Origin of the sequence: Vibrio panuliri (assembly GCF_009938205.1) — a bacterium.
GTDB lineage: Bacteria > Pseudomonadota > Gammaproteobacteria > Enterobacterales > Vibrionaceae > Vibrio > Vibrio panuliri.
The window spans coordinates 3056431-3114101 of sequence record NZ_AP019654.1; the positions used below are offsets into that span (position 1 = coordinate 3056431).

At 46.2% G+C, this 57671-nt stretch carries 51 protein-coding genes, 7 tRNA genes and 6 rRNA genes (2 of these 64 only partly in view); 18 read left to right on the forward strand and 46 right to left on the reverse strand.

Annotation, left to right across the window (positions count from 1 at the left end; genetic code table 11):
- On the reverse strand, positions 1–63 hold the start of the coding sequence (locus GZK95_RS14040) for a chorismate lyase (protein WP_075715435.1). It extends 477 nt beyond the left edge of the window; the window shows 63 of its 540 coding nt (coding positions 1–63); the start codon lies at positions 61–63; its stop codon lies off the left edge, out of view.
- A gap of 161 nt (positions 64–224) precedes the next feature.
- Between GZK95_RS14040 and GZK95_RS14045 the strand changes: the two genes are divergently transcribed.
- Complete coding sequence (locus GZK95_RS14045) at positions 225–635, forward strand: flagellar basal body-associated protein FliL (RefSeq protein WP_075708862.1); 411 nt, start codon at positions 225–227, stop codon at positions 633–635.
- Positions 636–678: 43 nt separating this feature from the next.
- On the opposite strand, the gene glpG is transcribed toward GZK95_RS14045, so the two are convergent.
- The 6 genes from glpG to ftsY form a co-directional block, all read right to left on the reverse strand.
- Positions 679–1500, reverse strand: a complete 822-nt coding sequence (glpG, locus tag GZK95_RS14050) for a rhomboid family intramembrane serine protease GlpG (RefSeq protein WP_075715434.1) — start codon at positions 1498–1500, stop codon at positions 679–681.
- A gap of 9 nt (positions 1501–1509) precedes the next feature.
- On the reverse strand, positions 1510–1830 hold the full coding sequence (glpE, locus tag GZK95_RS14055; protein WP_075708860.1) for a thiosulfate sulfurtransferase GlpE: 321 nt from the start codon (positions 1828–1830) through the stop codon (positions 1510–1512).
- 390 nt (positions 1831–2220) lie between these two features.
- Positions 2221–3078 (reverse strand): RNA polymerase sigma factor RpoH, encoded by an 858-nt coding sequence (gene rpoH / locus GZK95_RS14060; RefSeq protein WP_075715433.1) that lies wholly within the window; start codon positions 3076–3078, stop codon positions 2221–2223.
- 195 nt (positions 3079–3273) lie between these two features.
- Positions 3274–4236 (reverse strand): permease-like cell division protein FtsX, encoded by a 963-nt coding sequence (gene ftsX / locus GZK95_RS14065; RefSeq protein WP_075715432.1) that lies wholly within the window; start codon positions 4234–4236, stop codon positions 3274–3276.
- The gene (gene ftsE / locus GZK95_RS14070; RefSeq protein WP_075715431.1) at positions 4223–4900 is read right to left on the reverse strand and encodes a cell division ATP-binding protein FtsE; all 678 of its coding nucleotides are present in this window, start codon (positions 4898–4900) and stop codon (positions 4223–4225) included. The genes ftsX and ftsE overlap by 14 nt, the downstream gene beginning before the upstream one ends.
- Positions 4901–4923: 23 nt before the next feature.
- Positions 4924–6168, reverse strand: coding sequence for a signal recognition particle-docking protein FtsY (gene ftsY / locus GZK95_RS14075; RefSeq protein WP_161987213.1), 1245 nt, complete (start codon positions 6166–6168; stop codon positions 4924–4926).
- A 209-nt stretch (positions 6169–6377) separates the two neighbouring features.
- Here ftsY and rsmD point away from each other — a divergent pair, with 209 nt between their 5' ends.
- Positions 6378–6977 (forward strand): 16S rRNA (guanine(966)-N(2))-methyltransferase RsmD, encoded by a 600-nt coding sequence (gene rsmD / locus GZK95_RS14080; protein ID WP_075708855.1) that lies wholly within the window; start codon positions 6378–6380, stop codon positions 6975–6977.
- A 9-nt stretch (positions 6978–6986) separates the two neighbouring features.
- Positions 6987–7253, forward strand: coding sequence for a DUF1145 domain-containing protein (locus GZK95_RS14085; protein ID WP_075708854.1), 267 nt, complete (start codon positions 6987–6989; stop codon positions 7251–7253).
- 49 nt (positions 7254–7302) lie between these two features.
- Here the strand turns inward: GZK95_RS14085 and GZK95_RS14090 are convergent, their stop codons facing one another.
- The 4 genes from GZK95_RS14090 to GZK95_RS14105 all read right to left on the reverse strand — a co-directional run bounded on the left by GZK95_RS14090 (position 7303) and on the right by GZK95_RS14105 (position 10230).
- Positions 7303–7890, reverse strand: coding sequence for a YhgN family NAAT transporter (locus tag GZK95_RS14090; protein WP_075708853.1), 588 nt, complete (start codon positions 7888–7890; stop codon positions 7303–7305).
- A gap of 94 nt (positions 7891–7984) precedes the next feature.
- Positions 7985–8218: a YecH family metal-binding protein gene (locus GZK95_RS14095; protein ID WP_075708852.1), complete on the reverse strand. Its 234-nt coding sequence runs from the start codon at positions 8216–8218 to the stop codon at positions 7985–7987.
- A gap of 67 nt (positions 8219–8285) precedes the next feature.
- Complete coding sequence (locus GZK95_RS14100) at positions 8286–8909, reverse strand: lysoplasmalogenase (RefSeq protein ID WP_075715429.1); 624 nt, start codon at positions 8907–8909, stop codon at positions 8286–8288.
- 955 nt (positions 8910–9864) lie between these two features.
- Entirely contained in the window at positions 9865–10230 is a 366-nt protein-coding gene (locus tag GZK95_RS14105; RefSeq protein ID WP_075708850.1) for a DUF4145 domain-containing protein, read from the reverse strand.
- 253 nt (positions 10231–10483) lie between these two features.
- Between GZK95_RS14105 and GZK95_RS14110 the strand changes: the two genes are divergently transcribed.
- The gene (locus tag GZK95_RS14110) at positions 10484–10816 is read left to right on the forward strand and encodes a DUF2500 domain-containing protein (protein ID WP_075708849.1); all 333 of its coding nucleotides are present in this window, start codon (positions 10484–10486) and stop codon (positions 10814–10816) included.
- Between the two features lie 5 nt (positions 10817–10821).
- Here the strand turns inward: GZK95_RS14110 and GZK95_RS14115 are convergent, their stop codons facing one another.
- From GZK95_RS14115 to rhtB, 7 genes are all read right to left on the reverse strand, one after another.
- A complete protein-coding gene (locus tag GZK95_RS14115; protein WP_075715428.1) occupies positions 10822–11835 on the reverse strand; it encodes an acyltransferase in 1014 nt (337 codons plus the stop codon).
- A 117-nt stretch (positions 11836–11952) separates the two neighbouring features.
- The gene (arsJ, locus tag GZK95_RS14120) at positions 11953–13170 is read right to left on the reverse strand and encodes an organoarsenical effux MFS transporter ArsJ (RefSeq protein ID WP_075715427.1); all 1218 of its coding nucleotides are present in this window, start codon (positions 13168–13170) and stop codon (positions 11953–11955) included.
- Between the two features lie 69 nt (positions 13171–13239).
- Positions 13240–13731 carry a cyclin-dependent kinase inhibitor 3 family protein gene (locus GZK95_RS14125; protein WP_075715426.1) on the reverse strand — a complete coding sequence of 164 codons (492 nt, stop codon included), beginning with the start codon at positions 13729–13731 and terminating at the stop codon, positions 13240–13242.
- 11 nt (positions 13732–13742) lie between these two features.
- Positions 13743–14744: an ArsJ-associated glyceraldehyde-3-phosphate dehydrogenase gene (locus tag GZK95_RS14130; protein ID WP_075708846.1), complete on the reverse strand. Its 1002-nt coding sequence runs from the start codon at positions 14742–14744 to the stop codon at positions 13743–13745.
- 19 nt (positions 14745–14763) lie between these two features.
- Positions 14764–15105, reverse strand: a complete 342-nt coding sequence (locus GZK95_RS14135; RefSeq protein WP_075708845.1) for a metalloregulator ArsR/SmtB family transcription factor — start codon at positions 15103–15105, stop codon at positions 14764–14766.
- Between the two features lie 118 nt (positions 15106–15223).
- Positions 15224–16450, reverse strand: a complete 1227-nt coding sequence (locus GZK95_RS14140; protein WP_075715425.1) for an EAL and HDOD domain-containing protein — start codon at positions 16448–16450, stop codon at positions 15224–15226.
- A gap of 21 nt (positions 16451–16471) precedes the next feature.
- A complete protein-coding gene (gene rhtB / locus GZK95_RS14145; RefSeq protein WP_075715424.1) occupies positions 16472–17089 on the reverse strand; it encodes a homoserine/homoserine lactone efflux protein in 618 nt (205 codons plus the stop codon).
- 84 nt (positions 17090–17173) lie between these two features.
- Here rhtB and GZK95_RS14150 point away from each other — a divergent pair, with 84 nt between their 5' ends.
- On the forward strand, positions 17174–18163 hold the full coding sequence (locus GZK95_RS14150; protein WP_075715423.1) for an alpha/beta fold hydrolase: 990 nt from the start codon (positions 17174–17176) through the stop codon (positions 18161–18163).
- Positions 18164–18315: 152 nt separating this feature from the next.
- Positions 18316–19143 carry a Cof-type HAD-IIB family hydrolase gene (locus GZK95_RS14155; RefSeq protein WP_075708841.1) on the forward strand — a complete coding sequence of 276 codons (828 nt, stop codon included), beginning with the start codon at positions 18316–18318 and terminating at the stop codon, positions 19141–19143.
- 36 nt (positions 19144–19179) lie between these two features.
- On the opposite strand, the gene GZK95_RS14160 is transcribed toward GZK95_RS14155, so the two are convergent.
- Positions 19180–19650, reverse strand: a complete 471-nt coding sequence (locus tag GZK95_RS14160) for an EVE domain-containing protein (RefSeq protein ID WP_075715422.1) — start codon at positions 19648–19650, stop codon at positions 19180–19182.
- Between the two features lie 38 nt (positions 19651–19688).
- Here GZK95_RS14160 and GZK95_RS14165 point away from each other — a divergent pair, with 38 nt between their 5' ends.
- Positions 19689–21221, forward strand: a complete 1533-nt coding sequence (locus GZK95_RS14165) for a COG3650 family protein (protein ID WP_075715421.1) — start codon at positions 19689–19691, stop codon at positions 21219–21221.
- Positions 21221–21826 carry a tRNA-uridine aminocarboxypropyltransferase gene (locus tag GZK95_RS14170; protein WP_075715420.1) on the forward strand — a complete coding sequence of 202 codons (606 nt, stop codon included), beginning with the start codon at positions 21221–21223 and terminating at the stop codon, positions 21824–21826. Before GZK95_RS14165 ends, GZK95_RS14170 begins: the two co-directional genes overlap by 1 nt.
- Here the strand turns inward: GZK95_RS14170 and yigB are convergent.
- The 6 genes from yigB to lptM all read right to left on the reverse strand — a co-directional run bounded on the left by yigB (position 21812) and on the right by lptM (position 26451).
- The gene (yigB, locus tag GZK95_RS14175; protein ID WP_075715419.1) at positions 21812–22525 is read right to left on the reverse strand and encodes a 5-amino-6-(5-phospho-D-ribitylamino)uracil phosphatase YigB; all 714 of its coding nucleotides are present in this window, start codon (positions 22523–22525) and stop codon (positions 21812–21814) included. The two genes, GZK95_RS14170 and yigB, sit on opposite strands and share 15 nt — an antisense overlap.
- Positions 22526–22542: 17 nt before the next feature.
- On the reverse strand, positions 22543–23463 hold the full coding sequence (xerC, locus tag GZK95_RS14180) for a tyrosine recombinase XerC (protein ID WP_075708836.1): 921 nt from the start codon (positions 23461–23463) through the stop codon (positions 22543–22545).
- A complete protein-coding gene (locus GZK95_RS14185; RefSeq protein WP_075708835.1) occupies positions 23435–24139 on the reverse strand; it encodes a DUF484 family protein in 705 nt (234 codons plus the stop codon). The genes xerC and GZK95_RS14185 overlap by 29 nt, the downstream gene beginning before the upstream one ends.
- A 13-nt stretch (positions 24140–24152) precedes the next feature.
- A complete protein-coding gene (gene dapF, locus GZK95_RS14190) occupies positions 24153–24983 on the reverse strand; it encodes a diaminopimelate epimerase (protein WP_075708834.1) in 831 nt (276 codons plus the stop codon).
- A gap of 10 nt (positions 24984–24993) precedes the next feature.
- Complete coding sequence (gene lysA, locus GZK95_RS14195; protein WP_075708833.1) at positions 24994–26247, reverse strand: diaminopimelate decarboxylase; 1254 nt, start codon at positions 26245–26247, stop codon at positions 24994–24996.
- An 87-nt stretch (positions 26248–26334) separates the two neighbouring features.
- Entirely contained in the window at positions 26335–26451 is a 117-nt protein-coding gene (lptM, locus tag GZK95_RS22470) for an LPS translocon maturation chaperone LptM (protein ID WP_408646683.1), read from the reverse strand.
- 75 nt (positions 26452–26526) lie between these two features.
- Here lptM and cyaY point away from each other — a divergent pair, with 75 nt between their 5' ends.
- Complete coding sequence (gene cyaY / locus GZK95_RS14205; RefSeq protein ID WP_075708831.1) at positions 26527–26841, forward strand: iron donor protein CyaY; 315 nt, start codon at positions 26527–26529, stop codon at positions 26839–26841.
- A gap of 54 nt (positions 26842–26895) precedes the next feature.
- Here the strand turns inward: cyaY and GZK95_RS14210 are convergent, their stop codons facing one another.
- Positions 26896–29427 carry a class I adenylate cyclase gene (locus GZK95_RS14210; RefSeq protein WP_151148780.1) on the reverse strand — a complete coding sequence of 844 codons (2532 nt, stop codon included), beginning with the start codon at positions 29425–29427 and terminating at the stop codon, positions 26896–26898.
- A gap of 346 nt (positions 29428–29773) precedes the next feature.
- Here GZK95_RS14210 and hemC point away from each other — a divergent pair, with 346 nt between their 5' ends.
- The 6 genes from hemC to GZK95_RS14240 all read left to right on the forward strand — a co-directional run bounded on the left by hemC (position 29774) and on the right by GZK95_RS14240 (position 37124).
- Positions 29774–30712 carry a hydroxymethylbilane synthase gene (gene hemC / locus GZK95_RS14215; RefSeq protein WP_075708829.1) on the forward strand — a complete coding sequence of 313 codons (939 nt, stop codon included), beginning with the start codon at positions 29774–29776 and terminating at the stop codon, positions 30710–30712.
- Between the two features lie 5 nt (positions 30713–30717).
- Positions 30718–31473 (forward strand): uroporphyrinogen-III synthase, encoded by a 756-nt coding sequence (locus GZK95_RS14220; protein ID WP_075708828.1) that lies wholly within the window; start codon positions 30718–30720, stop codon positions 31471–31473.
- A complete protein-coding gene (locus GZK95_RS14225; RefSeq protein ID WP_075715417.1) occupies positions 31463–32665 on the forward strand; it encodes a uroporphyrinogen-III C-methyltransferase in 1203 nt (400 codons plus the stop codon). The genes GZK95_RS14220 and GZK95_RS14225 overlap by 11 nt, the downstream gene beginning before the upstream one ends.
- Positions 32665–33846 carry a heme biosynthesis protein HemY gene (locus tag GZK95_RS14230; protein WP_075708826.1) on the forward strand — a complete coding sequence of 394 codons (1182 nt, stop codon included), beginning with the start codon at positions 32665–32667 and terminating at the stop codon, positions 33844–33846. Before GZK95_RS14225 ends, GZK95_RS14230 begins: the two co-directional genes overlap by 1 nt.
- 186 nt (positions 33847–34032) lie before the next feature.
- Positions 34033–34317 carry a c-type cytochrome gene (locus GZK95_RS14235; RefSeq protein ID WP_225623927.1) on the forward strand — a complete coding sequence of 95 codons (285 nt, stop codon included), beginning with the start codon at positions 34033–34035 and terminating at the stop codon, positions 34315–34317.
- Between the two features lie 149 nt (positions 34318–34466).
- Complete coding sequence (locus GZK95_RS14240; protein WP_075715416.1) at positions 34467–37124, forward strand: DUF2339 domain-containing protein; 2658 nt, start codon at positions 34467–34469, stop codon at positions 37122–37124.
- Positions 37125–37310: 186 nt separating this feature from the next.
- On the opposite strand, the gene GZK95_RS14245 is transcribed toward GZK95_RS14240, so the two are convergent.
- The 13 genes from GZK95_RS14245 to GZK95_RS14305 form a co-directional block, all read right to left on the reverse strand.
- Positions 37311–37387 (reverse strand) — tRNA-Asp (locus GZK95_RS14245).
- Positions 37388–37429: 42 nt separating this feature from the next.
- A 5S ribosomal RNA gene (rrf, locus tag GZK95_RS14250) occupies positions 37430–37546 on the reverse strand.
- Between the two features lie 92 nt (positions 37547–37638).
- Positions 37639–40528 (reverse strand): 23S ribosomal RNA (locus GZK95_RS14255).
- Between the two features lie 269 nt (positions 40529–40797).
- A tRNA-Val gene (locus GZK95_RS14260) sits at positions 40798–40873 on the reverse strand.
- A 34-nt stretch (positions 40874–40907) separates the two neighbouring features.
- Positions 40908–40983 (reverse strand) — tRNA-Ala (locus tag GZK95_RS14265).
- A gap of 10 nt (positions 40984–40993) precedes the next feature.
- Positions 40994–41069: transfer RNA gene (locus tag GZK95_RS14270), tRNA-Lys, on the reverse strand.
- 2 nt (positions 41070–41071) lie between these two features.
- Positions 41072–41147, reverse strand: a tRNA-Glu gene (locus GZK95_RS14275).
- 87 nt (positions 41148–41234) lie between these two features.
- Positions 41235–42787: ribosomal RNA gene (locus GZK95_RS14280) — 16S ribosomal RNA — on the reverse strand.
- A 314-nt stretch (positions 42788–43101) separates the two neighbouring features.
- Positions 43102–43218: ribosomal RNA gene (rrf, locus tag GZK95_RS14285) — 5S ribosomal RNA — on the reverse strand.
- Positions 43219–43311: 93 nt separating this feature from the next.
- Positions 43312–46201: ribosomal RNA gene (locus GZK95_RS14290) — 23S ribosomal RNA — on the reverse strand.
- A gap of 270 nt (positions 46202–46471) precedes the next feature.
- Positions 46472–46547: transfer RNA gene (locus tag GZK95_RS14295), tRNA-Ala, on the reverse strand.
- 42 nt (positions 46548–46589) lie between these two features.
- Positions 46590–46666, reverse strand: a tRNA-Ile gene (locus GZK95_RS14300).
- 64 nt (positions 46667–46730) lie between these two features.
- Positions 46731–48283, reverse strand: a 16S ribosomal RNA gene (locus tag GZK95_RS14305).
- The 16S, 23S and 5S rRNA genes sit together here with 7 tRNA genes alongside, the layout of an rRNA operon.
- A gap of 185 nt (positions 48284–48468) precedes the next feature.
- Between GZK95_RS14305 and GZK95_RS14310 the strand changes: the two genes are divergently transcribed.
- Entirely contained in the window at positions 48469–48729 is a 261-nt protein-coding gene (locus GZK95_RS14310) for a hypothetical protein (protein ID WP_161987214.1), read from the forward strand.
- A 21-nt stretch (positions 48730–48750) separates the two neighbouring features.
- Here GZK95_RS14310 and fre read toward each other — a convergent pair whose 3' ends face one another.
- The 6 genes from fre to trxA form a co-directional block, all read right to left on the reverse strand.
- Positions 48751–49464, reverse strand: a complete 714-nt coding sequence (fre, locus tag GZK95_RS14315) for an NAD(P)H-flavin reductase (protein ID WP_075713464.1) — start codon at positions 49462–49464, stop codon at positions 48751–48753.
- Between the two features lie 13 nt (positions 49465–49477).
- A complete protein-coding gene (locus GZK95_RS14320) occupies positions 49478–49747 on the reverse strand; it encodes a 2Fe-2S iron-sulfur cluster-binding protein (protein ID WP_075713467.1) in 270 nt (89 codons plus the stop codon).
- Entirely contained in the window at positions 49744–51597 is a 1854-nt protein-coding gene (gene ubiD / locus GZK95_RS14325; RefSeq protein ID WP_075706352.1) for a 4-hydroxy-3-polyprenylbenzoate decarboxylase, read from the reverse strand. The genes GZK95_RS14320 and ubiD overlap by 4 nt, the downstream gene beginning before the upstream one ends.
- Positions 51598–51688: 91 nt before the next feature.
- Positions 51689–52687, reverse strand: a complete 999-nt coding sequence (locus tag GZK95_RS14330) for a hypothetical protein (RefSeq protein WP_075713469.1) — start codon at positions 52685–52687, stop codon at positions 51689–51691.
- Between the two features lie 103 nt (positions 52688–52790).
- Positions 52791–54050 carry a transcription termination factor Rho gene (gene rho, locus GZK95_RS14335; protein WP_075706354.1) on the reverse strand — a complete coding sequence of 420 codons (1260 nt, stop codon included), beginning with the start codon at positions 54048–54050 and terminating at the stop codon, positions 52791–52793.
- A gap of 202 nt (positions 54051–54252) precedes the next feature.
- Entirely contained in the window at positions 54253–54579 is a 327-nt protein-coding gene (gene trxA, locus GZK95_RS14340; RefSeq protein WP_075706355.1) for a thioredoxin TrxA, read from the reverse strand.
- 111 nt (positions 54580–54690) lie between these two features.
- Here trxA and rhlB point away from each other — a divergent pair, with 111 nt between their 5' ends.
- Complete coding sequence (gene rhlB, locus GZK95_RS14345; protein ID WP_075706356.1) at positions 54691–55989, forward strand: ATP-dependent RNA helicase RhlB; 1299 nt, start codon at positions 54691–54693, stop codon at positions 55987–55989.
- Positions 55990–55996: 7 nt separating this feature from the next.
- A complete protein-coding gene (gene gppA, locus GZK95_RS14350; protein ID WP_151148783.1) occupies positions 55997–57487 on the forward strand; it encodes a guanosine-5'-triphosphate,3'-diphosphate diphosphatase in 1491 nt (496 codons plus the stop codon).
- Positions 57488–57557: 70 nt separating this feature from the next.
- On the opposite strand, the gene GZK95_RS14355 is transcribed toward gppA, so the two are convergent.
- On the reverse strand, positions 57558–57671 hold the 3' portion of the coding sequence (locus GZK95_RS14355; protein WP_075706358.1) for a 7-cyano-7-deazaguanine/7-aminomethyl-7-deazaguanine transporter. Its footprint extends 555 nt past the window's final position; only the last 114 of its 669 coding nucleotides appear in the window; the start codon falls outside the window, past its right edge — the gene reads right to left on this strand; it ends in the stop codon at positions 57558–57560.

Here is a 57671-nt window from a genome sequence, read left to right on the forward strand (position 1 = left end):
TTCAGGCTGTTGCCATTCCACTTCGCGCAGTGAAGACAAATAAAGCGCAATCATTTGATTCATACAGTATTCAATCAGTCGCTCTATCGCGTACAATAAAGCTACAATTTATGGGCGAATCGCCAATCCAGCCATTCACCATGATTCCTTACAAATAGATGCTCTATTGTAACAAGACTCCATCGATTCGAATATCGTGATTAGAAGAAAGAAAAGTTAGAAATATGTTTAAACGTTACCTAGCCCAAATATTTGCAGTTTTCACTCTAATTATCGCTGCGCCAAGTATGGCCAACGAAGATGCGAGTACCCCTCAGTTGGCATACTTTACGCTAGAGCCAGACCTAACGACGAACTTTTACACCAAAGGCGATAAGCTCGGCTATATTCAAGTGCGAATCGACATTATGGTCGCCAACCAAACTGATTTGCCAATTGTCGAAAAACACCAACCTCTAATTCGTGATGCCGTGATTGAGATGTTAGGCAAACAGAGTGAAGAGACAATCAAGTCTTTAGCCGGACGCGAGGATCTGCGTAAAAGTTTGGTCGAGCAAATCAACGCCATTCTGCTACCAGAGGTGGGCAAAACCGTTGTTGCTGATTTGCTGTTTACCAAATATCTCTATCAGTAGTGACTCGTAGATAGATAAAAAGCGGCTAAAGCCGCTTTTTTTGTTATTTGCGAGTGTCCCACAACCCTATCGCGACACCAGATAGCAGGCCGACAAGGTGGGCAGTGTTAGCGATGGCCATAAACGGTTGGACAAAACCCAGAACTAGCCACACTAGCATAAAACCAAGGATCGGTTTAGGCATCACCAAGCCTTTATTAGGCGCTCGGTAACCGAGCATCCAGATGTAACCAACTAAGGCATACACCACTCCGGATAGTCCACCAAAGTTAGCCCCTTCAACCCAGTATTGCCCAAAGCCAGACAACGCTGCAGAGACAAGAAACACCTGAAGCAACTTTCCGCTACCTAGGCGCAGTTCGATATCACCGCCAAGTTGCCACCACCACAGTAAGTTAAAAGCAATATGCATCACTGAAAAATGCAACAACGCATGACTAACCCAGCGCCATATTTGCCACTCTTGTCCCGCATAAGCAGGAAAATGCAGTACATCGAAGACAGGTTGCCCAGCACCAAATTGCTGCAAGGCAAAAATCACCAAACATGTCGCCATAATCAACAGGCTAAATGGGCCTGCTTTTGATTTGATCATCGACATCATACTTGGCGAGTGGTAACGAAAATGATTCGATCTTGTTTCAGCCATGTCCCAAGATGCCGCTTGATACTTAGCATGATTAGGGTTATCCAGAAACATCTTCAACTCGGCTTCAGTTTCCACTTGGTGTTGTGAATCAACAAGCCACAAAGCAAACTGACCGCCACCTTCAGGCATCATCTTAATGTCCACTTGGCGCGATGCCATATAGTCAATAAATGCCTGCGCCATTCTCGGCTGATTAAGCGTTATCAGTTTGATCATAAGTACTACCTAATTTGATTCCACGGGTAAGTTAGCTCGCTGCCACGCCTCAAAGCCACCATCAACACTATACACCTGCTCAAAGCCCTGGTTAACCAAATACTGGGCAGCACCTTGACTACTGATACCGTGATAACACATCACCAAAACAGGCTCCTCGAATTCGGCTTGCTGCATGAACTGAATGATAGTGTCGTTCGTTAGGTGGAACGCATTCGCAGCATGAGCCACGGCAAAAGATTGCGGATCTCTAATATCCAGCATGTGAGCTTGACTGTGCTCCATCAGGCTTAATGCCCCTTGCACATCGATATGTTGAAACTGGTCCATTGACTTTCTCTATTCTCTTTTTGTTATAGCAGGCATTGTAACCTATCCAGTGCTCAACAAGTACACGATAACCATAAGGTTATCCACTTACGATCACTTCTTCACCATTTGTGGATAACACTGTGGATTACGTTGATAAAGTGTTTTTTCTATTTTCGATCCACTAGATGTTGTGATGATCCTTATTTTTATGTGAGTAAATCAAACTATATCCCCAATTAAAATCGGCCTCTAAAGCCTTTATTCACCCTGCTTTCTGACACCTAACCAAGAAATTTTTCACAGAGTTACCCACAGGGCGTTGAGCAAAATTAGATCACCTCTACCGATCAGGCATAAAAAAACCGAGATCATTTGATCTCGGTTTTTATCATTCTATCTAAGCTGAGATTACATCTCGCCGACGGCCATCTTGAGCTTCTTCATCGCATTCTTCTCTAACTGACGAATACGCTCTGCTGAGACACCATATTTTTCAGCTAAGTCTTGCAGGGTTGCTTTATCATCCGTCAACCAGCGTGAACGGACAATATGTTGGCTGCGCTCATCAAGACTTGCTAATGCAAGGCTTAGGCGATTATTGGTGTGCGCCTCCCAGTTTGCCGCTTCAACGTTTTCAGCGACATCTGACGATTTATCTTCAAGATAGAGCATTGGTGCAGTGCTCACTGAACCATTGTCATCATCATCAGCCGTAAATTCAAAGGTCGCATCTTGCGCTGCAAGGCGGGATTCCATCTCTCGCACTTCTGCTGGCTCTACGCCAAGTTCGCGAGCAACAGTCTCAACTTCACCATTATTGAACCAACCTAAACGCTTTTTGGACTTTCTTAAGTTAAAGAACAGCTTACGTTGCGCTTTGGTTGTTGCCACTTTCACAATACGCCAGTTACGCAGGACGTACTCGTGAATTTCAGCTTTGATCCAGTGTACTGCGAACGAAACTAATCGAACGCCAACTTCTGGATTAAAGCGTTTAACAGCCTTCATCAGACCGATGTTACCTTCTTGAATCAGGTCAGCCATCGGCAAACCATAACCTGAGTAGCCACGGGCCACATGCACAACGAAACGCAAATGCGAAAGGATCAAGCCTTTAGCGGCTTCGATCTCGCCGTCGTAGTGTAAACGCTCAGCTAATTGACGTTCTTCATCAGCTGTTAGCATTGGGTAGCCATTCACTGAGCGAATGTAGCTATCTAGGCTATCTTGTGAAACTACAGCTATAGAATACGCTTGGTTAGTCATTCAGGTCCTCATCAAACTATGATCTGGAGTAGTGTTTTTAGCCCATCAATACTGAACCCAAAATGAACAGGTTTCAAGCAATCAAAGCTAAAATAGTTGAAACAAAAGTTTTAACTAATGTTGCAATAAAGGAAAAAGTATACGGTAGCGTATACTTTTTTCAAGTCATATAGTGATAAAAATTTAATCACTTGATTATACGGGCTCAATTTCATTGAGATGACGCTGAGCGGATACTTTCGCAGCTAGACAGCCAAGGAAAGTGCCCAACATCAACAGCAGCAAAGTCTCATCCCAACTGAGGCCGATCAATCGGAAGCGGCTATCATACAGAAGCGCTAATTGTTCAACACTGCTATTCAACAGAACTGTGATTAATGCTGTAAGAATCCACGCCGATAGCGCACCGAGTAAACCAAACCACATACCGGAATAGAGGTATGGACGCAAAATAAAGCTATCTGTCGCACCAATAAGCTTCATGGTTTGGATTTCATGCTTGTTCGCTTGAACATTAAAGCGCAAGGTATTCCCCACGATTAAGAACACTGACCCCAACATCAAAACTGACAAGGTAACCACAATCCCCGTAACGAGATTCTTAATCGCATCTAAGCGACTAAACCAATCTTCATCCATTCGTACATCGGTGATTTCTTCTTCTGCACCTAAACGTTTGGCTAATGCTTTGACCGCTTGCTTGTCCTCGGTGGCAGGGGTAATCACCAAAACCCCTGGCAATGAATAATCTTCCAACAACGAGAGCGCTTGATCAAACCCAGAGTACTGGCTCAAGTCGGCCAGTCCCTGCTGTGGTGAAATATACTCGACCTTCGACACCTCGACTAAATTTTCCAGCTCATCTTTAAGCACCATAATACGAGGCTCAGGCGTTTGCTCTTTTATATAAGCACTCACATGAGATGGCCCGGCGACATTCGTCGTCGCGACCGCAACGTTTTTCCCTAATAAATAGAGACTGGCTGGCAATGTCAGTGCCATAGAAATCACTGCCAAGGTGAGGATATTCCCAAGAGGGCGAGACCATAAGTTAAGAAACGAGGCTTTGGCCTGTTTAAAATGGATAGAAAAATAACTGTCACGTTGCACGCGATCGCTCTTTTTCGCCGCTTTATTGTTGCGTTTATTCGCGGCCATAGTCTTCTACCTCACTTAAGAAACCCTGATTTAACTCTAGGTGACGATACTGCGGGCGCGAGTTCACTAAAGTCACATCGTGCGTTGCAAGTAAAATGGTTACCCCCGCACGGTTAAACTCCTCTAGCAACCGCAGCACGCGTGATGATAACTCTTGGTCAAGGTTACCGGTTGGCTCATCCGCCAAGAGTAAAGTTGGGCGGTTTACAACGGCACGAGCAATTCCCACACGCTGTTGCTCACCTCCCGACAGTTGACTCGGCAAACAACGTGCCTTATCCAACAACCCTGTTTTATCCAGTGCGGCAGAAACACGACGCTTAATTTCATTCTCTGAAATCGATTCTATACGCATCGGCAAAGCCACATTGTCATACACAGAGCGATCCATCAAAAGACGATGGTCTTGAAAAACAATGCCAATATTACGTCTTAATAAGGGGATATCTTTATTAGGAATACGAGTGATGTCGTGTCCGTTAAAGCTAATTTTGCCATCGGTAGGGCGCTCTATCGCACATATCAACTTGAGCAAGGTACTTTTACCTGCCCCTGAGTGCCCCCCCAAAAAAGCCATTTCACCACGACGAAGATGAAAATCGACTTTTTGTAGCGCCTGTCGGCCACCTCGATAAGCTTTGCTTACTTGCTGAAACTTAATCACCCGTCATTCCTCTTACTTACCGATTAATCTTCTCGGCTAAACAGTGCGTCAATAAACTCTTGCGTTTCAAATGGGCGCAAATCATCAATTCCTTCGCCCACGCCGATAAAGCGGATAGGAATCTGGAACTGATCAGCCAAAGCAAAAATTACACCACCTTTCGCAGTGCCGTCCAACTTCGTCAGCGTGATACCGGTAATTGGTGCAACATCACTAAACAGTTTGGCTTGGCTAATCGCATTCTGACCTGTACCAGCATCAAGCGTCAGCATCACTTCATGAGGTGCAGAACCATCAATTTTCTGCATAACACGTACGATTTTGCGCAGCTCTTCCATTAAGTTGGCTTTATTTTGCAAGCGACCTGCCGTATCAGCAATCACCACATCAAAACCACGCGCTTTGGCCGCTTCGATAGCATCGTAGATCACTGATGCACTATCAGCACCCGTATGTTGGGCGATCACCGGCACGTCATTACGTTCCCCCCACACTTGCAACTGCTCAACAGCAGCAGCGCGGAAAGTATCACCAGCAGCCAACATCACCTTCTTACCTTGCGACTGGAACTGTTTGGCGAGTTTACCGATTGTGGTTGTCTTACCTACTCCATTCACCCCGACCATCAAGATGACATAAGGAGTCTTGCTAGAATCGACTTCTAAAGGTTGCTCGACATTAGACAGGATTTCTGCCATTTCTTCTTTCAATAGTCCGTATAGCGCTTCACCATCTTTTAAGTCAGAACGGGAGGCTTTTTCGGTCAAGTTTTCGATGATCTTAAGCGTTGTATCCATACCGACATCGGCAATCAAAAGCTGTTCTTCCAGCTCTTCAAATAGATCATCATCGATCTGTTTATCTTTAAACAGACCGAAGAAGCCCGCACCAATATTGGCTTTCGTGCGTGCAAGGCTGCGCTTTAGACGAGCGAAGAAGCTCTCCGTTGGCTTTTCTTGCTCTTGAACACGAGGCTCAACCGGTTCAACAGGCGCTTCTGTTTCTGTTTCTGTTTCTGTTTCTGTTTCTGTTTCTGTTTCTGTTTCTGTTTCTGTTTCTGTTTCTGTTTCTGTTTCTGTTTCTGTTTCTGTTTCTGTTTCTAAAGTGTGTTTTTCTTGTTCAGGTTCGGCAACGGTTTCTTCTTGCTCTTGCACCACTTCTGGTTGAGTTTCTTCAACTACCTGCTGCTCTTGTTCAGGTTGCTTCGCTTGGTCATCGTCACCAAAACCAAGCCATGAGAGCAATCCGCGCTTCTTTTTTTCCGTCATCTGGGGATATCCTAGATTGTCTTAATTAAGTCTGGCTCTTTTTCACTACGCTAATACAAAATGAAAAAGAAAATGACAACAGAGTGAAAAGTTACCCCTCTCGAGGCGATTTAAGGTTACACTTTGTCATCAATGAAATTTGGCTGTACTCAGAGCGTAAACGCTGAGCGACTGGGTATAGTATCACTTTATTAGCGGTCAAAAAATCTATGGTAAGACGTCGCCAGCAAAACACATCACAAAAAAAACCTTCCTCAGGCTCTGTCCGGATTATTAGCGGTTTATGGCGAGGACGCAAACTCCCCGTGCATGATGCAGAAGGACTGCGACCAACCACTGATCGAGTGAAAGAAACTGTCTTTAACTGGCTAGCACAAGATGTGCCTCAAGCGAAATGTCTTGACCTGTTTGCTGGTTCTGGAGGCTTAGGGTTTGAAGCGGCGTCACGTCAGGCTGAAATGGTCACGATGATCGAGCTCAACCCTGCCGCCTTCAAGCAGATCGAGCAGAATATTGCCGCTCTAAAGGCGAGCAATATCGTCGCAAACAACCGTGACGCCCTGCAGTATCTCGCTCAACCTGGAACACCTCATCATGTCGTTTTTATCGACCCACCATTTCGTAAAGGGTTGCTCGACGAAACCGTGACTCTACTTGAGCAAAATGGTTGGCTAGCTGAAGATGCGATGATTTATATTGAAACCGAAAAAGAACTGGCGATTGAAAGTATTCCACAAAGTTGGCACCTGCACCGCGAAAAAACGGCTGGTCAGGTCAGCTTCCGTCTCTACCATCGACAGTCAGCATAAGGATTGCAAATGAAAATACTGATTACGTTAGCAAAAGCCGGTATTGGCTTTGTTTGGCTGGTGCTACTACTGAACATTTTTATGCCCTTTCCAGGTAAGGCGGCCATTGCCCTCTATATTTTGACGGCATTCTTGTTCTTTATGCACTGTATCCAAATGTTGATCTTTATTGGCGCGTTTGGTGACAAGATTGAAATGACACGTTGGGAAAAGTGGTCAATTCTTGTTTTTGGTATTTTTGCGCTGCTCGACATCCGTCGTAAGCATATGATGTAACATCAAAAAAAACGCCGCTAAAATTAAGCGGCGTTTTTATTTGGTGTTTCTACATGCCCATATAACTTTTCATGCCATCAAGAAACATCTGTGTAGAGATCATCACCAAGAGTAATCCCATCAAGCGCTCAACGGCTTTAAGACCTCGTTCACCAAGTAGACGGTGAAGCACGCCTGAAAACATAAGAATCACAAATGTCGCCCCCCAAGCGAGCACCACCGCACCGGATAACTCGATTAAGTTGTTCGGGTTCTGACTTGATAACAGCAACAACGCCGCAATCACAGAAGGTCCCGCCAGCATTGGGATTGCCATAGGTACAATGAAAGGTTCTTCGCCTGCCGCTAGGCCAGTCACACTGCCTGCAGCAGGGAATATCATTTTTATCGCGATAATGAAAAGGATAATCCCACCCGAAATACTCAATGTTTCAGGTTGAACGTGCAAGAACGCCATGATGCTTTTGCCAGCGAACAAAAACAGCAACAGAATTGCTAGGGCGAAAAAGAGTTCTCTTATCAGTACGATACGACGTCGTTTAGGCTCTAGGTGCTTTAAGATTGATAACACAATCGGTAAGTTACCGAGCGGATCCATTATCAAGAACAGCAAAGTCGCCGCAGAAAGAATATCCATTAATTACCTCCAAGACTTTGCGGCGAAGTATAACCCTATCTCGAAGATAATGCCCAATTTGTAAAACAGACTGAGCTTTACAAGCCTGCCTTTACTAGTGGCTGCAAACTCGCTCTTGATTCACCGCCCACAGCTCACCTTGCTGCGTGATCTTTTGACGTTCAATAAAGAAGCTCAACAACTGATCAAAGTTAAAACCTGATAGCTTACACGTACGAAACTGAGCATCTGCACCAAACTCATCAATTACAGCTTGGCGTAACACCTCTTCACTCATCGGCTTTTCACGCAGTAGGTTTAACACTTTGTGAGCATGAATTTCACTCATATGAATAACTCCTGTGGATTCGAAACCTAGACAGGATAGATGAGAAAGCAACAATCTTTCTTTGATATCAAATAATGAAGGAAGCGGTTATCAAGCAATGAGCCAGCAGATAAGAGCCAGAAATCAAGTAACGCCCCAGCGGTAAGGAGTGACGATAATCGTGGATAGCTAACAATGCGGCAGAAGTGGTCAAAGATAGGCTACCAACAAACGCTAACAGAGCGGCTTGACTATGCTGTAATAGCCACAACTCTCCTGTCACCCAGTTCAACTGCAGTAGCACCATCCCCATGATGACAACTGGAAAGATAAGTCGGTCGATTTTAGGTAACAGCAAAAAAAACGCGACAATTCCCATCGCCAATAGCATCGCGGCCAACCACCAGACAACCTCTCCAGAAAGCTGCAACCAAAATGATGTGCTATAGCAAAGCTGCGCAGCAATAAAACCCGCAAAACAGACCCGTTTAGCGCGTTTTGTTATGTAGAGGCCATCGGCAAACATGGAGATCACCAACCCGAGTGAGACCCACCACTCCAACTGCCCAACTAAACTCTGTTGGCTCCAAAGCATGACTAACAAGAGAAACAGTGAGAAGCAGGAAAAGAAAATTGCTTGTTTAGGTTGGTTGTTTTCACAGGCAGAGCTGGTAATAAACCCTGATAGTGCGACAGCTAGCCAGCTCCACATATGAGTACCTCTATAACTTCGAGTGGTCAGTTTAGGTTCGAGCGATAAATTGTCTATACACAGAACAGAAAACTTGGATCTTGGTTGTGATTCGTTGCCCAAATCCTCTCCACCCTCTCAAAACCAACAGTTGTGGGTTTTTACTGCTTTATTTTCCCTTAGCCTTCCTAAATGCGCTAACGCGCCTTTTCACCACTAAACATGATAAGAAATGATCAAAAATGAATAAAAACAACATAAAAACGCCATCAATTGCATTTAAATACAATAGTTTATGTTTTGATTTTGATCGTACCTAGCTTTAGCCACCAAAGAAAAAACCAACAAAATCTAAATTTTTGCCCACAGAATCACATTTGGCTCTCAGCGGATGAGAATAATTGTCACCAAGGCACATTGCCAACACTAAAAACACCGACAAACAGACAAAAATCAAATACAGAAAAACGAAAACCCCAAAAGTAGATATAAATCAATAGAACACTTATTGAACTACTTTTAATTACTTACATTACAACAAGTTACATAAAGATCCACTCTGAAATTAAAAAATCACTTGTGTAAAAATACAACAATCAAAAAACTAATCACGGCGATTAAAGGGCATAATCGAGACCATTAATTTGTTTTTTAAGGATGGTTTACGTAATTTCCTTGATCAAACCTTTGAAAATCTGCTATTCTGTAAAACATAGAATAAAACATCAGATAAAAGGAGCAGAGTTATGATTACTTCTTCACAAAAACAAGGACTTGTAATGATCGCAGTCATCGTTGGTTTAATGACTCTGCCGATGATGTACTAGTCATATTCAAATAAATAAAAAGGGACACCATTGGTGTCCCTTTTTGCTTTATGCCTCAATATTAAACAATCCACGCTTAATTTTCGAACATGGTTCTAATTTTTCAGCAAGTTATAAAACTCACTTTTTCTATCACTTCACTGCAATCACTAGAAATGCTTTGATAAAACATCCCAATGTGCGTAATAAAACAGCATTGCTGCTAAAGTAATCAACGTCATTAAAGAGATTGCGACACGCCAAATAAAGCGACTGCTTCGAGGGGTCAGCTCTTTTTCACACTCGTCACAGACCGAGAGAAACTCTCGTCGGTTCTCTAACTCATAATCGTACTCATGCACCACTTTATTGCGGATAGTCGCGATATAACGCAATTTACCAACAATATTATGTGGCAGCCGCTCTTCACAACTAGTGATCAACTGATGGAGGCCTTTTCCATCAGCATGGTATTGAGTTCGTAACAAGTGTTCGATTTTACGAGTGCGAGTAATTACGCTATCGATATCAGACATAATTTCTCTCCCTGTATTGGTACTACAGTCTTCATCCCGATGGTCATTCTAACTTATCAAATTTTAAAGCTAATCATACAAATGAAATCTCTCAATATGAGTAGATTAACGAGATAATCACCAATAGCTTGTGATGTAGATCGAAGATCTATTTTCTACTTGAGCAATATGTGCTTCATCTCTCAGAGCATAGTCAACATCAGCTCGAAAAAATAGCTAGAATGCTTGCTTACGTTTTTTGGGGGAGAAACTGATGCCTATTTCAATATTTTTCGCCATTGCTTTGTTATGTCTCTTAGCCGGGTGGGTTTTTATTAATTTCTATCGCCGCCATATGCAAGGTGAAGATGCACCCGAACAGTCGGTTGATGTCATCGTATTAGACAAGCAAGCCATCGAAACAGAGAACACCCGCCCCGGTGAGGAAGATCAAGAATATTGGATCTATGTTCAGCGCGGCAGAGTGGGCCCTAAGCGAGAGTTCCAAGTCGGTATTCATTACTTTCATGCACTCAACCCTGGCGATAAAGGAACCTTAACCTACCAAGGCGACAAGTTCCTCCACTTCGCAATCAAACGCCCTTAGAGTTATTAAGGCAACAACCAAGACGTCTTATTGCTGCGCGCTAGCAAACAACTCAATGCTAGCGCCCCACCGCCACTTAACACGATCCAAAGGGGAATGACCCATATAGGGTGCCCCTGATGCCATCCAAATGCTTTCATCGGCCACAAGAAGATAGGATGCAGTAGATAGATACCCAAACTATGTTGGCTGATTAATGCCACAAGGGTATGCGCACGAGGCGACAGATAGTCACTCACATAACGGCAAACAACAAACACCATGCTCGCGGCAACCACAACGTTGAGTGTTTTGTATGATAACCAACGCCCAACCGTATATTTACCCGCATCAACACTATGGCTGATAACCATGAACACGGTAATCAACAGTGCGACTACACCCAACCACATCAAGGTGATCACTGAAAGGCGATTTATAGGGAGCTTTTGATATAACAGATAGCCAAGAGGTAAGTAACCACTGTAGAGCCAAAGTTGTGCATTCCATGGGCCATTGATGCCCATCAAGAAGAGTGCCGTGGTAATTAGCCATAGAGTAACGAAAACATATAAAGCCGCGTCATTCTCTTGTTTCACTACCCACTGGAAGAATGGGATAACAAAATAAAGTGGAATAAAGTAGTAGAAAAAACCGAGATGGTAATACGTCGCGTGATTTGGACTTTGTAATAGCACTTCTTTCGCGGTTTGGCTTTCAAACCCTTGCGCTGTCCACCCCGATAAATAGGCATAGAATAGTGACCAAACTAAAAACGGTATCATTACCTTCCCTAGCCGTCGTTTAACGTAATAGCCCAGCTCGAAATCGCGTTTATCACTCAGCATTAGCGCGCCAGTAATCAAAATGAACACAGGTACTGCCCAACGGCTAATACTGTTCACGGATACTGCTGTCGCCCATTGGTCAAACGGAATCACGCCCAACTCATGCCGATAAGGCGCCAGCACATGAATGGCGATAACGGCAACCGCGGCGACACAGCGCAGTAAATCAAAAAAACGAACCCGTTCTCTCATACTCAACCAACTAATACCAATAAGTGTATTGAATATAGCAATAAAAAAGCTGACTAAACCAATAACAAGTAACGGTTTAGTCAGCTTTTGGTGAGCGAAATGAGCGCCAGATAAGATTTAGGTCGTGACTTGCTCAAGTTTAGGCAGCTTAATCGAGATCAACGTCGTAATCGCGAGAAAGGCAAACGAAACCCATAAACAGGCAGATAACCCTGCTAACTGGAACACCCAACCCGAAAGCACGGTGCCGATTAGGCGTCCCATCGCATTAGCCATGTAATAGAAACCTACATCCAGGGAAACTCCATCTCCTTTGGCATAACTCACGATAAGATAAGAGTGTAGCGATGAGTTAACGGCAAACACCGCGCCAAAAATCAGCAATCCTACAACAATAACCAATTGTGGCTGCCAGCCAATTTGTACTGCATAAGCAATCCCGGCAGTAATCACGGCTAACAACCCAGCCCAAAATAGCGCAGCGCCACCATCTGGTACTCGCCCTTGAGCTTTACCGGTTATCTTTGGTGCCAAACCTTGGACAAAACCATAAGCGATGACCCATAGAGCAAGAAAACCGCCAACCCACAAATGCTGCCAACCAAATGTTGTACCTAAGTAGATAGGTAGAGCGATAACAAACCACACATCCCGAGCACCAAATAAAAACATGCGTGCCGCAGACAGGATGTTGATCGATTCAGACTTAGAGAATATCTGGCTGAACTTGGGCTTAACCTTCGCTTTCCCCATATCACTCTCTAGCCCAAGTAGGCTTCCCACCAACACAAGAGACAATACGCCAGCCATCAGTAAAACTGCCGCTTTAAAGCCCACCAGCGACAGCAATAAACCGCCAACAAAGAAACCAACACCTTTGAGCGCATTTTTTGAGCCCGTTAGAATTGCGATCCATTTATAAAGCGCGCCTTGCTGATCATCTGGCACTAAAGTCTTGATCGAACTCTTCGCACTCATCTTGTTCAAGTCTTTAGCGATTCCCGACATTGCTTGGGCTAACATAACCCAAGGAATCGTTAGCCAAGCATTGGGAACGGCCAGCATGGCAAGCGCTGCTATCTGCATACCCAAACCAATATTCATGGTTTTGTTTAGCCCTAGTCTCGCCCCAAGCCAACCACCGATTAAGTTCGTGACAACGCCAAAAAATTCGTAAAACAGGAAAAGTGATGCAATCTCTAGCGTGCTGTAACCCAAATCATGAAAGTACAGCACCACCAGCATGCGCAAAGCGCCATCGGTAACGGTAAAGTTCCAATAATTAAAGGTCACCAACATATATTGACGAACACTTTTGCTCAAATTGGCAAACATAAACCACCTTATGTGAACAGCAATTAGAGCTTTTGGACACCTGTGATCCAAAAGCTCATTTCGGTCTCATTAACCTTGAGCGATTCGCTCAATATAGTCGACTTGAACAGACTTAGTGAACGCCCCTGGGCGCAGCGCCTGGACTTGTGAAATGATCTCCGTTAATGCCCAGTCACGCTCAAGCAACAGATGTGCTGCCAACAAACCAGTACGACCGGAACCACCCATACAATGCATCGCCACTTTGCCACCTTGTTCCACGATATCGTGTAAGGTTGGCGCTACCGCCGCCCATTTAGCAGCAAACTTCTCATCTGGAGCGCAATCGTCTTCAATCTCGATCTGAAACCACTCCATCCCTAACTCTTGAGTTAGCGAACCCAATTGCGAGACATTTTTTTCGGCCAACTCATAATCATCTAATGCCGTAACAATCGCTTGAACACCTTGCTGTTTGAGCTGCTCTAAACTCTCATAGAGAGAAGCATCTTTGGTACCTGGGCAAGGAGTTAAAATCAGTGCCCCTTGCTCAACATCAAGTTGCCATGTTGGATGTGTCATCGTCATTCTCCTTACACCAAACCGACTTTACGAACCAACTCAGCGGTACGTGTTGCGTAGCCCATTTCATTGTCGTACCAAGCATAGATTTTTACCATGCGAGAGCCGACAACCATCGTTGATAACGCATCAACAATCGTCGAACGCTGATCCCCTTTGTAATCAATCGATACCAGCGGACGTTCTTCAAAACCTAGAATCCCTTTTAACTCGCCTTGCGACGCTTCTTTCAATAATGCGTTCACTTCTTCTGCTGTGGTATCACGCTTTACATCAAAGATAATGTCAGTCAATGAAGCATTCGCCAGTGGTACACGAACCGCGTGACCATTAATTTTTCCTGCAAGATCGGGGAAGATTTCAACAATGGCCGTCGCGGACCCTGTCGTCGTTGGGATTAAACTCATGCCACAAGCGCGAGCACGACGTAGGTCTTTATGCGGAGCGTCAAGAATGGTTTGAGTATTGGTCAAATCATGAATCGTCGTAAAAGAAGACTGTTCAATACCAAGCTTCTCATGAATGACCTTAACCACAGGTGCGATACAGTTAGTCGTACAAGATGCCGCCGTTACGATACGGTGTACATCTGGGTTAAATATCTCATCATTTACCCCTACGACGATGTTTGCAATTCCCTCTTCTTTCACCGGAGCAGAAACAACCACACGTTTAACGCCTTGCGCTAGATACTTATTAAGGAACTCCGTTTTACGATGCACACCAGTCGCCTCAATCACGACATCGCAACCCGACCAATCAACGGCATCAATCTCTTTTTCACGTGTTGTTTTAATACGTTGACCAGCAATGATCATCTCATCACCTTCAGCTGCAACCGCATGATTCCAACGACCTTGGACAGAATCAAACTCTAGTAAGTGAGCAAGTGTATGGCAGTCACCGGCAACATCATTAATTAAAACAAACTCTAGCTCTGGCCAATCAAATGCCGCGCGGAGTGCAAGGCGACCAATACGGCCAAAACCGTTAATCCCTACTTTAATCGTCATAATTGTCTCTCTTTCTACATTATTGGCAGCAAACAGGACGAGCCTGTATCGCATGAAGTCTTTCAATATCTTGCTGATACTCTGTTTTTAAGCAGTTTGAAGCGACAAGATCATCAATCAATTTGTTCATCCACCCAGGAAGCGAAGGAGAGCGGCGATAGAACACCCATTGACCTTGGCGAACATCTACGAGAATGCCACTCGAACGAAGCTGAGCTAAATGGCGAGAAATTTTTGGTTGGCTTTCATCAAGAGCCTGCGTCAACTCGCCGACACATAAACACTCTTCACGCATGATAAGCATCAGACAACGCACGCGAGTCTCATCGGAAAGCAACTTGAAAAATTGATGAGGTAACATAACTCAACATTCCTATATATGGATATGCGTATATGTTTATTTATTTTTGACCATTGATCAAGCACTGATTATGCTTTGTCATAAAAGATTCATGTTAAACAGGGGAAAATAAGGGGGGTCAGTTAAGTTTGTGGATCGACTCACTCCAACGCTGAGCTTCAGAGAGTTTTGTCATCACTTCATCCATCGGGATATTGAGTAGCTCACAGGCATGCTGCATGCCATTCCAGTCCCCTTTCTCATAGCACTCTTCAATCGTGAGTAAAATCCCGTAGGGACCTTGGCGCTCCAACAACGCGAGTTTTATCGCTTGATTCAGTGGCAATTGCTCAAGCAAGGTTTCAATAGAGAGGTCAAACATGGCATCAATTATCGAGAATAACCCGATTAAAAAGGCCTGTTCTTTATGTTTCTGTAGAGGATTGTGGGAAGACATCAAAGAGCAAAATTGCGCGCGTTGCAAAGAGAGGCAGAATAACTCTCGCGGCTTCTTATTTGAAATAAACGATGCGACAGTTAGAGAAACAAACATTCTCAGTCGCTCTTGGCCAAGGTAAATCAACGCCTGTTTAAATGATGAAATCGAGACTTCTAGACGATCAGAAAGACCATTGACAAAGTGAAGCAACTTGTATGACAGCGTGACATCTTTCGCCACAATTCGCTCGACTTTATTAAAGTCGACTTCCGCCTTGCACACTTCCTGAAACAACTCCATTGCCACAATCTGCTCAGGGCTCACATAACGTTGCTGCACCATTTCAGGTTTGCTAAAGAAAAAACCTTGGAAAAAGTGAAAACCTGCCGAGCGAGTTTTCTTAAACTCCTCTTCAGTCTCAACTCGTTCAGCTAAGTACTTGCGCTTGCTGCCATCTGCGACACGCTGACGAACAAACTGGCACGCCTTATCCAATCCCATCGCGCTAATATCAATTTTAACGATGTGAACCAAAGGCAAAAAGCGCTCCCACTCCGCGCTATAGACAAAGTCATCTAATGCGATCAAATAACCATGACGCTTAATATCCCGAATCGCTTCGTACAACTCGTCAGTTGGCTCGCATGTTTCAAGCACTTCGATAACGATTTTTTCTTTTGGCAAGGCCAACGGCAAGCGACGAACTAGACTTTGATATGGGAAGTTTACGAAGCAACGCGAATGGGCAATGACCGGGTTAGTGCCAATGCCCAAAAAGTTTTCCGCAATCAAACGATAGGTGGCGCGATTCGACTCTATATGCGCAGGGTAAGCATTATGCTCCCCATCACGAAACAGCAGTTCATACCCGAGAGTCTGCCTACGAGCATTGAGGATTGGTTGTCTCGCTACATAAGTATTCTTCATTGGCCACTTTTTGCTAGTGATTTACGACTTTGCTGTCGCTAATAATGCCCCACAGCCAACAAACATGGAACCAAATACTTTATTGATCTTACCCATTACATTCTCAGAACGAATAAAACGTCCCATTTGTGATGCTAAGGTCGTGTAACCCAACATCACAATTGCGTCAATCACCACAGTTGTCACCCCTAAAATCACAAACTGGATCAGTTGCGGTTGGCTTGGATTGATAAATTGAGGGAAAAGTGCCACTAGAAAGACAATCGACTTAGGATTGGTTAAGTTGATAACAATGGCACTACGCATTAACGCAAGCCCAGAACGGTTGTCATCACCACGCTGCATCGACATACTGGTGTTATCACGCCATTTTTGAATACCCAGCCACACCAAATAAGCGGCACCAACCCACTTAATCACAGTAAATGCCATCGCCGACTGGGCGACTAACGCCCCAATACCAGCACCAACCAAAACAATATGGCAAGCTAAACCAATTTGTAGGCCAGCAATCGCCCCCAAGGATTTACGTGTACCATAACTTAAACCATTGCTGATTGAGTTGACGGTTCCTGACCCCGGAGCCAAACTAAAAACAATTGCGGTTACCACATAAGCTAACCAAACATGCAAATCCATGTTGTATTACCTCTCGACTAAACAGCATTAGCCAAACATAATGAAAACTCATCGTAAACCCAAGGTAGTTTAGGTCCACAAAACATGACCACAAACAGCGCAGTCAATCCATGCTCTTATACTCAAGAGACAACCTTTGAGCAAGTCATCAGTAACGAAATTGCTGAGTTCTGGGCTGGTCGTAAACAAGGATATTTGCGCACACCGGACAAGCGGAACCTCTATTGGATCTCACTCACTTCAGAGCAACATACTAGATCAATTGTAGTCGTTAATGGCCGTATTGAATCAAGCTATAAATACCAAGAGCTGTTTTATGACCTGTTCCGTCAGGGATACAACATCTATTCCTATGATCACCGAGGTCAAGGATGCTCTGATCGTCTCGTCAAAAATCACGATATTGGTTATGTCGAAGAGTTTGACGACTACGTAGAAGATCTCGCTCAACTGGTCGAATTATTTGACTTGGGACGATACCAAAAGCGCTTTCTCTTAGGGCACTCTATGGGAGGGAATATTGTCACTCGTTATGTACAAACTCATCCAGAGCACCCTTTTGATGCGATGGCGTTAAGTGCGCCTATGTTTGGTGTTAATGTCGCTTGGTACCTCAAACCCATCGCCCGCTGGATCGGACAGATTTTAACAGCACTGCATGCCGAACCTAATTACGCGCCAGGGCAAGCTCCCTATTACTCAAAGCCATTCGAAGGCAATCTGTTGAGCCAAAGCGAAATTCGTTATCAGTGGTTTCGCCGCCTCTATGAAGATAAACCGGAACTGCAAGTTGGTGGTGCCAGTACGCGTTGGGTTTGGCAAGGACTAATCGCCTGCAAGCAGGCAATACTGCTGACCCGCCAAGTGAAAATCCCCCTATTACTTCTTCAAGCGGGCAGTGACAAGATTGTCGCCAATGAGGCGCAAGTGCAGTTTGCCAAGAAACTCGCAAAAACGAATGCCAACTGTCAGTTAAAGGTCATTCATGACGCTAGACATGAGTTATTTTTCGAACAAGACAAGTATCGCAATCAAGCACTGGATATCACTTTAGACTTCTTTTCATCTCACTAAAGTCTTTTAAAAACAACCGTGTTGAGTTGCATAAAAATAAGGAAAGAGAGGCGTGATTTTTTACCCTCTTTTTTCTTCCTCAATTAGAGTAAAATATCGGCACTCGCAATTCGGCTCTTCGCATTGCAGCGTTATGTTCACATGAGGGCTATATGACCACACTACGCAAAGACACCCCATTCCAACTTGTTGCTTCTGATCTTGATGGTACGCTTTTAGCACCAGACCATAAACTCAGTGCTTACTCTAAGCAAACACTAAAAGATCTGCATGAAAAGGGCTTCACATTTATCTTTGCCACTGGTCGCCACCACGTTGACGTCGCAGGCATTCGCGAACATGTGGGTATTCCAGCCTATATGGTGACATCTAATGGCGCCCGTGTTCATGACCAACACAATAAGTTGATGTACAGCAATAACGTGCCGATGGATCTCGTCAAGCAAGTGATCGACACCATCAAAGTCGATCCTGATATCTTCATTCATCTATACCGTAACGATGATTGGATGCTCGACCGTGAAGATGACTTCTTGCGTAACTACCACGAAGAGTCTGGCTTTAGCTACACGCTATATGATGTAAACAACCCACCGGTTGATGGCGTGGCAAAACTGTTCTTTACGCACCCTTCTCAAGATCATGAATACTTGGTGAAGTTTGAAGAAGAGCTCAACGACAAGTTTGGTGACCAGCTGAACATTGCATTCTCAACCCCATGGTGTTTAGAAGTGATGGCTGCTGATGTATCGAAAGGGGATGCTCTGAAAGTCATCGCTGAGTCGTTGGATCTGAAATTGGAAAACTGTATTGCATTTGGCGATGGCATGAACGATGTCGAAATGCTGCAAATGGCTGGTCGTGGACTGGTGATGGCGACTTCTCACCAACGCGTGAAAGACGCCTTACCTAATAATGAAGTAATTGGCAGTAATGCAGATGATGCCGTTGCCCACTACTTGCAAGATCATTTGTTATAAAGAGCGACCGCAAACATAAGGCAGCATTGGCTGCCTTTATTGACGGGCAGGCAGATGTTCTTTGGTCAAAATCGCCTGCCACTCCTCTTCTGATACGGGCATCACCGATAGGCGGTTGCCGCGTTTTACCAACGCAAAATTCTCCAGTTCTGGCATCGCTTTCAGCACAGACAAGGGAATAACTCTTTCCGTCTTACGTACAAACTCGATATCAACCATAAACCAGCGTGGATTCTCAACGCTCGATTTAGCGTCGTAGTAATCACTTTCGATATCAAAAGCAAAATGGTCTGGATAGGCCGCTTTCACCACCTTTGCAATCCCAGCAACGCCAATATTCTTGCAAGAGGAGTGGTAAATCAGCACCCAATCGCCTTCTTTCACCTCATCACGCAACATGTTCCTAGCTTGATAATTGCGTACTCCTTCCCAGCAGGCGACCTTTTGTGTCCGCAATGTGTCAATAGAGAAGGTGTCAGGTTCTGTTTTGAACAACCAATATGCCATAATGTCCTCAATATCAGTTCGGATAAGGAAGATATAGCATGAAGGCACTCAGAAACCCAGCGATGCTGGTCAGCCTTTTCGCTTTGCAGGCTTGCTCCACCATCGATTTTTGGCCAGACGATCAAACAGAGCAAGCAAAGCAGCCTCTGGCGAATTTAGAGCAACCTAACACCATAAAACCACTGCCCTTTGTCTTACGTGGCGAGGTTATCCTTGGTCATGAAGCACAATCTATCCAACCTTGTGGCAGTGAATTGCAATACTGGCTATCCATTGACAATGATAAGTTGCAGCAAGCGATGCACCTGACCCACACCCCTTATCAACCTATGTATGGTGAAATGGTTGGTCATTTAGAGACATCGAGTCAGGAAGGCTTTGATGGTGATTACAACGCTCGCTTCGTGGTCTCGCAAATTAATATGCTCAGTGCTGAGAATCCGAATCGCTGTGACCGCCCAATCCGTCCCACTCAAGCATTTGGCAATGAGCCGTTTTGGTCTTTGAGCGTGGAAAGTGAGCAACTGACCTTTCAACCTATGGGTGGTCAAAAACAAATTATGCCGATCATCACCAAACGCATCGAGTCTGACCGTCAACGATACGACTTCAGCAACGGACAACTTGAACTGAATCAGCGTAGTTGTTCAGATGGTATGAGTGATAGCCTATACAGTTGGACTTCCACGCTAAAAATGTCAGGCAAGACCTACCAAGGGTGCGCCACGCTCAGCAATGCTGATAGCAGCTTAGACTGGATAGGACAATATCAAGCGACTTCAACCCAAAGCAGTGGCTTTGAAATCGTGCTCGATATGCAAAGTGACCACGGGGCGACCACGACCTACCGTTACCTTGATGGCAGTGGTGATCTCGTTGAACGTGGTTATTGGCAGCAATTATCGCCAAATCAAGTTCAAGTTGTGATGACACACCACCAGCAGCAACCTCTGCTTTCTGAACGCCTTTTTACTCGTGATGGTGACCAACTAACGGCGAGCAAAGAGAAAGTCGGTGATGTTGTCTACCCAATCGCAGATGGCGGGTTAGTGCTGTATAAAAACGAAAGTCACTCACAAGAAAACCGTGCTCAGATCCGCGAAGACGCGGTTCCATCATCAGCCGCTTTTAACCCCAAAGTCGACCGTGCGCTGCGTGAATACTTTAAACAAGACAATATTGATGCAGCGGGCAGCCGTTATCGTTGGCTAACTTACGATCTCAACGGAGATGGTCAACAAGAACTGCTGGTTCAGTTGGATTGGTGCGGTTCCGGTGGTTGCACTTTACTGATATTTGAAAATCAGCAGCAAAAATGGCGCTTCAATAGCCGCATCACGTTAGTAAATACACCGCTCAATCTAGGGCAAAAATCTAATCAGGGTTGGCAAGATTTGGTGCTCTTTGTACGCGGTGGAGGGGCGATTCCTAACCAGCACGTGCTGCGTTTCAATAATGGACGTTACCCTCTCAACCCAAGTGTTGCACCGACCGCTAACTTTGATGACTTAAGTCCAGTTCAGCTATTCAGTGATGGCTTGACACCTCATCAAGAAGGGGTACAGCTTTAATGTCTAACATCACGGGCTGCCATGGCTGCGGCCTTCACCATCAATGCGTTTGTCATCTGGTGCCTCATATTGAGGTGCCAGTACATATTGCTCTGCTAATGCATGAGAATGAGGTAACCAGAGAGACCAATACTGGCCAGTGGCTGTTAAAGGCGCTTCCCTCAACAAGCAAACACATTTGGCAGCGCCGATCTCCCTGCCCTGAACTGATCAAACTGATCGAAAGTGATCACTATCAGCCATATTTGCTGTACCCGAGCGACAACAGCGTCTCACTCTCTGAAGTCACGAATATGTCGGCACAACAACAGAAAGTTCCGTTGCTAATTATTCTTGATGGTACCTGGCAAGAAGCCGCAAAAATGCTAAGAAAAAGTGGATGGTTGGCGGCGCTGCCCGGTGTGCATCTCACACCAAGTCAACCGTCAGCGTACCAGCTAAGACGCAACCAGCAGCAAGGACATCTGTGTACTTTTGAGGTGGGGGCTGAAGTGATTAAAGAGCTTGGCTTTACTCACCAAGCTCAGCAACTCGAGGATTTTTTCCAACAATATATACCGATATTTAAGGCAGACAAAAGCGGTCATGCTTTAAAGCATCAGTAACGACTCAAGCGTATTAATTTCAATATCTGGTAGAACGCGGCTATGTTTCGCCTTGCGGATGCACACACCTTGATCGTTGTACCAACAGGCTTGAAAGCCATTCTGTTTCGCACCCAACACATCGGTTTTAAGATGGTCACCAACGTGCAGAATGGCGCCACTTTTGACTGACAAATATTGCTGAGCCTTAGCGAACATATCGGTATGAGGCTTCGCATACCCGTCACGGCCAGCCCGTAAAATCAGAGAAAAGTAATCGCTTAGGCCAATTCGTTCGACATCCACATTACCATTAGTGATCGCCACCAGCGGGTACTTTTCCGCCAACTCTGCCATCACCTTATGTGTCATATCAGGCACCGTAAAATCACTCCGAAGACGAAAGACGACAGCAAGAAGATCATCCGCTGCTTGCTCTGCTTGTGGTTCAGAGTAGCCTAATGCCATTAAACCTAACTTCGTGGTGCGATGACGCCATAATGTCACATCGCTATGTAGCCAAGTATCCTGTTTGCCTAAATCGAGTTTTAGTTTTAACCACCAAGCTTCATCACGCGTTGCGGCAATAGGGTGTTGTTGATGCAACCAAGCATTCGCTTCACGAGTCAACCGAGCGATAACCGGACGGTTGTCATAAAGCGTGTCATCCAAATCAAAGCTCATCGCCTGAATGGGTTGTAACTGCCGATAGTATTTCATCACTTCACCCTACATCGTTATTTCTTTTTCGCTCTTGGATGCGCTTGGTCATAAACTTGCGCTAAATGTTGGAAATCTAAATGGGTATAGATTTGTGTGGTTGAGATATTTTCATGCCCTAGTAACTCCTGCACCGCACGCAGGTTATTACTCGACTCAAGCATATGCGTAGCAAAAGAGTGACGCAGTTTATGTGGGCTAATATGGCTTGCTACCGCTTGTTTTTGCCCCCATTCTGCCATGCGTTTTTGCACATTTCGGTGAGAGATGCGCACACCAAGTTTAGAAACAAACAGCGCTTTTTCATCTGGCTTTGCTAATGTTGAACGCACTTTAAGCCAGTTCCCTACCCACTCTTTCGCAAGACCAGAGAAAGGCACTTTACGCTCTTTGTCACCCTTACCGACCACGCGTAGCTCCCCACTGAATAGGCTAACATCTTTGACATTAACACTAACCATTTCGGCCAAACGTAAACCCGCGCCATACATCAGTTCCATCATTGCTCGGTCGCGAATAGAGAGCGGATCATCATCGGTTACTTCAAGTAACTGCCCCACTTCATCGACATCAAGGTTTTTCGGCAACGGGCGCTTTTTACGAGGCGCAGAGACCCCTTTCGCTGGGTTGGCCGTTAGCTCACCACGTAAGATTAAAAAATCAAAGAAACTACGCAAAGATGACAAACGAGTCGCAAGGCTGCTCGGCTTCATGCCTTCCCGCATCCCTTTACTTGCCAATTGTCTTACCCAAGCCGCATCAACTTGAGTCCAATCTTTTAATCCCATGCTTAGCAAGTGCTGAGCCATGGTTTCTAGTTGTTGTTTATAATTACGCTGGGTATGCAGACTAAGCCCTTTTTCGCTTCTAAGATACTCATAGAAACGCTCCAAGGGCTTTTGTAAGCCGTTAGGCAGAGGTTGTACTGATTCGCTCATTGGTGTCCATTTGCCATGGTAGAGTCGCTATCAAGTGTGACAGGACCAAAGCCAAGTGGCGTAAAAACAGGGTATCCATATGGGGTTGAAAGTGACCTCCATCTTCACTTGAGAAAGCGATGAGTCCTTGTGCTTTACCTTTTACTAATGGTAGCACAACGTAGGACCCAAGCTCTGGTGAGCGATTAAGTTCGCCAAACAACAGCTCGCGATCAGCTTGACGTATACGACCTAAATAAGCCGACTTTCCATTTAAGTTGTTGGTTGCGAAACGTTGATAGTGCTCAAAAGTAATTTGATAATGTTTTGATGGCGCATCAAACAAACGCACGTAGGCCAGCAATCCAAGCGCTTTCGCTTTACTCTCTATCGCTTTGATCGCCTCTAATAGCGAATCACATTTTAAGATCTGCTCTTGCAGCCCCATAAACTCATGGAAGGTTTTGTCATTGTTCGCTGCCAATGACATCAATGAGGTAATGTCCTCTTCAAGCTCTTCAATACGTTGACGCTGGCGATTTAGCTGCACATGAACTAGTGATACCGCGCCTTGCTCTTGGGTAGGTAAGGCAAGGCGATCAACTAATTCTCGACGATGGATAAAAAAATCGGGATTATCACGCAGATACTCTGCTACCACTTCCGCAGTTAATGCATCCGCTTCAATCTGAGACACAAAAATTCCTTAATTAACAGTTCATCTGACCATCATAGACATGGGTTGCAGGCCCTGTCATATAGAGCGGTTTACCGAGACCTTGCCAACGAATCTTCAGTTCACCTCCAGGTAAGCGAACACTCACATGCTCGTCCAAAAGCCCCTGAAGGATACCAACTGCAACCGCTCCACATGCACCACTGCCACATGCTTGAGTTTCTCCCGCGCCTCGTTCATAGACACGAAGATTGATTTCATTGCGCGTAACCACCTGCATAAAGCCAGCATTGACTCGCTCAGGGAAACGCTCATGTGATTCTAACATCGGCCCCAAGGTTTCAACATCGGCAGTCTTAACGTCATCAACCACAGTGACAACATGGGGATTACCCATGCTGACCGCACCACAGAACAACGTCTTATCTTCAGCACGCATAATGTAGGTCTTTTCCATTTGCTTCGCTTTAAATGGAATTTTACTTGGCTCGAATTCAGGTACGCCCATGTTCACGGTAACTTGGTCATCTTCTTCGATGTTGAGAACCATCTTACCTTTTTTCGTACTCACACTAATGCTGTACTTATTGGTTAACCCTTTCATCCGCACAAAACGTGCAAAGCAGCGCGCACCGTTACCACACTGCTCCACTTCGCTGCCGTCAGCATTAAAAATGCGATAGTGGAAGTCCGTTTCAGGATCATACGGTGCTTCCACCACTAATAATTGATCAAAACCTACGCCTGTATGTCGATCCGCCATACGACGAATCAACTCAGGAGAGAAAAAAATGTTTTGGGTAATACAGTCGACCACCATAAAGTCGTTACCCAAACCATGCATTTTAGAAAAATGGAAATGCATACAGTTTAAATTACTCCGGTAATACGCTTTCAAGCTCCCACAAGCTTGTTAGTTCTTCACGCTTACGAACCAAATGTGCACGATTGCCATCAATCATCACTTCTGCTGCTCGAGCTCGCGTATTGTAGTTCGAGGCCATTACGAACCCATAAGCTCCTGCAGAACGCACTGCCAACAAATCATTGGCAGCCAATACGAGCGCGCGATCTTTGCCTAAGAAGTCACTGGTTTCGCAAATCGCACCCACTACGTCGTATGTTGTCGCTTCTCCCTCACGCGGTTGAACAGGCACGATATCTTGCCAAGCTTGATAAAGAGCAGGACGCATCAGATCATTCATGGCTGCATCGACAATAGCAAAGTTTTTATGCTCGGTATGTTTCAAGAATTCGACCTTGGTCAACAACACGCCCGCGTTAGCAACAATGGCACGCCCCGGCTCAAAGATAAGCTCAAGGTCTCGGTGATTTTCCAAGCGCGCGAGTAGCGCTTTCGCGTACTCCGAGGGCTGAGGAGGTAACTCATCACGATAAATTACCCCTAAACCACCTCCAACATCTAAGTGGCGAATATTGATCCCTTGCGCTTTAAGTTCATCAACCAATGCGAGCAAACGATCGGTTGCATCAATAAATGGATCGATATCGGTTAGCTGAGACCCGATGTGGCAATCGATGCCTTTAACATCAAGGTTTGGCAAGCTGTGTGCGAGTTGGTAAACGACTGGAGCGCGGTCAAAGGCGATACCAAACTTGTTGTCACGCAGCCCAGTAGAAATATAAGGATGAGTATGGGCATCGACATCGGGATTAATCCGCAGTGAAACTGGCGCGATGACGCCCATGTCACAGGCCACCTTGTTCAAACGTTCCAGTTCAGGTTCAGATTCGACGTTGAAGCACTTAATCCCAACTTCAAGGGCGCGCTTCATTTCCGCTTCTGTTTTTCCCAGCCCAGAAAATACAACCTTACTCGGATCACCACCTGCGGCAATAACGCGCTCTAACTCACCACCGGAAACAATATCAAAGCCTGAGCCCAATCGAGCCAGCGCATTTAATACACCAATGTTGGAATTGGCTTTTACTGCAAAACAGACCAGATGAGGATGTTCGCCAACCGACTTGTCAAAAGCATGCCAATGACGCTCTATGGTTGCGCGAGAATAAACGTAAAGTGGTGTTCCAAATTGCTCTGCCAAATCAGAGAGTGGAACCTCTTCGGCCCATAGTTGGCCATCATCCTGATAGTTGAAGTAATCCAATGTGTTTTCCCTTTATTTCTGGTTGTGTCTACCCAAGAGACTTATCGATGCTTGGGTATATCGCCTAGCATCATGCCGACTGCGATATTATTGTGGTTGCTCGTTCTGCTGGGCATCATCCGGCATATAGAGTGGCCCTGTTTGACCACAGCCCGCTAATCCCAATAGTGAGATAACAAACAGCGCTAAGATTGATTTTTTCATTGGTCTAACCGTGATTATTCTTTCAATGCCCCCTATAATCGCACCACACTCAGGAAAAGCAATAGGATAGACAAGATGAACGAGACAGAATTTCATCAACTTGCCGATGAGCAAATGCAATTCATCGAAGAAATGATTGATGATTCAGGCGCGGATATCGACTACGAGACTTCAGGCAATGTCATGACGTTGGAATTTGAAGACCGTAGCCAAATCATTATCAACCGCCAAGAGCCGATGAAAGAAATTTGGCTTGCTTCTCGTTCTGGCGGGTTTCACTTCGCTTATGTAGAGCAAAAGTGGATTTGCTCAAAGACCGGTATCGAACTGATTTCGATGGTAAAACAAGAATGCCAAAAACACGCTGGTGAAGAGATAGACTGGGTGTAGTCGAAGTAGCACGATTAGACGAAAAAAAGAGCACGTACGTGCTCTTTTTTGTTACTAGGCATTAACGGCGCGGTTAGGCTTTGTGTAGGTTGCTCCGTCATTACGATAAGGGACAATGTATGGCTCACCGCCATCTTCGCAGTAAACAATCTGGTAGTACTGCGGTAAGTTGAAGTTGATAAACTTCGACGCCACCTTATTGTCATCACGTACTGAGGTGTAGAAACTGTTTACGCTGGCAATCATCTCATCTTTACCGCCATTGTATTGATGATAGACCTCAACACGGTTCGCTTCGTCCAATACATAGATATTGAAACCCTTGTCGGTGTCTTCAAAGAAGAACTGCACTAAGCCTTCACTTGCACAGTTATCAACAATTTCTGGTAATTGGTAATCCTGCTCTTGGTCAAGCATCAACAATGGTGAACCATTTAATTTGTTGGTTGAGATACTGCGGTAGAAATCAACCGAGTTCTCCAACATCTGTACCGACACACCACGGCGTTCGAAAAACAAGCCATACATCTGTTGACCCAATCTCAGCGCTTTAAAGCGGCGACGCTTCTCTTGCTCAACTGGCTTAAGACGTAAATCGATACATTCTGCCAGCAATTGGTACACCATATTGCGCATCACACCACGCATATTTTTGCTATAACAGAACACATCAACCGACTCTGGTGGCAACGCATCTTGGTGCATTTTACCGAGAACAGTTTTGAGTCCATCCAACATCGCGGTCTCGCCTTTGAAGTGCAAAGTACGAACTTCGTGCCAAGAATTTCGATAGACTAGATCGACACTACCCACTAAACATTTTTGTTCAGGGCCGTAGCTAAAGATATCAATATTCTTCAGATCAACCTTACTTGATTTCGCGCTTAACTCGGCGGTTGGGTCTTCTTCAAAATTGATGAACATCGCTAACTGGCTAATCTCACACGGACTTGCCAATGCTTGCATACTTGGGCGACGCTTACGCAAAGAGAAGGTGTTTCGCAGATCACTCACCATCTGATAGAACTTATCAATATCAAGATGCGCATCTCGAATCACAGCGTTTAAATGAGTCGACTCCGTGATCAAACCATTAAAAAACGCCCATGCCACCAGCTTACTTAGATATTCGTTATGTTCTAAGAACGGCTGGCCAAGAATACGATGTGGTTGAAGTGGTTGCTTGTACAAGTACCAACCAGATTGATTTGTACGCCCAGGCTGAACCTCAATAAAGCTCAATTCCGGCTCATGTAAATCTGGTGAAATTTGAGGATTGAGCAGCGTCACTTTACCCGGTAGAACCTCAAACGCAGCATACAACTTACGAGCGAGAATACTGATGTCTTGCGGGCTGATCGCCGAAGTAATGTCATTGCGACGCGCAAACTGGATCAAGTTGCGGTAGCTGAGCATCAACGCATCGAGCAGAGAATGATGCACAATACGGACTTGTTCTACTTTCCAGTGACGGCGATTATCTAACTCTTCAATTACCTCAGGTCCCCAGTTCCACTGAGCAACTAGAACACCTAAGACTTCACGACGCCAAGGTACTGACCCAGCTCCCGGCTCTCGGGAAAGCTTTTCATGAGTTTTGAGGTAGAAACAGCGACGAACAAGATCAAGACGAGTGGTATCACCGATCCTTTCTAAGTATCGAGTAACCTTTTCAAGCATTAAGTAGTAAGCGTCCATACCATAGAGGTCTTGCTCGTCGGCAAAGAAACGGCGCTTAGTATCTAAACTCAATAATTGTGCATGTGGGTACTCCCACGAATACGCTTCGAGCAAAATCGCTTTTAATACCGACTTGTAAGGTGAGTCGATACTTTTGTATAGCTGCCACAAGTTCGAGCCAAAGTACTCTTCGGCAGGAATGCGATGCAACTTACCAAAGTCGATCCATGTATTACAGTCGATAGAGCCTCTGTTACATAACTCTTGAACGTATTCGTCGTAGCACTCTTCCATTTCCGGCGGCACAATTTGCCACAATAAACGCTGACCTGAAAGGCGCACTGCACTGCGATAAAACTCATCCAACAACAGCATGTGTTGCGAAGAACCACAGTTATCGCCCGTCATCTCCTCCGAACGATTCGATTTGAAGCGATCCGCATCCATAATAAAGAAGTTTGCTTCAACGCCTTGGCTCTGAGCCCAATCGGTAATTAGCAAACACTTATTATTCAGTTTTTCTCGCTCCTCATGCCCCATCAACGGAGAGACACATACCCAGATATCGAGATCACTAGAGGTACTCTGACCAATCGAAGAGGTACTGCCCATGGTGTACAGAGCAAGGATGTCAGGGGTAGATTTCGAGGTAAGCGGTAAGCCAATGGTTAGCTCGGTATCCTCGATAAACTGCTGTTGCTCGGCGTTCAACTCAAAACCAAAAATTCCATAAGGTACTTGCGCGTCAAAATAGCCGGGAAAAACAGGATGGTTGTAGTGCAGCAATGCAGGGATAAGATGGAATACTCGCTGAGCTTGCAGATCCATAAGTGCCAGCGCGCGTTCAATGCGCTGCTGGTTCAAACTATCTAGTCGTTGAATTAACTTCTCAGTGTAAGCCTGCAAGGGAGATTCCTTGGTTATTTTCTATTATACGCCTTGCTCAATAAACAGCCTAAAGCGCCAACAAAACGTGATCAATCTATCATTTTTATTTGGATTGGTAAAGATTTGTACGATCGAATCTACATTGTTTTGTGTTTCAACGTCTTGTGAGTTTGCTCCCCTTAGTTTGGTATGTAACTGCTTTTTCTAATAACAACCTAGCTTACAAACGGGACTTTTATCACAATATTTTGCCCAATTAATGTTAACTCGAGTCCATTTATCCATTCAATGCATTGATCAGTAAATTTTTCGCCCTCTCAGTGGTAGGATTAGACTATCTACCATTCAATTTATATAGGCGAATATGACAAATACGGCCCCAATTCGAATTGCAACGCGCAAAAGTCCTCTTGCGCTATGGCAGGCGCATTACGTGAAGGATGCTCTTCAAGCAGCCCACCCAGGTCTAGAAGTCGAACTTGTCACTATGGTGACGAAAGGTGACATCATTTTGGATACGCCTTTAGCGAAAGTGGGTGGTAAAGGTCTGTTCGTTAAAGAGCTCGAAGTTGCGATGCTTGAAGGTCGTGCCGATCTTGCCGTGCATTCAATGAAAGATGTGCCAGTCGATTTCCCTGAGGGGCTAGGATTGGTAACGATTTGTGAACGCGAAGACCCACGAGACGCATTTGTTTCAAACACCTATAAAAACGTCGATGAACTGCCAGAAGGTGCTGTCGTAGGTACGTGTAGCCTACGTCGTCAATGTCAGTTAAAAGAATACCGACCTGACTTAGTGATTAAAGAACTGCGCGGTAATGTCGGCACTCGCCTAGGAAAGTTGGATGCTGGCGAATATGACGCAATTGTTCTTGCCGCGGCAGGTCTGAAACGCCTAAAACTAGAAGAGCGTATCGCAAGCTTTATCGAACCAGAGCAATCGCTGCCAGCGGTTGGACAAGGTGCGGTAGGCATTGAATGTCGCTTGGATGATGAGCGCTTAATTCAGCTCCTTGAACCACTAAACCACGCCGACACCGCTGACCGTGTTAAGTGCGAACGCGCAATGAACCTTACCCTAGAAGGTGGATGTCAGGTTCCAATCGGCAGCTACTCTCTTCTTGATGGTGACGAACTGTGGCTGCGTGCACTCGTGGGTGAGCCTGATGGAAGCGAGATTGTACGCGGTGAAATTCGTGGACCTCGAGCACAAGCTGAAGCTATGGGTATCAAGTTGGCCCATCAACTACTGGATGCTGGTGCACGCGAAATCCTCACTAAGCTGTACACAGAACACGAGTAGCCTTTATGGCAGTGTTAGTTACGCGGCCAGGTAAACAGGGGATTTCGCTTTGTCACCAACTTGCTGAGCACGGGATCAAAGCAGTTCATCATCCACTGATTACCATTCAAGCTGGGGAGCAACTCTCCAGCTTACTGCACCAACTCCCGTTGGCGGACATTGTTATCGCTGTCAGCCAACACACCGTGGAATTTGCCCATCAAGCTCTCACTCAAACACAGCTAAAATGGCCAATTACCGCCACCTACCTTGCCGTCGGTCAAAAATCCGCGCAGTTTTTAAGCAAATCTATTCAGCAGAAAGTACACTACCCAGAGATAAGTGATAGTGAAAACTTACTGAATCTTCCTCAGCTACAAAATGTGTTTGGTAAGCGAATCCTTATTTTAAGAGGTAATGGGGGACGTGAGCTTATATTTGACACCTTGAGTGAAAGAGGCGCGAAAGTGGAATACTGTGAGGTTTATAAGCGTGAAAATCTCGCTTTCCACTCAGAAATCACGGTACCTTTCTGGCAAGATAGCCAGATTGATCAACTTATTATCACTAGCTCGGGACAACTTAGTTTCTTCATTGAGCAAATCGCACCACAATATAGAAATTGGATTTTCCAGTTGGTGCTTTATGTACCGAGCGAACGCATAGCGATTGAAGCGCGACGCGTTGGCTTCCATACCGTCGTCAATACAGGAAGTGCTTCAAATAAAGATTTATTGGCATCTCTCTGGCCAAGGAAACAGGACGAAAACAATGACAAGTAAAAAGAATAACGATCAGGTTGAATCAGAGAACAAAACCGAACAAGCTCCAGAGCAAAGTGTCGACACTACCTCTCCAACTGAAACAGAATCCACACAAACGGCAGCGAGTGAAGAACCAACTGCTGAGCAGACACCACCAACGCCCCCTCAAGCAGAAGAAAAACATGGCAAACGCGGCGTTAAGTTAGGGGCAATTGCGATAGTTATCTCCATTGTCTTTGGTGGTGGTTTGACATACTTAATGCAGCAAAAAGACGCAGAGTATCAAGCCAAAATTGATGCGCTTACTGCCCAACTAGAGCAAACCAAATCGTCTCTCACTAGCGAAGTCAAAGCAACTGAACAAGCCACCATCGCGAAGGCAACAGAAATTACCCATCGCGCTGAAACGGTTCTTACCCAACAGCAAAAGAGTATCGAAAGTTTGCAAGTTGCCGTCGCGGATGTAAAAGGCCGTCGCCCTAACGACTGGCTGCTTGCCGAAGCGGACTACTTGGTAAAACTCGCTGGACGTAAATTGTTCTTAGAACATGACGCAGAAAGTGCCACCCTGCTAATGGAAAGTGCCGATCAGCGTATTGCGGCACTGAATGACCCAAGCCTAGTACCACTTCGCAAGTCGATGGCCAATGACATTACTAAGCTCAAATCTATTCCTCTTATCGATCGAGACGGCTTAGTTCTGCGCCTCACTGCTCTACAGCAACAAGTTGATCAACTGCCGCTGGCTAATGCCGTCCTTCCAGAAGAGAAAGCTCAACAGCCAGAGAAAGTTTCACAAGATATCAATGACTGGCAGCAGAACCTAAAGACGTCACTTAAGGATTTCTCAGAGAACTTTATTACTTTCCGCTCTCGCGACGGGAACGTCATACCATTGCTGTCTCCACAACAGCATTTTTACCTCAGAGAGAACATGAAGGCGAAGCTCGAAACTGCAATCAAGGCGGTCTACGTAGAGCAACAAGAGATTTATCAAACTGCCCTTTCAACAGCGGAGCAATGGTCGCAATCTTTCTACGATCAAGAAAGCAACCAAGTGAAAGAGTTTAATAAAGCATTAGAGTTACTCGCTAAACAAACGGTGCAAGTGGAATACCCAGTAAAACTCGAAACTCAACAACGCCTAACGGACGTTATTCGAGAGCGTCTACGTCGTGAGGTAACCACACTAGTGACGGAGGAAAAATAATGTTTCGACTGATTTTTCTCTTTATCGTCCTAGGGGCTGGTTTATATGCGGGGAGCCAATACTCCGGCCAGCAAGGTTATGTACTGATCTCCATCGCCAATCAAACGATTGAAATGAGCGTGACAACACTGGTGATCTTTGTGATTGCTGCCCTAGCAGCACTGTTTGCGCTCGAATATGTGATTAAGAAAATCTTCTACGCCAGTTCTGCCACGTGGAACTACTTCAGCGTTCGCAAACTTCGTCGCTCGCGTCGCTATACCAATGAAGGCATCATTAAGCTTCTCGAAGGTGACTTTAAAGACGCCGAGAAGAAAGTGACGCGTTGGGCCAATCACCACGATATGCCATTACTATGTTACTTAGTGGCTTCAGAAGCAGCTCAGGGCCAAGGCGATAGTGCAAAACGCGATAAATACCTCAAGCTCGCATCAGAGCAAAAAGATTCTCGTCTTGCGGTTGAACTTACCCGAGCAAAGCAACAGTTGCGTGAAACCCGCTTCGACGATGCCTTTGTCACTTTGTCAGATTTAAAAGGCGAGTTCCCGAGCAATGCCATTGTGCTCAACCTGCTCAAGACCGTGTATATGGAGCTGAAACTGTGGGAGCCATTGTTGGAACTTCTGCCTAAGTTGGTGAAAGCGAAGTTGATCACTAAAGAGGAGTCACAACAATTAGAGCAGCATGCTCAATGTGGTTTACTGGCTGAAATTGCTGAACAGAAAGGCAGCGAAGGACTTATCCAACATTGGAATGCTCTTCCACGTAAAACGAAAAGCGATCTTCACTTAGTTGAATGCTTTAGCAAGCAACTTATCGCGCGTAAAGCGGATGACAATGCCTTCACCATTATCAAAGAGACATTGAAGAAACATCCTAATGCCGATCTATACAAGTTACTGCCTGAATTGAACCTGCTCGATAGCCACCCAGCAGTGGTATTCTTAGAAGATACCTTGCGTAAAGATGGTAACAATGCGGAAGCACACAGTGCATTAGCGCAGTTCCATTTACGTAACCAAAAGTGGTCTGAGGCGCAGCAGCACCTAGAAAAAGCCTTGGAGCAACGCTCGAATGTCTCTGATTATGCTTACTTGGCCGATGCTTTGGAAAAGCAAAACTTCAATAAAGCTGCCCATGAGGTTTCAAAAAAAGCCCTCACCTTGGTCAGCCACAAGTAGCTCGTATAAACTCACTCATTGCTAAGCCGACCTATGGTCGGCTTTTTTTATCTAAACAAAGTATTCAGCTTTCGTTCATAGAGAATGACATACTCTATGTAACATAACTCGCTTATGTTACGGATTACTCGAATGAAAAAGATTGCCACAATTCTGATCGCCGCATAACTTATCACTATTCCCTCTCTGGTTCTTGCCACCTCTCTCGAACAAGGTAAACAAAACTACCAAACACTTTGTCTCGCTTGTCATGGCAACTTAGGCCATGGTGATGGTGTTGCCGCCCAAGCTCTTAGTGAACAACCATCAAATATTCACCAGAGTCTCAACTCATGGTTTGAGTCAGAAGCTGAACTGATTGATACCGTTCTCAATGGCAATGAAGAAATGCCAGCTTGGGGCAGCGTCCTAAATGAACAGCAGGTCAAAGAAATCTTTGCCTATATAGAATCTATCAACCAACCGAAATAGCGATCTCATCCCAAGAATGTTCGATTATAAGCTGCAACACCATCATAAATAACACACGTCTAATTTATTGCACCGTGTTTAGATCTAGAATAATGATTATCAGCGCATCAATTGATTCATTATCGATAAGCTAAACATGGAACACGTAAATGGACTTAACACTTGTGATCGGATTATTGGTGATTGTTGTCACCATCATCACACCCATCATTGCATTTTTGGCTTATCAAAAAGCCAGTAAGTTAGAAGCGCAGATCAGGCAACTTAAACTGGATTTGCAAGACTTGCGCAATGGCAGCCTTGACGATCCGCATAGTGAGCGAACTGAGAGTGAGGCAACCAATCCTACTTTAGCTATCTATGAGGCTAATGAGCCTCTCGCTAACCTACCACCAGTGGAAGTCACTGTTAACCACACCGATCAACAAGAGACCAAGTTCGCGACTCAAGCTGACCTAATGGCCAAGCCAATATCACCTTGGTTTGAAAAATGTTTGACGCATATCCGTGACAATTGGTTGGTGTGGATTGGCGGGCTCGCATTAGTCGTTGGGGCAGGATATCTAGTTCAAGTCGTTGGCAGTAACTTCACGTTCTCACCAATAGTAAGAGTGCTCGCAGCGGCGCTGTTTTCCAGCAGCCTAATTTCCCTTGGCGAGGTGACCCATCGTAAGATAAGCGCGATATCGAGTAGCTTTATCAGCCTAAGGGCTGATGCTTATATCCCTGCCGCTCTTTATGCCGCTGGCATGAGTGGGCTCTACGCCACCGTGCTTTTCTCTACTGTGGTGTATCAGTTCTTTACGCCTAGTCTCGCTCTTACTGCTATGGCGTTTCTAGCATTAGTCTGTCTTGCGCTGACACTAAGATTGGGGCCGTTAATGGCTGCACTAGGGCTGTTTGGTGGCTACAGTGCCCCATTCTGGATCGGAGGTGAAAGCCCAAACTATGTATTGCTATCTTGCTATATCAACGCTATCACTATTGCAGGTCTACTCACGTATTTGCGCAGCAAGCAAACGTGGTTGCCTCTGGCACTCACGGTAGCCCATTGCGGTTGGTTATTACTGCTGATATTCAACATACCCGATGAAATCCTCACGCTTTGGTATGTCGTTTCTGTTTCACTCAGTACACTGCTACTCGTTTTCATTCCTTATATGGGGCTTGAGCTTAAACTACGCTATCGCCACGCTAACAAGTGGCAATACTCACAACCTATAATTCCAGCAGTCGCTCTCTCTCTCGTCAGCTTGGCTTATCTAGAACAAAATCTATTTCGCGACAATGGAGCTTTCTGGTTTTTCCTCTATCCTATTTTAATATTGGTACTACCAATACTCAGAGGCAACTTAGCACCAAGGCGCTACTACCCAGTCACTGCGCTCGGCATCATTTGTATCGAGTTGGGCGCTATTGCAATCAATAACGTCGCTACCAGTACTCTCTTATGGAGCATAATCGCTTTTTGTAGCGTAATTGCGATGGCAAGGTGTACAGCTCAATATCTACTCGGAGATCGAAGCACTATCGCCTATTGGATGGCGGTAATCACATTGCCTGGCTTGCTAGTGACCAACTTGCTTTACCTAGAACTGCAGCAATTCGCTGCCATTTATTTTTGGGCAGTATTTGCAGTATTCACGAGCGTTGTCGCACTGTTAATTGCGATTAAAACAAAGCGCCTCATTCAAGAGACATCAAGCTCCCTCCATTTGGTCGCTTTAACATTAAGCTACTGTTTCTTAAATAGTGAGTGGCTAGCGATTTCAATCTCACTGCAAATCGTCACTGCAGCATGGCAACATACAAAAAACCGTTACTCTCCAGGCACACTTACCATCAAGATCATGATGGCGACACTGATCGTCTTGGTCAGTGCCGTTCCTTTCATCCCAGAACTGCAGTTCACTCTAATAGGGAGTTGGAGCTCGGTACTCGAAAGTTATGTACCAGCTATAGTCGCACTATGGGTAGCTCGCCAAATGCTCAGTAAGCAACAACTTGAGCTGAGCGAATGGTTAGAAGGTTCAATCTTGCATCTGGTGGTGTTACTTGTCTTTGCCCAAACTAACTATTGGCTACTGGACAGCTTCAATTTTGTTTTCGATATAAACTTCTATTCAATATCACTGTTTATCTCACAAGCGGTTGCTCTATTTGCGGTCTACCAATTCAAGTTAAAACATTCCGTACAGCTGAAACTCTTCTATCGCGGTTATTGTTATCTTTTGCTATCTGTCATAGGAGTGCTGTTCCTCATTCTCAACACGGTTTATCAGCCTCTACTTAATTCCTATGTCACTGGCACCGACCTACCAATAATTAACTGGCTTGCTCCGGGTTGGTTGGCGCCAGCTTTATTGGTGTTGGGTATCAGCTACTACAAGCTCTACACAAGCCCAATCAAGGATCTCTACCTCAACGTATTTGCCGCGGTCGCGTTTGGTTTATGGGTTACATTTTCCATCCGTCAGTTCTGGCAAACTGGCAGTATGATGATCGATCAACCAACCAGCATGGCTGAAATGTTCAGCTACTCAGTTGCTTTGATCATAGCTGGGGCAGCAACAACATATCTTGGGGTGAGAAAAGCTCACAAACTGACTCAGAAGGTGGGATTAATCACCTTGGGTGTGACTGTATGCAAAGTGTTTATCCTTGATACCGCTGCACTGGAAGGAATTTGGCGAGCAATTAGCTTCCTAGGGCTTGGCGGATCACTCATTGCACTAGGATGGCTATTTCAGCGATTACATTACCGTACAGGGCAAGAGAGAAAGGCTGAGTTGAGAACTGAGAATTGAGCGTCGAGAGAGCGGTATACATAAACGCTCAATTGCTCTTTTCTCGAAGAGAAACCGCAAAGATGCTGAACGTTCCCGACTCCCACATCCCGAAATGAGATATCTTAGATATCGAGCGTTCTCATCGATTTTTCGTTTCGCCAGAAACGACAAAAGCCTAGTCGTAAGACTAGGCTTTCTAATAAGTGGCGGAGTGGACGGGACTCGAACCCGCGACCCCCGGCGTGACAGGCCGGTATTCTAACCAACTGAACTACCACTCCGCAGTGGCTTACTCGCTATCAAGCAAGTGTCCATAATGTAAAGCCTGGCGATGTCCTACTCTCACATGGGGAAGCCCCACACTACCATCGGCGCTAATTCGTTTCACTTCTGAGTTCGGCATGGAAATCAGGTGGGTCCAAATCGCTATGGTCGCCAAGCAAAATTCTTTAATCTGGAAAGCTGTTTTGTGTTCTCTACACAATCAAGTTTTGTTCTTTCTTTGAGTCCATCAAAACCCCTTGGGTGTTGTATGGTTAAGCCTCACGGGCAATTAGTATCAGTTAGCTCAATGCCTCGCAGCACTTACACACCTGACCTATCAACGTCGTAGTCTCCGACAACCCTTTAGGATACTTAAAGTATCAGGGAGAACTCATCTCAAGGCTCGCTTCCCGCTTAGATGCTTTCAGCGGTTATCGATTCCGAACTTAGCTACCGGGCAATGCGTCTGGCGACACAACCCGAACACCAGAGGTTCGTCCACTCCGGTCCTCTCGTACTAGGAGCAGCCCCTTTCAATTCTCCAACGCCCACGGCAGATAGGGACCGAACTGTCTCACGACGTTCTAAACCCAGCTCGCGTACCACTTTAAATGGCGAACAGCCATACCCTTGGGACCGACTTCAGCCCCAGGATGTGATGAGCCGACATCGAGGTGCCAAACACCGCCGTCGATATGAACTCTTGGGCGGTATCAGCCTGTTATCCCCGGAGTACCTTTTATCCGTTGAGCGATGGCCCTTCCATACAGAACCACCGGATCACTATGACCTACTTTCGTACCTGCTCGAATTGTCATTCTCGCAGTTAAGCGGGCTTATGCCATTGCACTAACCACACGATGTCCAACCGTGTTTAGCCCACCTTCGTGCTCCTCCGTTACTCTTTGGGAGGAGACCGCCCCAGTCAAACTACCCACCAGGCACTGTCCGTAACCCCGATTAGGGGTCGACGTTAGAACATCAACACTACAAGGGTGGTATTTCAAGGACGGCTCCACACATACTGGCGTACGTGCTTCAAAGCCTCCCACCTATCCTACACATGTAGGGTCAATGTTCAGTGCCAAGCTGTAGTAAAGGTTCACGGGGTCTTTCCGTCTAGCCGCGGGTACACTGCATCTTCACAGCGATTTCAATTTCACTGAGTCTCGGGTGGAGACAGCGTGGCCATCATTACGCCATTCGTGCAGGTCGGAACTTACCCGACAAGGAATTTCGCTACCTTAGGACCGTTATAGTTACGGCCGCCGTTTACCGGGGCTTCGATCAAGAGCTTCGACCTAAGTCTAACCCCATCAATTAACCTTCCGGCACCGGGCAGGCGTCACACCGTATACGTCATCTTACGATTTTGCACAGTGCTGTGTTTTTAATAAACAGTTGCAGCCACCTGGTATCTGCGACTCTCAATAGCTCCATCCGCAAGGGACTTCACCGTCAAGAGCGTACCTTCTCCCGAAGTTACGGTACCATTTTGCCTAGTTCCTTCACCCGAGTTCTCTCAAGCGCCTTGGTATTCTCTACCCGACCACCTGTGTCGGTTTGGGGTACGATTCCTTACAATCTGAAGCTTAGAGGCTTTTCCTGGAAGCATGGCATCAATGACTTCACTACCGTAGTAGCTCGACGTCGTGTCTCAGCCTTAAAAAGAGCCGGATTTACCTAACTCTTAAGCCTACGCACTTGAACCTGGACAACCGTCGCCAGGCCCACCTAGCCTTCTCCGTCCCCCCATCGCAATTGTAAGAAGTACGGGAATATTAACCCGTTTCCCATCGACTACGCCTTTCGGCCTCGCCTTAGGGGTCGACTTACCCTGCCCCGATTAACGTTGGACAGGAACCCTTGGTCTTCCGGCGAGGAGGTTTTTCACCCCCTTTATCGTTACTCATGTCAGCATTCGCACTTCTGATACCTCCAGCATGCTTTACAACACACCTTCAACGGCTTACAGAACGCTCCCCTACCCAATAACTAAAAGTTATTGCCGCAGCTTCGGTTTATAGCTTAGCCCCGTTACATCTTCCGCGCAGGCCGACTCGACTAGTGAGCTATTACGCTTTCTTTAAATGATGGCTGCTTCTAAGCCAACATCCTAGCTGTCTAAGCCTTCCCACATCGTTTCCCACTTAGCTATAATTTGGGACCTTAGCTGGCGGTCTGGGTTGTTTCCCTCTCCACGACGGACGTTAGCACCCGCCGTGTGTCTCCCGGATAGTACTTACTGGTATTCGGAGTTTGCAAAGGGTTGGTAAGTCGGGATGACCCCCTAGCCTTAACAGTGCTCTACCCCCAGTAGTATTCGTCCGAGGCGCTACCTAAATAGCTTTCGGGGAGAACCAGCTATCTCCAGGTTTGATTGGCCTTTCACCCCTAGCCACAAGTCATCCGCTAATTTTTCAACATTAGTCGGTTCGGTCCTCCAGTTGATGTTACTCAACCTTCAACCTGCCCATGGCTAGATCACCTGGTTTCGGGTCTATATCCAGAGACTGAACGCCCAGTTAAGACTCGGTTTCCCTACGGCTCCCCTAGATGGTTAACCTTGCCACTGAATATAAGTCGCTGACCCATTATACAAAAGGTACGCAGTCACAGGACAAAGCCTGCTCCTACTGCTTGTACGTACACGGTTTCAGGTTCTATTTCACTCCCCTCACAGGGGTTCTTTTCGCCTTTCCCTCACGGTACTGGTTCACTATCGGTCAGTCAGTAGTATTTAGCCTTGGAGGATGGTCCCCCCATATTCAGACAGGATAACACGTGTCCCGCCCTACTCGATTTCACTGAACACACATCGTCAACTACGGGACTATCACCCTGTATCGTCGGACTTTCCAGACCGTTCGTCTAACGCGTGTAAAGCTTAAGGGCTAGTCCAATTTCGCTCGCCGCTACTTTCGGAATCTCGGTTGATTTCTTTTCCTCGGGGTACTTAGATGTTTCAGTTCCCCCGGTTCGCCTCGTTATGCTATGTATTCACATAACGATACTTACTTATGTAAGTGGGTTTCCCCATTCGGAAATCCCAGACTCAAGTGGCTTTTACTGCCTAATCTGGGCTTATCGCAAGTTAATACGTCCTTCATCGCCTCTGACTGCCAAGGCATCCACCGTGTACGCTTAGTCACTTAACCATACAACCCGAAGGAGTTTCGAGTTGATGTTCAAATCACCAAAGTTGTCTGCAATTTTTATACATGATGCAGACTCGATTTTGCCGGACTCAAATTCCAAGAACACTTGAATGTGTTTTTGTGTATTCATAAATGAATACTTTGAGAACTTTACAAACAACAATAAATTGTTGTTTTGTCAGCTTTCCAAATTGTTAAAGAGCTAGATTTTACTTTCTACTTAAAGAAAGAAACCATTTTTAAAAGCACTCATCGAATGCGCTTAAAGATGGTGGGCGATACCGGGCTCGAACCAGTGACCCCCTGCTTGTAAGGCAGGTGCTCTCCCAACTGAGCTAATCGCCCACATTATTTTACTTCTTGTGGAAGAAGTCTCGAATGGTGGAGCTAAGCAGGATCGAACTGCTGACCTCCTGCGTGCAAGGCAGGCGCTCTCCCAGCTGAGCTATAGCCCCATCGAGAAAATGGTGGGTCGTGCAGGATTCGAACCTGCGACCAATTGATTAAAAGTCAACTGCTCTACCAACTGAGCTAACGACCCAATGGTATCCCGTAGGGGAGTCGAACCCCTGTTACCGCCGTGAAAGGGCGGTGTCCTAGGCCTCTAGACGAACGGGACACTGGATTGAAGAGTATGGGTACTCTTCTTCTCTTAAACTTTATAAACCATCAATCTGTGTGAACACTCATCGCAATAATCATCGTATAAGGAGGTGATCCAGCGCCAGGTTCCCCTAGCGCTACCTTGTTACGACTTCACCCCAGTCATGAACCACAAAGTGGTGAGCGTCCTCCCGAAGGTTAAACTACCCACTTCTTTTGCAGCCCACTCCCATGGTGTGACGGGCGGTGTGTACAAGGCCCGGGAACGTATTCACCGTGGCATTCTGATCCACGATTACTAGCGATTCCGACTTCATGGAGTCGAGTTGCAGACTCCAATCCGGACTACGACGTACTTTTTGGGATTCGCTCACTTTCGCAAGTTGGCTGCCCTCTGTATACGCCATTGTAGCACGTGTGTAGCCCTACTCGTAAGGGCCATGATGACTTGACGTCGTCCCCACCTTCCTCCGGTTTATCACCGGCAGTCTCCCTGGAGTTCCCGACATTACTCGCTGGCAAACAAGGATAAGGGTTGCGCTCGTTGCGGGACTTAACCCAACATTTCACAACACGAGCTGACGACAGCCATGCAGCACCTGTCTCATAGTTCCCGAAGGCACCAAAGCATCTCTGCTAAGTTCTATGGATGTCAAGAGTAGGTAAGGTTCTTCGCGTTGCATCGAATTAAACCACATGCTCCACCGCTTGTGCGGGCCCCCGTCAATTCATTTGAGTTTTAATCTTGCGACCGTACTCCCCAGGCGGTCTACTTAACGCGTTAGCTCCGAAAGCCACGGCTCAAGGCCACAACCTCCAAGTAGACATCGTTTACGGCGTGGACTACCAGGGTATCTAATCCTGTTTGCTCCCCACGCTTTCGCATCTGAGTGTCAGTATCTGTCCAGGGGGCCGCCTTCGCCACCGGTATTCCTTCAGATCTCTACGCATTTCACCGCTACACCTGAAATTCTACCCCCCTCTACAGTACTCTAGTCAGCCAGTTTCAAATGCAATTCCGAGGTTGAGCCCCGGGCTTTCACATCTGACTTAACTAACCACCTGCATGCGCTTTACGCCCAGTAATTCCGATTAACGCTCGCACCCTCCGTATTACCGCGGCTGCTGGCACGGAGTTAGCCGGTGCTTCTTCTGTCGCTAACGTCAAATCCATACGCTATTAACGCATGAACCTTCCTCACGACTGAAAGTACTTTACAACCCGAAGGCCTTCTTCATACACGCGGCATGGCTGCATCAGGCTTGCGCCCATTGTGCAATATTCCCCACTGCTGCCTCCCGTAGGAGTCTGGACCGTGTCTCAGTTCCAGTGTGGCTGATCATCCTCTCAGACCAGCTAGGGATCGTCGCCTTGGTGAGCCCTTACCTCACCAACTAGCTAATCCCACCTAGGCATATCCTGACGCGAGAGGCCCGAAGGTCCCCCTCTTTGGCCCGTAGGCATTATGCGGTATTAGCCATCGTTTCCAATGGTTATCCCCCACATCAGGGCAATTTCCTAGGCATTACTCACCCGTCCGCCGCTCGCCGCCCATAGACGCACCCGAAGGATTGTTTATGTCGCTGCCGCTCGACTTGCATGTGTTAGGCCTGCCGCCAGCGTTCAATCTGAGCCATGATCAAACTCTTCAATTTAAGATTTTGTCGACTCAATGAATACTGAACATTACATAGTAATGTTTGAATTGACTGTGCTGCTATTTCTAGCAATGGTCACTTCGTTTCATTGAAATCTAATTTGAAGCCTAAGCTTCTAATTTGGATTATCATCAACGAGTGCCCACACAGATTGATAGGTTTATATTGTTAAAGAGCTTTGCTTTCAACGCGTTAGCGTCTCAGCGAGGTGCGTATAATACGCTTCCCACTTTGAAAGTCAACATAAAATTCTAAGTTTTCTTAAAACTTTATGGTGACTTGTTTACTAAGTAAACAAAGTCGAAATTAAAGCCTGGCGATGTCCTACTCTCACATGGGGAAGCCCCACACTACCATCGGCGCTAATTCGTTTCACTTCTGAGTTCGGCATGGAAATCAGGTGGGTCCAAATCGCTATGGTCGCCAAGCAAAATTCTTTAATCTGGAAAGCTGTTTTTGTGTTCTCTACACAATCAAGTTTTGTTCTTTCTTTGAGTCCATCAAAACCCCTTGGGTGTTGTATGGTTAAGCCTCACGGGCAATTAGTATCAGTTAGCTCAATGCCTCACAGCACTTACACACCTGACCTATCAACGTCGTAGTCTCCGACAACCCTTTAGGATACTTAAAGTATCAGGGAGAACTCATCTCAAGGCTCGCTTCCCGCTTAGATGCTTTCAGCGGTTATCGATTCCGAACTTAGCTACCGGGCAATGCGTCTGGCGACACAACCCGAACACCAGAGGTTCGTCCACTCCGGTCCTCTCGTACTAGGAGCAGCCCCTTTCAATTCTCCAACGCCCACGGCAGATAGGGACCGAACTGTCTCACGACGTTCTAAACCCAGCTCGCGTACCACTTTAAATGGCGAACAGCCATACCCTTGGGACCGACTTCAGCCCCAGGATGTGATGAGCCGACATCGAGGTGCCAAACACCGCCGTCGATATGAACTCTTGGGCGGTATCAGCCTGTTATCCCCGGAGTACCTTTTATCCGTTGAGCGATGGCCCTTCCATACAGAACCACCGGATCACTATGACCTACTTTCGTACCTGCTCGAATTGTCATTCTCGCAGTTAAGCGGGCTTATGCCATTGCACTAACCACACGATGTCCAACCGTGTTTAGCCCACCTTCGTGCTCCTCCGTTACTCTTTGGGAGGAGACCGCCCCAGTCAAACTACCCACCAGGCACTGTCCGTAACCCCGATTAGGGGTCGACGTTAGAACATCAACACTACAAGGGTGGTATTTCAAGGACGGCTCCACACATACTGGCGTACGTGCTTCAAAGCCTCCCACCTATCCTACACATGTAGGGTCAATGTTCAGTGCCAAGCTGTAGTAAAGGTTCACGGGGTCTTTCCGTCTAGCCGCGGGTACACTGCATCTTCACAGCGATTTCAATTTCACTGAGTCTCGGGTGGAGACAGCGTGGCCATCATTACGCCATTCGTGCAGGTCGGAACTTACCCGACAAGGAATTTCGCTACCTTAGGACCGTTATAGTTACGGCCGCCGTTTACCGGGGCTTCGATCAAGAGCTTCGACCTAAGTCTAACCCCATCAATTAACCTTCCGGCACCGGGCAGGCGTCACACCGTATACGTCATCTTACGATTTTGCACAGTGCTGTGTTTTTAATAAACAGTTGCAGCCACCTGGTATCTGCGACTCTCAATAGCTCCATCCGCAAGGGACTTCACCGTCAAGAGCGTACCTTCTCCCGAAGTTACGGTACCATTTTGCCTAGTTCCTTCACCCGAGTTCTCTCAAGCGCCTTGGTATTCTCTACCCGACCACCTGTGTCGGTTTGGGGTACGATTCCTTACAATCTGAAGCTTAGAGGCTTTTCCTGGAAGCATGGCATCAATGACTTCACTACCGTAGTAGCTCGACGTCGTGTCTCAGCCTTAAAAAGAGCCGGATTTACCTAACTCTTAAGCCTACGCACTTGAACCTGGACAACCGTCGCCAGGCCCACCTAGCCTTCTCCGTCCCCCCATCGCAATTGTAAGAAGTACGGGAATATTAACCCGTTTCCCATCGACTACGCCTTTCGGCCTCGCCTTAGGGGTCGACTTACCCTGCCCCGATTAACGTTGGACAGGAACCCTTGGTCTTCCGGCGAGGAGGTTTTTCACCCCCTTTATCGTTACTCATGTCAGCATTCGCACTTCTGATACCTCCAGCATGCTTTACAACACACCTTCAACGGCTTACAGAACGCTCCCCTACCCAATAACTAAAAGTTATTGCCGCAGCTTCGGTTTATAGCTTAGCCCCGTTACATCTTCCGCGCAGGCCGACTCGACTAGTGAGCTATTACGCTTTCTTTAAATGATGGCTGCTTCTAAGCCAACATCCTAGCTGTCTAAGCCTTCCCACATCGTTTCCCACTTAGCTATAATTTGGGACCTTAGCTGGCGGTCTGGGTTGTTTCCCTCTCCACGACGGACGTTAGCACCCGCCGTGTGTCTCCCGGATAGTACTTACTGGTATTCGGAGTTTGCAAAGGGTTGGTAAGTCGGGATGACCCCCTAGCCTTAACAGTGCTCTACCCCCAGTAGTATTCGTCCGAGGCGCTACCTAAATAGCTTTCGGGGAGAACCAGCTATCTCCAGGTTTGATTGGCCTTTCACCCCTAGCCACAAGTCATCCGCTAATTTTTCAACATTAGTCGGTTCGGTCCTCCAGTTGATGTTACTCAACCTTCAACCTGCCCATGGCTAGATCACCTGGTTTCGGGTCTATATCCAGAGACTGAACGCCCAGTTAAGACTCGGTTTCCCTACGGCTCCCCTAGATGGTTAACCTTGCCACTGAATATAAGTCGCTGACCCATTATACAAAAGGTACGCAGTCACAGGACAAAGCCTGCTCCTACTGCTTGTACGTACACGGTTTCAGGTTCTATTTCACTCCCCTCACAGGGGTTCTTTTCGCCTTTCCCTCACGGTACTGGTTCACTATCGGTCAGTCAGTAGTATTTAGCCTTGGAGGATGGTCCCCCCATATTCAGACAGGATAACACGTGTCCCGCCCTACTCGATTTCACTGAACACACATCGTCAACTACGGGACTATCACCCTGTATCGTCGGACTTTCCAGACCGTTCGTCTAACGCGTGTAAAGCTTAAGGGCTAGTCCAATTTCGCTCGCCGCTACTTTCGGAATCTCGGTTGATTTCTTTTCCTCGGGGTACTTAGATGTTTCAGTTCCCCCGGTTCGCCTCGTTATGCTATGTATTCACATAACGATACTTACTTATGTAAGTGGGTTTCCCCATTCGGAAATCCCAGACTCAAGTGGCTTTTACTGCCTAATCTGGGCTTATCGCAAGTTAATACGTCCTTCATCGCCTCTGACTGCCAAGGCATCCACCGTGTACGCTTAGTCACTTAACCATACAACCCGAAGGAGTTTCGAGTTGATGTTCAAATCACCAAAGTTGTCTGCAATTTTTATACATGATGCAGACTCGATTTTGCCGGACTCAAATTCCAAGAACACTTGAATGTGTTTTTGTGTATTCATAAATGAATACTTTGAGAACTTTACAAACAACAATAAATTGTTGTTTTGTCAGCTTTCCAAATTGTTAAAGAGCTAGATTTTACTTTCTACTTAAAGAAAGAAACCATTTTTAAGAACACTTAATCAAATGTGCTTAGAGATGGTGGAGCTATGCGGGATCGAACCGCAGACCTCCTGCGTGCAAGGCAGGCGCTCTCCCAGCTGAGCTATAGCCCCATCAGGTGTTGATACTGTGTGCCAATTCCTTGGGATGGGAATTGGTGGGTCTGAGTGGACTCGAACCACCGACCTCTCGCTTATCAGGCGAACGCTCTAACCACCTGAGCTACAGACCCAGTATCGTCTCTTAATTACAAACCGTATCAATCTGTGTGAACACTCATCGCAATAATCATCGTATAAGGAGGTGATCCAGCGCCAGGTTCCCCTAGCGCTACCTTGTTACGACTTCACCCCAGTCATGAACCACAAAGTGGTGAGCGTCCTCCCGAAGGTTAAACTACCCACTTCTTTTGCAGCCCACTCCCATGGTGTGACGGGCGGTGTGTACAAGGCCCGGGAACGTATTCACCGTGGCATTCTGATCCACGATTACTAGCGATTCCGACTTCATGGAGTCGAGTTGCAGACTCCAATCCGGACTACGACGTACTTTTTGGGATTCGCTCACTTTCGCAAGTTGGCTGCCCTCTGTATACGCCATTGTAGCACGTGTGTAGCCCTACTCGTAAGGGCCATGATGACTTGACGTCGTCCCCACCTTCCTCCGGTTTATCACCGGCAGTCTCCCTGGAGTTCCCGACATTACTCGCTGGCAAACAAGGATAAGGGTTGCGCTCGTTGCGGGACTTAACCCAACATTTCACAACACGAGCTGACGACAGCCATGCAGCACCTGTCTCATAGTTCCCGAAGGCACCAAAGCATCTCTGCTAAGTTCTATGGATGTCAAGAGTAGGTAAGGTTCTTCGCGTTGCATCGAATTAAACCACATGCTCCACCGCTTGTGCGGGCCCCCGTCAATTCATTTGAGTTTTAATCTTGCGACCGTACTCCCCAGGCGGTCTACTTAACGCGTTAGCTCCGAAAGCCACGGCTCAAGGCCACAACCTCCAAGTAGACATCGTTTACGGCGTGGACTACCAGGGTATCTAATCCTGTTTGCTCCCCACGCTTTCGCATCTGAGTGTCAGTATCTGTCCAGGGGGCCGCCTTCGCCACCGGTATTCCTTCAGATCTCTACGCATTTCACCGCTACACCTGAAATTCTACCCCCCTCTACAGTACTCTAGTCAGCCAGTTTCAAATGCAATTCCGAGGTTGAGCCCCGGGCTTTCACATCTGACTTAACTAACCACCTGCATGCGCTTTACGCCCAGTAATTCCGATTAACGCTCGCACCCTCCGTATTACCGCGGCTGCTGGCACGGAGTTAGCCGGTGCTTCTTCTGTCGCTAACGTCAAATCCATACGCTATTAACGCATGAACCTTCCTCACGACTGAAAGTACTTTACAACCCGAAGGCCTTCTTCATACACGCGGCATGGCTGCATCAGGCTTGCGCCCATTGTGCAATATTCCCCACTGCTGCCTCCCGTAGGAGTCTGGACCGTGTCTCAGTTCCAGTGTGGCTGATCATCCTCTCAGACCAGCTAGGGATCGTCGCCTTGGTGAGCCCTTACCTCACCAACTAGCTAATCCCACCTAGGCATATCCTGACGCGAGAGGCCCGAAGGTCCCCCTCTTTGGCCCGTAGGCATTATGCGGTATTAGCCATCGTTTCCAATGGTTATCCCCCACATCAGGGCAATTTCCTAGGCATTACTCACCCGTCCGCCGCTCGCCGCCCATAGACGCACCCGAAGGATTGTTTATGTCGCTGCCGCTCGACTTGCATGTGTTAGGCCTGCCGCCAGCGTTCAATCTGAGCCATGATCAAACTCTTCAATTTAAGATTTTGTCGACTCAATGAATACTGAACATTACATAGTAATGTTTGAATTGACTGTGCTGCTATTTCTAGCAATGGTCACTTCGTTTCATTGAAATCTAATTTGAAGCCTAAGCTTCTAATTTGGATTATCATCAACGAGTGCCCACACAGATTGATAGGTTTGAATTTTTAAAGAGCTTGCTTTGAAAGTTTCTCTCAAAGCGGAGGTGCATTCTAACGAGATAATTGAAAGAGTCAAATACTTTTTTCAATTTATTTTCTCAGAAGCTTTCACCTCTCTGACTGTCGCTGAAGCCTTGTGGCGTCTGCCCTGTCAGTGGAAGCGCATTATAGGGAGCTGGATTTTTATGGCAACCCTTTTTTGCAAAAAAAACGAAATTAATGACCGTTCGTTTAAATTAGCATCAAAAAGACCAAAAAGAGGGCATTTTGCCCTCTTTTAGATCGTGAATATCTTGCTATGTCTATATAAACGCATAAGCGTCGGCAAACATTCTGTCACTTCTCGCCTGTTTGTTCTGCGTAAATTGTTCTCGCGCGGCGCCTGCCATTTCAAAGCGACCAGCAATATAGATGTCAAAGTTCTCTAGCGAGTCAAAGTCCAGATTCACCGCCTCAAGAACATTGCCTACTTTCCCTTGCCAATCTTGATGAGCATCTTCAACTACTGGGACAAAGTGAACATTAGCGTTATTTGCCGCAATTTCTTTCAGCTCAGCTTTTGCGTATAGCTGGCTGATATCACGAGCGCCCCAGTATAGATAAATCGGATTGGTTTTATTTTGTGCAATGCAGTGATCCAAAATAGAACGTACATAACTAAACCCTGTACCACCTGCAATAAGTAAAATAGGGTTATGGCTTTCCTCTCTTACCCACGCTTCCCCATGTGGAGCATCAATCGTAACTGAAGAGCCTTCCGCCAATGCCACCTTCATTGCTTCAACCACTTCAAGAGCGTAAGCGTTATGTTCTGCTGCACCAATATGCAGTTCTAGCTCACCCTCATGGCGACATGGGCTGCTAGCAATAGAAAATGGACGCTTGTCTTTTTCACCCATGACGACCATCAGGTATTGTCCAGCTTTAAACGGCACTGGGTTTTCAGGGTGAAGCAAAATACGATAGGTATTAGATGCTAAGGACTCAATTGACTTTACTTTACATTGAATACTCATGGGTTCCTCTCACTTACTCTTCAAAAGTAAGGACTAAATGACTTTCTGTATGAGCTAGACAGGGAAATATCCAGCCTTGTTGTTGTTCTTGTTCGGTCAGCATGGGGTCAAGGTCATAACTCACCTCACCCGATACTTTTTTACACATACACATAGCACATGCACCGACTTGGCAACGATGAGGGAAACCGATGTTATTGTTGAGCGCAGCTTCCAGCACCGTTTGCCCTTGTGGGACTTCAAATTCTACCTGACTTGGGAGCAAAATAACTTTGTGTGTCATTCGATTCCCAATTGCTGCCAAATGGCGTCGATTTTTGAGACCAATTCAGGATTCTTCTTAATTGGGACTCCCCACTCTCTGAGCTTTTCATCGCCCATTTTATTGGTCGCATCCCAAGCCATACGACTTACGCCAGATTGTGACTCGTTATATAGATGACTATCGCGAGCAGGATCCATGCGTGTGGTTACCGCCCAGATTACATCATTCCAATCACGGATGTTGACATCATCATCGCACACTATGACAAATTTAGGATCGACATACGCCTCTAACTGAGACCAAACAGCCTCTATCGCCTGACGCCCTTGACCGACTTCTTGCTTATCTATCGATAGCAGTATCATCTGCCCTGGCACCGCTCCCTCAGGTAAATAGATATCCAAAATCTGAGGAATATTCTGCCTAATATCTGCAATCTTGCCCGCGAGATCGACGGCAGACTCTTTAGGTTCACTCTGAGTCAAGGCGAGTTCTGCATCCCATTTAATCGTGGCATCCAACCCCATCTTAGAGCCAAGGCCAACCACTGGAGAGGCAAAATCAAGAGAATCGATTGGTGTATTCTCTATCATTAATGTATCGCGCACCGGGTCCATATGCTCGGTCATTGCTTGGGTTACTTCACGCCAATCACGAGCATTAACAGACTCATCACAGACAATGACATACTTGGTGTACATAAACTGGCGTAAGAAGGACCATACTCCCATCATTACTCGCTTAGCATGACCTGGGTATTGCTTCTTCATCGTAACCACCGCCATACGGTATGAACAACCTTCAGGTGGCAAGTAAAAATCTTCTATCTCTGGGAACTGCTTTTGCAATATCGGCACAAATACTTCATTGAGTGCCACACCCAATACCGCAGGCTCATCGGGTGGACGGCCGGTATAGGTACTGTGATAAATCGGCTTATCACGCATCGTAATGTGGGTAATCGTGAATACGTGGTGTTTCTCTTTTTCGTTGTAGTACCCAGTATGATCGCCATAGGGGCCTTCATCGGCAAACTCATTCGGGTCAATGTGACCTTCGAGTACAATCTCAGCGCTCGCCGGTACTTCAAGATCGTTACTGACCGATTTCACGACTTCAGTGCGACTGCCGCGCAGTAAGCCTGCAAAAGCATATTCCGATAAAGTATCAGGGACAGGAGTGACTGCACCAAGAATTGTCGCAGGATCGGCACCAAAAGCGACCGATACAGGGAATGGCTTTCCAGGATTGGTTTCCATCCAGTCACGTAAATCCAGTGCGCCGCCTCGGTGAGCAAGCCAGCGCATAATGATTTTGTTTTTACCCAGTTTTTGTTGGCGATAAATACCTAGGTTTTGGCGTTTTTTATTTGGACCTTTAGTGATGGTCAATCCCCAAGTCAATAAAGGAGCGACATCATCTTGCCAACAACTCATCACCGGAATCTTATCCAGATCAACGTCATCACCTTGCCATACAATTTCTTGGCAAGGAGCACGACGCAACCTTTTAGCTGGCATATTAAGAACTTGTTTAAACAGAGGCAATTTGTCGAGCGCGTCTTTAAATCCTTTTGGTGGCTCAGGCTCTTTTAGGTACGCCAGCAGCTTACCCACCTCGCGCAGCTCTTTAACTTGATTGCGCCCCATACCCATTGCAACACGCTCTGCTGTACCAAATAAATTGGTCAGCACTGGATAGTCGTATCCAATTGGGTTTTCAAACAGCAATGCTGGCCCACCGGCACGTAGAGTGCGATCACTAATTTCCGTCATTTCATAATGAGGGTCGATCGGGTGAGTAATGCGTTTTAATTTGCCTTGTTGTTCTAACAGGTGGATAAAATCGCGTAAGTCCTTAAAACTCATGGCTCTTCTGTTGGCTGGTTAAACTACAGGCAGTATATCAAAAAAGAGGAATCGACGATCCCTCTTTTCATTGTGGGTATTAGGTCGCCAGCTACTGACTCAGAACGTTAAGAATATCATGGCTCTTCACACGTTTATCGCTATTGGCTAACTCCGCCAGCCAACCTGAATAGCCCTGTTCGACCAATTGGCGAGCGACAAACGACACTTCATCGTTACTCCCCATTTTGGCAATTAGATACTCCTGCACCTCGTTACTCATCGGTTTGATACCGACTAACTGCTTTATCGCAAGCTCATTGAGCTGGGGATTTTTTGCTGCCAGCATAATTTGCTTAACAGCAAACTCATCAGCAACACGACCAAGACGAATTAGTTCATTTTCACTGTGCAAATTCGCCTTCATCAACCACAGCAGTTTGTACATTTCTGGATCTTCACTTACCTGCGCTAAGCGAACTACAACCTCTGCCGATGGAAGCCAACTCACCACAGCTTCATCAGTAAACTGCGACGTTAATCCTTGAATAGCCATCGGCGATAAACTGTCTAACTCACGCATAAGCAGGCGTTCACGAGTCTGATTTTGATAGACCGAACCACCCGTGAGCCAAAGCTGTAAATCCAGCTCTTGTCGTTCAGCCTTCATGACAAAGTCGAGTGTCGATTGGTCTTGTTGCCAGCGCTTGAGCAAACGGCTAGCGATCGCAGGATAGTTAAATGCTGGCGTAGTGAACTCATAACCGTCACCGCGCTCTAAGACTTGATATGTGGGAATCATGGCTTTTTGATTTTCGACAAAAATCGCCATTTTGGGTGTGAGCAATACATCTTGCTGTTCAAGCTTTTGAAGCAATAAGTAGCGAGCCACTTCTTGCTGAGGAAATGCCAATCGCTCAAGAGAAAAATTCAGCGTATCGATATTATCTTCCACAACATATTGCAGAAGCTCAGCAACTTTGACTTGCATATGATCACTTTGACGCCATAGCTCAACCCGCTCAGGGGTCATTTGTGTAGCCATAGCCTGTGGCACTCCTAGCGCCAAAAACAGGGTCAGGAGAAGCGACGACAACATTCCTTGTTGCATGTTAACCTCCTTGTAACATTTCTCTTCATTGTGCTATCACAATAGAGAGAATGCAAACAAAAACGCCACCGCAAAAAACGGTGGCGTTATCATACTGATTTAATTACTGACGGCGCATTGCGTCGAAGAACTCATCGTTCGTCTTAGTCATGGCTAGTTTGTCGATTAGGAATTCCATTGCGTCGATTTCGCCCATTGGGTGAACGATCTTACGCAGAATCCACATCTTCTGTAGCTCGTCAGTCTTAGTTAATAGCTCTTCGCGGCGTGTACCTGAGCGGTTGAAATCAATCGCAGGGAATACACGTTTTTCAGCAATCTTACGGTTTAGGTGCAGTTCCATGTTACCTGTACCTTTAAACTCTTCGTAGATTACTTCGTCCATCTTAGAACCAGTATCAACTAGTGCTGTTGCGATGATTGTTAAGCTACCGCCTTCTTCTACGTTACGAGCCGCACCAAAGAAACGCTTTGGACGATGCAGCGCGTTCGCGTCCACACCACCTGTTAGTACTTTACCTGATGAAGGTACTACAGTGTTGTATGCACGAGCTAAACGAGTAATCGAGTCAAGTAGGATCACAACGTCTTTCTTGTGCTCTACTAGGCGTTTTGCTTTTTCAATCACCATTTCAGCCACTTGTACGTGACGTGATGCTGGCTCATCGAATGTTGATGCAACAACTTCGCCTTTAACTAGGCGTTGCATCTCTGTAACTTCTTCTGGACGCTCGTCGATAAGTAGCACCATCAACTCACACTCTGGGTGGTTGTAAGCAATACTTTGCGCGATGTTTTGTAGCAACATGGTTTTACCCGCTTTAGGCGGAGCTACAATCAGACCACGCTGACCTTTACCAATTGGAGATGCAAGGTCTAGTACACGAGCCGTGATATCCTCGGTAGAACCATTACCGCGTTCCATCACCATACGCTCATTTGCATGAAGCGGAGTTAAGTTTTCAAACAGGATCTTATTACGCGCGTTATCTGGCTTGTCGGCATTAACGGTGTTGACTTTTAGCAGAGCAAAGTAGCGTTCACCATCTTTTGGTGGGCGAATTTTACCAGCAATAGAGTCACCAGTACGTAGGTTGAAACGACGAATTTGGCTTGGAGAAACGTAAATATCGTCAGGACCAGCTAGATAAGAACTGTCGGCACTACGAAGGAAACCAAAACCGTCTTGAAGAATTTCCAGTACGCCGTCGCCAAAAATGTCTTCACCGCTTTTCGCGTGAGCTTTCAGGATTGCGAAGATGATGTCTTGTTTTCTTAGACGCGCTAGGTTTTCTAGACCTAGGCTTTCGCCAAGTTTAACAAGATCAGAAACAGGTCTGTTCTTCAGTTCTGTAAGATTCATTGTGGTAGATGCTTGTTTAGTCAAAATAGGATCTGTTGTTTTAAGTTAGATGGAATTTGGTCTCAGGGTCGACCAAGAAGAGAATTCTGTTTAATTAACGTGCGATAAATTAGCACTAAATACTAGCCTAGTCTATCTTTTGTTGCCGTTCAAAAACAAAACCGTACATTGATCAAATGTACGGTCTTATTTTACAGCGAGTTTATAGGTTAGCGTCTAGGAACTCTTTTAATTGAGTCTTAGACAGCGCACCAACTTTGGTTGCTGCTACGCTACCATCTTTAAAAAGAAGTAGCGTTGGAATACCACGAATACCAAACTTAGGTGGAGTACCTGCGTTTTGGTCGATATTCAGTTTGCCGATAGTGAGCTTGCCTTCGTACTCTTCTGCGATTTCGTCAAGAATAGGCGCAATCATTTTACAAGGACCACACCACTCTGCCCAAAAATCAACAAGAACTGGGCCTGCAGCATTGATTACATCGTTATCAAAACCTTCATCAGTAAGCTGCAAAATTTTATCACTCATCTTCCACTCCACTGTGTTTTTTGGAACTGGTTGGATGATAACCAGTATTGAGATGCCCTATTGGAATGTATTTACTTTCGTATTGCAAGCTTAAGCTGATATTCTATAGCAATGAAGAAGACGCACATCACAGAGCAAAAGTTCGCCGATTTGGGGTTACATCCCCAAGTTACAAAGGGTTTGGAGCAAAAAGGGTTCGAATTTTGTACCCCTATCCAAGCTCAGGCGCTGCCGGTCTTGCTCTCCGGCCGTGACATTGCAGGCCAGGCCCAAACGGGTACTGGTAAGACGCTTGCGTTCCTTACTGCTACTTTTAACCACTTATTGACTACACCTGAGCTTGAAGGTCGTAAGCCAACTCAGCCGCGTGCCATCATTATGGCGCCAACACGCGAGCTGGCGATCCAGATCTTTAATGATGCTGAACCACTGATTGCTAGTACAGGTATCAAAGCAGCATTGGCTTACGGTGGCGAAAGCTACGACAAGCAATTAGCGAAGCTAGAGCAAGGGGTTGATATTCTGATCGGTACCACTGGTCGTATTATCGATTTCCACAAGCAGCGCGTATTTAACTTAAACCATATTCAAGCAGTGGTTCTCGATGAAGCAGATCGCATGTTTGACCTTGGTTTTATTAAAGACATTCGTTTCTTGTTCCGTCGCATGCCTGAGCCAAAAGATCGTTTGAACATGCTGTTCTCGGCAACGCTTTCGTACCGTGTACAAGAGTTGGCATTTGAACATATGAACGAGCCTGAATCAGTGGTAGTTGAACCTGAACAAAAAACAGGTCACCGCATTCAAGAAGAACTGTTCTACCCTTCTAACGCAGATAAGATGGCACTATTGCAAACGCTTATCGAAGAAGAGTGGCCAGATCGCGCGATCATTTTTGCTAACACCAAACACGTGTGTGAATCGATTTGGGGCCACCTTGCGGCAGACAAACACCGCGTAGGTCTATTGACTGGTGATGTTCCGCAGAAAAAACGTGAGCGTATCCTTGAGCAATTTACTCGTGGCGAAGTTGACCTACTGGTTGCAACTGACGTTGCCGCTCGTGGTCTGCATATCCCACAAGTGACCCACGTATTTAACTACGACTTACCTGACGATTGTGAAGACTACGTACACCGCATTGGTCGTACTGGTCGCGCAGGCGCAAGTGGTCACTCGATTAGCTTTGCTTGTGAGCAATACGCGATTAATCTACCTGCAATCGAAGAATATATTGAACACGCGATTCCAGTTTCAGATTATGACGCTTCGGCACTGATTCAGGATTTACCTGCGCCGATCCGTCTACGTACGCGTAACCAGCAAAACCGCCGCACGAATACTGGTGGTTCACGTTCTGGTAACCGTAAACCAAATCGCTCTCGTCCACGTCAGCAAAAGGATTCTTAAGTCGTTTATGAGCCAAGTTGTTCCCTCTCCGCTTTACGCTGCTATCGACCTTGGGTCGAACAGTTTTCATATGCTCGTTGTGCGTCACATTGATGGCAGCGTTCAAACCATGGCCAAAATCAAGCGCAAGGTGCGCCTTGCTGCGGGGTTAAACGAAAACAATGCGTTGAGCCAAGAAGCCATGCAAAGGGGGTGGGACTGCTTGAGTCTATTTGCAGAACGACTGCAAGATATCCCAAAAGAGAACATTCGTATTGTTGGCACCGCAACTTTGCGTACCGCCACGAATGTGGATGTTTTCTTGTCTAAAGCCAATCAAATTCTTAACCACAAGATTGATGTTATCTGTGGTGAGGAAGAGGCTGCCACTATATACAAAGGCGTTGCGCATACCTCAGGGGGAAGCGGGCGTCGTTTGGTGGTGGATATTGGTGGAGCAAGTACTGAGTTAATCATCGGTGAAGGTTTTGAAGCCAAAGCGCTCACCAGCCTAAAAATGGGCTGTGTTACTTGGCTTGAGCGTCATTTTAAAGATCGCCAACTGACTATGGCTAACTTTAATCAAGCCATTGCCGCAGCCAAAGAAACCCTGCAACCGATTCTCGAACAATACCGTTCCCTTGGGTGGGACGTGTGCGTCGGAGCATCAGGTACGGTACAAGCGCTGCAAGAAATTATGCTGGCACAAGGTATGGATGAGGTGATCACCCATGCGAAGTTAAAACGCCTGCAAAAACAAGCAATGCTGGCTGATCACCTAGAAGAGCTGGAAATTGAAGGCTTAACTCTAGAGCGAGCATTGGTGTTCCCTAGTGGGCTTTCAATTTTGATTGCCATCTTCGAACTGTTAGAAATTGACTCGATGACACTAGCGGGCGGTGCTTTACGTGAAGGTTTAGTGTACGAAATGGTTGATGAGTTAAAGCAAGATGATATTCGCGCTCGTACCATTACCAGCGTACAGACACGTTACCAAATCGACACAGTCTATGGTGAACAAGTGGCGATACTCGCCGCACGTTTACTCAAACAGTGCCAAACAGATTGGCTGCCAGAGTCACAAGCGAAAGTACTGCTAGAAACCGCAGCTAAACTGCATGAAATCGGTTTAACCATCGACTTTAAGAAAGGTGGCGAACACAGCGCCTATCTGCTGAGTCACTTAGACTTACCCGGCTATACTCGGGCGCAGAAGCATCTGTTAGCGGAAGTGACTCGCCGTTATCGCGAGCAATTAACGTCTCTCCCTGAACAACATGCTATTTCAGGCACCAGCGCTAAACGCTTACTACGTTTATTACGCTTAGCGGTATTGCTCACCCATCGCCGTAACCCTGACCTTGAACCTCAGGTTTCACTGCAAACCGAAGGCGACAATCTTAAACTGTCGATTTCAACCCATTGGTTGGAGCAAAACCCTTTAACTGCCGCTGACCTGGAAATTGAAGCAAACCGACAAAGCGATATTGGTTGGCCTCTAACGATTATTAGCCAGTAAGCTGATACAGATACACAAAGCCCGAGTAGAAATACTCGGGCTTTTTTAATCCTCACACCATAAAAGCTAACTAGTTAGCTCCGACGATCTTAAAGTCTGGATTTGTCGCGGTCAGTTTCTTCACTAGGTAGTTTAGAAGCACACCGTACATTGGTACAAACAGACCTAAACTAATCACTAGTTT

Bases quoted from the DNA above. Each gene is read 5' to 3' on its own strand.
- GZK95_RS14045 (WP_075708862.1), top strand. From the start codon at position 225: ATGTTTAAACGTTACCTAGCCCAAATATTTGCAGTTTTCACTCTAATT.
- glpG (WP_075715434.1), bottom strand. From the start codon at position 1,500: ATGATCAAACTGATAACGCTTAATCAGCCGAGAATGGCGCAGGCATTT.
- glpE (WP_075708860.1), bottom strand. From the start codon at position 1,830: ATGGACCAGTTTCAACATATCGATGTGCAAGGGGCATTAAGCCTGATG.
- rpoH (WP_075715433.1), bottom strand. From the start codon at position 3,078: ATGACTAACCAAGCGTATTCTATAGCTGTAGTTTCACAAGATAGCCTA.
- ftsX (WP_075715432.1), bottom strand. From the start codon at position 4,236: ATGGCCGCGAATAAACGCAACAATAAAGCGGCGAAAAAGAGCGATCGC.
- ftsY (WP_161987213.1), bottom strand. From the start codon at position 6,168: ATGACGGAAAAAAAGAAGCGCGGATTGCTCTCATGGCTTGGTTTTGGT.
- rsmD (WP_075708855.1), top strand. From the start codon at position 6,378: ATGGTAAGACGTCGCCAGCAAAACACATCACAAAAAAAACCTTCCTCA.
- GZK95_RS14085 (WP_075708854.1), top strand. From the start codon at position 6,987: ATGAAAATACTGATTACGTTAGCAAAAGCCGGTATTGGCTTTGTTTGG.
- GZK95_RS14090 (WP_075708853.1), bottom strand. From the start codon at position 7,890: ATGGATATTCTTTCTGCGGCGACTTTGCTGTTCTTGATAATGGATCCG.
- GZK95_RS14095 (WP_075708852.1), bottom strand. From the start codon at position 8,218: ATGAGTGAAATTCATGCTCACAAAGTGTTAAACCTACTGCGTGAAAAG.
- GZK95_RS14100 (WP_075715429.1), bottom strand. From the start codon at position 8,909: ATGTGGAGCTGGCTAGCTGTCGCACTATCAGGGTTTATTACCAGCTCT.
- GZK95_RS14105 (WP_075708850.1), bottom strand. From the start codon at position 10,230: ATGTCTGATATCGATAGCGTAATTACTCGCACTCGTAAAATCGAACAC.
- GZK95_RS14110 (WP_075708849.1), top strand. From the start codon at position 10,484: ATGCCTATTTCAATATTTTTCGCCATTGCTTTGTTATGTCTCTTAGCC.
- GZK95_RS14115 (WP_075715428.1), bottom strand. From the start codon at position 11,835: ATGAGAGAACGGGTTCGTTTTTTTGATTTACTGCGCTGTGTCGCCGCG.
- arsJ (WP_075715427.1), bottom strand. From the start codon at position 13,170: ATGTTTGCCAATTTGAGCAAAAGTGTTCGTCAATATATGTTGGTGACC.
- GZK95_RS14125 (WP_075715426.1), bottom strand. From the start codon at position 13,731: ATGACACATCCAACATGGCAACTTGATGTTGAGCAAGGGGCACTGATT.
- GZK95_RS14130 (WP_075708846.1), bottom strand. From the start codon at position 14,744: ATGACGATTAAAGTAGGGATTAACGGTTTTGGCCGTATTGGTCGCCTT.
- GZK95_RS14135 (WP_075708845.1), bottom strand. From the start codon at position 15,105: ATGTTACCTCATCAATTTTTCAAGTTGCTTTCCGATGAGACTCGCGTG.
- GZK95_RS14140 (WP_075715425.1), bottom strand. From the start codon at position 16,450: ATGAAGAATACTTATGTAGCGAGACAACCAATCCTCAATGCTCGTAGG.
- rhtB (WP_075715424.1), bottom strand. From the start codon at position 17,089: ATGGATTTGCATGTTTGGTTAGCTTATGTGGTAACCGCAATTGTTTTT.
- GZK95_RS14150 (WP_075715423.1), top strand. From the start codon at position 17,174: ATGACCACAAACAGCGCAGTCAATCCATGCTCTTATACTCAAGAGACA.
- GZK95_RS14155 (WP_075708841.1), top strand. From the start codon at position 18,316: ATGACCACACTACGCAAAGACACCCCATTCCAACTTGTTGCTTCTGAT.
- GZK95_RS14160 (WP_075715422.1), bottom strand. From the start codon at position 19,650: ATGGCATATTGGTTGTTCAAAACAGAACCTGACACCTTCTCTATTGAC.
- GZK95_RS14165 (WP_075715421.1), top strand. From the start codon at position 19,689: ATGAAGGCACTCAGAAACCCAGCGATGCTGGTCAGCCTTTTCGCTTTG.
- GZK95_RS14170 (WP_075715420.1), top strand. From the start codon at position 21,221: ATGTCTAACATCACGGGCTGCCATGGCTGCGGCCTTCACCATCAATGC.
- yigB (WP_075715419.1), bottom strand. From the start codon at position 22,525: ATGAAATACTATCGGCAGTTACAACCCATTCAGGCGATGAGCTTTGAT.
- xerC (WP_075708836.1), bottom strand. From the start codon at position 23,463: ATGAGCGAATCAGTACAACCTCTGCCTAACGGCTTACAAAAGCCCTTG.
- dapF (WP_075708834.1), bottom strand. From the start codon at position 24,983: ATGCATTTCCATTTTTCTAAAATGCATGGTTTGGGTAACGACTTTATG.
- lptM (WP_408646683.1), bottom strand. From the start codon at position 26,451: ATGAAAAAATCAATCTTAGCGCTGTTTGTTATCTCACTATTGGGATTA.
- cyaY (WP_075708831.1), top strand. From the start codon at position 26,527: ATGAACGAGACAGAATTTCATCAACTTGCCGATGAGCAAATGCAATTC.
- hemC (WP_075708829.1), top strand. From the start codon at position 29,774: ATGACAAATACGGCCCCAATTCGAATTGCAACGCGCAAAAGTCCTCTT.
- GZK95_RS14220 (WP_075708828.1), top strand. From the start codon at position 30,718: ATGGCAGTGTTAGTTACGCGGCCAGGTAAACAGGGGATTTCGCTTTGT.
- GZK95_RS14225 (WP_075715417.1), top strand. From the start codon at position 31,463: ATGACAAGTAAAAAGAATAACGATCAGGTTGAATCAGAGAACAAAACC.
- GZK95_RS14230 (WP_075708826.1), top strand. From the start codon at position 32,665: ATGTTTCGACTGATTTTTCTCTTTATCGTCCTAGGGGCTGGTTTATAT.
- GZK95_RS14240 (WP_075715416.1), top strand. From the start codon at position 34,467: ATGGACTTAACACTTGTGATCGGATTATTGGTGATTGTTGTCACCATC.
- fre (WP_075713464.1), bottom strand. From the start codon at position 49,464: ATGAGTATTCAATGTAAAGTAAAGTCAATTGAGTCCTTAGCATCTAAT.
- GZK95_RS14320 (WP_075713467.1), bottom strand. From the start codon at position 49,747: ATGACACACAAAGTTATTTTGCTCCCAAGTCAGGTAGAATTTGAAGTC.
- ubiD (WP_075706352.1), bottom strand. From the start codon at position 51,597: ATGAGTTTTAAGGACTTACGCGATTTTATCCACCTGTTAGAACAACAA.
- GZK95_RS14330 (WP_075713469.1), bottom strand. From the start codon at position 52,687: ATGCAACAAGGAATGTTGTCGTCGCTTCTCCTGACCCTGTTTTTGGCG.
- rho (WP_075706354.1), bottom strand. From the start codon at position 54,050: ATGAATCTTACAGAACTGAAGAACAGACCTGTTTCTGATCTTGTTAAA.
- trxA (WP_075706355.1), bottom strand. From the start codon at position 54,579: ATGAGTGATAAAATTTTGCAGCTTACTGATGAAGGTTTTGATAACGAT.
- rhlB (WP_075706356.1), top strand. From the start codon at position 54,691: ATGAAGAAGACGCACATCACAGAGCAAAAGTTCGCCGATTTGGGGTTA.
- gppA (WP_151148783.1), top strand. From the start codon at position 55,997: ATGAGCCAAGTTGTTCCCTCTCCGCTTTACGCTGCTATCGACCTTGGG.